The organism is Thalassobellus citreus, assembly GCF_044385915.1.
GTDB lineage: Bacteria > Bacteroidota > Bacteroidia > Flavobacteriales > Flavobacteriaceae > Thalassobellus > Thalassobellus citreus.
Window position 1 is genome coordinate 1 of sequence record NZ_JBISCC010000125.1, and the last position, 57671, is coordinate 57671.

Genomic DNA, 57671 nt, shown 5'->3' on the forward strand with positions numbered 1-57671 from the left:
AAAAACATGCTACAACAAAGTATAATAAATAATGCTTAAATTTATTCCTAAATCAAAAAGTTAGTGCGCATTTAGTCTCTCTGATTTTCCTACGGAAAATCCTCGGACACAAAATCGCACTATTCTTATACACAACCGTTGTGTGTAATGCAAAAAACCAAGTTAAAAAAAAATAATATGTATTACAAAGAGTTTCTACCTTCCAAGCATTTAACTGAAATAGTTCAAGACTATTGGGTTTTTGAAGTCTTGGAAAATAAAAACTTGAATTTCCCTATTAAACATGAAACTTTACCTGAAAGTAATGTTTCTATCGTTTTAATTCAACAACCTTACTTTAATGGAATAAGAATTCTTGGTCCTCGAAATACAAAATATCATCAGCCTGTACATCCTAATTCAATTTATTTTGGAATTAGACTTAATCCCTGGTTATCGCTCAATCCAAAATTATTTAGCAAAAGTGAAATCATAAACGAAACGATTGCGGCTTCCGATTTATTAACAAAACATATAAATCTAGATAATAACATAAAAAAGTATCTATTATCTCTTCCTCTACTAGAAAAAAAACTCATGCATTTATTTAATAACGTGGAAATTAAACAAGATGACTTGGTGAAATTTATCTGTATAGAGCTGTCTCATGGAACACCAATACATCTAATTATTAATAAAATTCCGTTTTCTGTGCGTGTGGTTCAAAAAAGGTTCAAATCTGTAGTGGGTTTATCTATGAGGCAATTTGCAAGTAATTTAAAGCAAAGAAAATTATGGGAAGATTTGTTAGAAAATAACAAAAACAAAATTGATGTTATTTATAAGCATAATTATTACGACCAATCCCATTTCATAAATGAGTTTAAAAGAAAGATGAAAAGGTCGGTTTCTGACTACGAAACTTATCTAAAAAAAATTGATATTTCTCTTGCCTAATTTGACGTGTTTTTACAATTGAGCATATTTTATAGATTATATCTTTACCGAAAATAAAAAAATATGAAAACAGCAATTATACTATTTCTCACATTGATATCAGTTTCTTGTTTTGCACAAGAAATTGTAGTTCAAGACTCTCTGAATAATTTAGAACAATTAAGTTTTATGAAAGGCACTTGGAGTGGTGATGGCTGGATGTTCATCAATAAAGAAAAAAAAGAATTCACTCAAACTGAAACGATAAGCTCAAAAGTAGATAATACAGTGTTTATGGTTGACGGAATTGGATATGCAAAAGAAAACAAAGACAAAGTTATTCATAATGCTTTTGGAGTTATCTCTTATAATATTGAAGAAAAATCCATAACGATGATTTCTTTTTCTTCTACTGGTGGAAAAATGGAAAATCCAATAACGCTTATAGGCGACAAAAAATTAGAATGGTCATTTAAAGATGAAAAAGGTGGAACTATTAGGTTCCGTGAGGATTTTTCTGAGGATGGTTTTTGGATTGAAAAAGGAGATTATTCTTTTGATAGAAACAATTGGTTTCCTTTTTTCGAAATGAGATTGAAAAAGATTATCGAATAAACACTACACACAACACCGTATATAGCAAATAAAAAACTCAATTCTAAAAAACACAGCAACAAAAAAAGGCTCAAGTTTCACAATAAAACTTGAGCCTTTTTAAATCTATTATAAATATAATCTACCTAGAATAGTTCGGAGATTCTTTAGTAATGGTTACATCATGCGGGTGACTTTCGTTAATACCACTTGCTGTAATTTTAACAAACTGTCCTGTTTCTTTTAATGTATCAACATCTTTTGCTCCACAATATCCCATACCTGCTCGTAAACCACCTATAAACTGATGAATACTTTCAAACAATTCACCTTTATAAGGTACACGACCTACGATACCTTCTGGCACTAATTTTTTAATATCGTCTTCTACATCTTGAAAGTAGCGGTCTTTACTACCTTCTTTCATAGCTTCAACAGATCCCATCCCTCTATAAGACTTAAATTTACGTCCTTCATAAATAATAGTCTCTCCTGGCGATTCTTTGGTTCCTGCTAAAAGCGATCCTAACATTACTGTATCGGCTCCAGCAGCAATGGCTTTAGGAATATCTCCTGTGTAACGAATACCTCCATCGGCAATTACAGGAACTCCAGTTCCTTTTATAGCTGCAGCAACTTCTAATACCGCAGAAAATTGAGGAAAACCTACACCTGCAACAACACGTGTTGTACAAATAGATCCTGGACCAATACCAACTTTAACAGCATCAGCTCCTGCTTCTACTAAATATTTAGCAGCAGCACCTGTAGCAATGTTTCCAACAATAACATCTAACTGAGGGAATTTCGCTTTTATTTCTTTTAAAACAGACACTACACCTTTTGTATGTCCGTGCGCTGTGTCAATAACAACCGCATCAACACCTGCATTTACTAGAGCTTCTGCTCTATCAACAGCATCACCTGTTACTCCAATAGCAGCAGCTACTCTCAAACGACCAAATTCATCTTTATTTGCTATTGGCTTTAATGTTAGCTTGGTAATATCTCTAAAAGTTATTAAACCAGAGAGTTTATAATTATCATCTACAATAAGTAGCTTTTCAATTTTATAATTTTGCAAAATAGATTCAGCATCACCTAAAGACGTTCCTACTGGAGCTGTTACCAAGTTTTCACTCGTCATAACTTCAGTTATCAATCTTTTATTATCATGCTCAAAACGTAAATCACGATTCGTAACAATTCCTATTAAAGTACCATCGGCATCTACAATAGGAATTCCTCCAATACCATGTTCTGCCATATTTTGTTTGGCATCTAATACTGTAGCTGTTAATGGTAATGTAACAGGATCTATAATCATACCACTCTCTGCACGTTTTACTCTTCTAACTTTTAAAGCTTGAGCTTCAATAGTCATGTTTTTATGCAAAACCCCAATACCGCCTTCTTGCGCCATAGCTATTGCCATTTTGCTTTCGGTAACCGTATCCATAGCCGCAGAGACAATAGGTACATTAATAGTAATGTTTCGAGTGAATTTTGATTGAATATTTACTTCGCGTGGAAGAACTTCTGAAAAAGCTGGAACTAAAAGAACGTCGTCATAAGTTAAACCTTCTCCTAGAATTTTGTCTTGATGTGCAGTCATGTTGCAATTAGATTATAATTGCGTGCAAATATACAATTTTATTGACTTGTTTATATATAATTAATTGTTAAGTTTTTTACAGAATCTAAACTGACTTTTTCTGAAGAAGTTGAGTTAAAATAACAACTACAGATACCGTAAAAGTAAGCGTCATTAATATACCCGAAATCATAACAATATATTTCATCCAAAGTAAACCAGTCCATAATAAATAAAGACCTCCAAAAGTAAGAATTACGGAAGCAAATGGCTCCACTATTAAAATTAGCTTTAACTTATTATTAAGCTTTGTAATAGATACAATAAGCCCTAATAAAAAGAAAATAATAGACATGGACAAGATATGATTATGAACCAACGTGAGCATTTCTTTATCGCTCTTTTTAAAGCGCATTACCTCAGCATTTTCATCGTCTTCGTTTCCTAAATATTGCTCTTCAATACCATTTGGATTTGCTGTTGAAGTTTCGCCAACAAATAATAACCCTGTATAAAAACCGACACTTAATACAATAACAAACGCAGCAATTAATAATTTAATTTCTTTTGGTAAGATATGTATAAGTCCGTTTAGTTGCATTTACAGGATATTTTTAGTGTGCAATACTTTTAATGATTTTAAAAAATCATTCATTGCATTTGTCATAGAACGAACTGAGATTGTTGCTCCAGAAATCGCAACTATATTATCTCCGTATCTTAAATCGTCGTTTTCTGTTTTACCTATAAACTGTTTCAGCCAACGTTTACTACCAATCTCACCACCATACTCTTCTCTATAAAAAAGTACTTTAGTTTTTATTATAATTAAATCTTTATCTAGCAAAACTAAATAATCAAATTGAGCTGTTTTACTTGATGCTTTAGATAAATAAGCATAACCTAAAAGCTGGTTTTTTGCCTCTATTTTAAATAAGTTATTTTTGTTGAATTTTGAAGGTAAGCTCTCTGCTATTTTATTAGATATAATAACCTCATTAAAACTAAACGATTCTATAGTAAAGATCTCTTTTATTTCTTTATCAACCTTTTTTTGTACATTTTTTGGTAAACCAAAAGACAACAAAACAAAAGTAATAATCGGGAATAAAATATGTTTAAAACTCATATTGCAAAAGTATTATTTTTTCTTGTTCTGACAACTTAGTTATTTGGTTTACTTACATTAGGAATTACTCTTCAATTCTAATTTATTAAATCAGAAATCGTGAATATTCATTTGAAGCATTGTTTAATGCCTTCCCGATTCTTCTTCGAGAAGCAACTTCAGAAATATATTCATGAGTTCAAAAATTTAAATTTTAATCAACGAATAAAGCCCGAATCGATAGGATTTAACACTCCTATTATTTTAGAACCAAACTCCTATTCCAAAATTAAGTCTGTTTTGAACATCTAATCCAGAAACTGCATTCTCTCTAAACTGGTAATCGGCTTTAAAAACTACACCTGGCGCTATATGATAACTTAACCCTGTAGTTAAATCATTTCTATTATAAGCATCGTTTCTTAACAAACTTCCAGCGGTATTGGCATGTGTATCATATTGCTCATATCTTGCAAAGGCAAATAAACGCTGTTCTTTTTCTTGAGGTAACAAATTGTATGCTGCTTCTAAATACCAACCTTGTAATTCGCTTCCTAAATCTTTACCTGTTAAGGTATTATAAGCTTCTGTACCTGATAATGAACCATGAACATATTGCCCACGTGCTGTAAAACGTTGATAAGCATATCGAGCATCTAATCCAATCATAGATATTCCAATATTAGCGCCATCAATAGTTTCAACATCATCTTCAGCTTGCGTGTCTCCAAAATATCCTGAAAGTCCTAAACGCAACCCTGGTAAACCATAATAATCGAATTTTAATGAAAGTGTTGGACTATCTACTGTAGATTGAATAGCTTTTTGGCGTCCTCCACGTAATCCATTCGAGCCTTTTAAATAACCGTTTACACCACCTGCTCCATCAAAAGAAGTAGATTTAAAACCATTAAATATATAAGCTTGATATCCTAATGAAATTTCATTAAACCTACCAGAAACACCAACTCCAATTTCTCTCCATGTAGTAGGTATTATAACATTATCTAAAGAAGGTCTTTCAACACCGTTAAAAGTTGTTGGCTCATGGAACTCGTTAACAATACCAAAAGGCACTAACATTAAACCTCCACGTAAACTAACATTTGGGGCTATAACATAATTAACAAATGCTTGCTCAATATATACCTCTTCAACATGTTCAAATTCAACCTCAGTTACAAATTGTGTTTTATCGTTGAACTTATAACCGAAAAGCAGTACTAATCGTTGAACATCTAATTCCCCATTATTACCTTCAGGCTGATTATAAGTTAATTCGCCATAGGCACCTACTGTTACAGCTTTACCATAATTTCCAGATAGAATACGTTGTGCAGCATTTAATTGTTTTTGAGGATCGAAAGTTATAGAATCCTGTACTGTTTGGGCTGTTAAAAATGATGTTGCAAGAATTGAAATAAATAAGGTTAGTTTTTTCATTAGTTCTTTTGGTTATTCGTCTTTATTTAGACTTATTATAAATAATATTTAATTTAAAGACGCAAATATAAAACACATAATTGCTTAAGCAAAGTTTATTTAGATTTAATTTAAATAAACTTTAACATTATTTTGTTAAATAATTAACGTTGAAAATTAATAGAACAAAAAACTAATGATAGTTATGAAATATTTTAGAAGCTTCGTTATAAGCACTCTCAAAACTAAGTGCATTTAACGTGTTCTCATGTTTTGTTGTAAAATATGATAATAATTTCTCTGTAGGCATATTACCTGTTAACTCATCTTTTGCCATGGGGCAACCACCAAAACCTTGAATAGCACCATCAAATCTCATACAACCAGCTTTAAAAGCTGCATCTACTTTTTCAAACCAAGAAGATGGTGTGGTATGTAAATGTGCTCCAAACTCAATATGAGGATATAAAAGAATTAAGTTTGAAAATAAATAATTGATGCTTTCTGGATTTGAAGTTCCAACTGTATCACTTAACGATAGAATCTTAACACCCAATTTTGCTAATTTCTCTGTCCACTCTCCTACTATATCAACATTCCAAGGATCTCCATACGGATTTCCAAAACCCATTGATATGTAAACAACAACTTCTTTATTTGATTTATTTGCTATTTCTAAAATTTCAGAAAGCGTTATTACAGATTGCGCTATGGTTTTGTGTGTGTTACGCATTTGAAAGTTCTCTGAAATAGAAAACGGATAACCTAAATAATTAATTTCAGAATGCAAAGAAGCTGCTTCTGCTCCTCTAGTATTAGCTACTATTGCTAAGAGTTTACTTTTGGTTGTACTTAAATCTAATTGAGATAATACCTCGGCAGTATCAACCATTTGAGGAATGGCTTTGGGAGACACAAAACTTCCAAAATCTATAGTATCAAATCCCACACGCAGTAATGACTGAATATATTGAACCTTTTGCTTTGTTGGTATAAATTGCTTTATTCCTTGCATAGCATCACGTGGGCACTCAATAATTTTAACTTGATTAGTCATTTACTCTTCCTAAATATGGCGATAAAAATACTATTATTTTGTAAGACGTAATTATGTTTAACGACATAAATGTAAATCAACTTCTTTAGCTTCATGAAAAATTTCACTTATTATCTACTGTTTTTCCTTTTATTCTCTGCTTTTAGTTTTAGTCAAAGCATAGCTAACTATGATATTGTTTTCGAAAGTTTTTGGGATTCTGAAACAAATAATCCCTCTAAAGGTATTAGTACTATTGATTTGCCAGGTTCTGCACATTGGTCACCATTAGTTGGAGCAACTCATAAAACAAAAAATACTTTTTTTATGTTAAAAGGTACTGCGTCCCCAGGGATTAAATCTATAGCTGAAACAGGAACTACAAGTACTTTTCAAACAGAAGTAAATACTAATAATGATGCAGACCAATACATTATAGGAACAGATTTAGGTTCTGCAAAAGGAACAATAAGCATAAATAATATAAATGTTAACGAAGAGTTCCCGTTAATAACTTTAGCCTCAATGATAGCGCCTAGTCCGGATTGGTTTATAGGAGTTAATGGTATAAACTTAAGATCTGGAAACAGCAATATTAATAATGGTTGGAAAGAAACTTTCTCTATCGATTTATACCCTTACGATGCTGGTACTGAAGAAGGAAACACATATTCTTTAAGTAACCCTGAAACAAATCCTCAAGATATTATTACTAGCTTATCAAACATATCTCCTTTTAATACAAACCTAATTGGTAAACTTACATTTACTTATAATTCGTCTACACTAAACTTAGACAAAATTGAATCAATTGAAAATATAAAAATATTTCCTAATCCTACAAAAGATAAAATCATTATTTCCAACACTCAGAACATAGATTTAAAAGCTATTAAAATTTATAATGCTTTAGGCCATTTAGTAAAAAAAACTCTTGTAAATAATAGAACAAATAAGCTAGAAATTAATTCATTTTCCTTAAGTAAAGGTATATATATAATCCATTTAAATACTAAAAATGGTAAGTTTAAATCAGAAAAACTTATAATTAATTAACTAAATACTAACATAAATATAATATAAGCGATAAAACCTTACGGTTAAACGTTTTTATTTTTCATCATATTCATTAATAAGTAAATTTGAAAAAATGTTTTCCCCAAATGAATATTTTTAAATATAAACTTACTCCCCTCCTACTAACTGTATTCTTATTGATTAGTAATATTTCGTATTCTCAAAACGAAACGAAATCTTGTGGAACAACAACTTCTGAAAAATCTCTTGATTACATAAAAAGTATCAAATCTCAAATTCAAGAATATGAACAAACTTTTTTTCAAATAAAATCTAATAAGAATACTAATAAAACCTGTAATACAAAAATCACTAATTCTATTCCTATCAAAGCACATGTTCTAAGGTACTCTGATGGATCAAAAGGAATTTGTGCTTCTGAAATTGAATATGCCATTGATAATTTGAATACCATATATTCTGAAGCCTATATGACATTTTTTTTATGTGATGCCATAAATTATATTGATGATAATGAATTAATTGAAATAACAAAAGGTGACGAAAGAAATTTAACAGAACAATATAATATACCTGGGGTCATAAATATTTATTTCACCCATTCTCTTAAGAATACTTCTGACGAAAGTATTTGCGGGTACTCTGATAATGAAGGTAGAAAAGATGTTATTGTTATAAATAATGATTGTGCTACAAATAATTCATCTTTAGTTCATGAAATGGGACATTTTTTCTCATTAATACATACTCATGGACCAAATGATACTACAACAGAATTAGTAGATGGTAGCAATTGTGATACCGATGGTGATGGTATTTGTGACACACCTGCAGATCCAGGATTATCAACAGCTAACATTAATAATTTTTGCGAATACACAGGTAATACAACTGATGTGAACGGAGAGAAATATACACCTGATACAGAAAATATCATGTCATATTCTAGAAAAGCTTGTAGAAATCATTTTACACCTCAGCAATTGGCACGTATGTATGCTTTTTACCAAACTACAAAAAGTTATTTAGCTTGCGAGTCATTTAATGCAAACTTTATTGTTGATAGTTCTCAAACTTGTGATGATACGCTAACTGTTAACTTAAAAAGTAATTGTGATAACTTAACTAAATGGGAATGGGATATTGATAGTGATGGTGTTATAGACTATAACACAAAAGAAATTACTCATACTTATGCTCAAGGGGTTTATGATGTAACTCTTACTGTTTCTAGCAAGTCTAAAACTATTAGTAAAACATTTTCAAAACTTATAAAAGTTGGGAATTCAACAACAAATTTTAGTGAAGATTTTGAAGATTCTAATTTGCTTAGCGATTTAAATTGGACCATCAAAGATGCTTCTAAAAATGGCTACAATTGGTTATTAAACAAAGGAGAAACTGCTTCAAATGAAACAGGACCTCTTTTACAAAAATTATCTAATAACAAATCCAACACCTATATATATGCAGAAGCTTCTGGAGCAAAACCGGGTGATGTAGCAGAATTTACTTCTCCTTGTATAAACGTTGTTAATGAAAACTCTGCATTAGACTTTTCATACCATATGTTTGGAGAACATATGGGAGCATTACACATAGATTTAATTACAGAAGAAGGTGATGTTAATGATATTATTGCTCCTCTTTATGGCAACCAACAAACCAATCAAAGTGATAATTTTTTATCTAAAACAATAAATTTATCGGCATATACAAATCAAACTGTAAAAGTTAGATTTAGAGCGGTTCGTGGTGATAGTTGGGATGCTGATATTGCTATTGATAATATTTTTATTAAAACTATAGACGTACCAATATCGAGTAATCTAAAGGCTAAAGCATTTCCTAACCCAGTTAAAAATGGTTTAATAAATATTACAACCAATTCACCAAGTGAAATCACTCAATATCGTATTTCTAATGTATATGGTCAAATATTTTTAACAGGAACAGTAACAAAACAGCCTATTGACGTGAGTAGTTTATCTTCAGGAACCTATTTGATTACTGTTAGTAATTCTCATTCTAGAACCGTAAAGAAGATTATAAAATAAACCTTTTTAAGATTTAAGGACAGCTTTATTTATCTTTTTAACCAAACTAGGTCCCTCGTAAATAAAACCAGTATAAACTTGTACTAAATCGGCACCACCAGCTATTTTTTCAAGAGCATCTTCTGCAGAATGAATGCCACCAACACCAATGATTGGGAATGCTTTTTTACTCTTTTCAGATAAGTATTTAATAACCTGTGTACTTTTATTCCTTATCGGTTTTCCGCTTAAACCACCATTTCCAATACTTTCAAGTTGTTCTTTAGAGGCTTTTAAATCACTTCTATCAGTCGATGTATTACTTGCTATAACACCATCTAAATTTGTAGTAGAAACTAACTCAATAATTTCATCTAATTGATTATTATTCAAATCTGGTGCTATTTTTAAAAGAATAGGTTTCTGACTTTCAAAAGTAGTATTCGCTTTTTGTACAGCTCCAATTAATTCTTCTAAATAATCTTTATCATTTAATTTAGCATGACTACCAACATTAGGACAACTAACATTAAGTACAAAATAATCTACATAAGGATGCAATGCATTAAAACACTCTAAATAATCTTTAGTATAATCTTCGGGCTTCGTATCGGTATTCTTACCAATATTCCCTCCTATAATTAATTTGCCTTGATTCTTTTTTAACTGGGTAATTGCTGTTTGAACACCTTCATTATTAAACCCCATACGGTTTATAATACCTTGATCGTCTTTTAAACGAAATAATCTTTTTTTAGGATTTCCTGCTTGGGCTTTTGGTGTTACAGTACCAATTTCTATAAAACCAAATCCAAAATTTGCTAATTCATTATAAAGCACTGCATTTTTATCGAAACCTGCTGCTAATCCAACAGGATTCTTAAAAGTCAACCCAAATAATTTACGTTCTAGCTTTTTATCATCAACCACATATAAACTTCTAAATATGGCAGAAAAACCAGGGATCTTACAAGTGAATTTTATTAAAGAAAAAGTGAAATGGTGAATTTTTTCTGGATCGAAAAGAAAAAAGAATGGTCTTAGCAGTAATTTGTACATCTGGTATTATTTATGCAAAAGTACTTCTAAATAAAAAAATGAACAATTCAAAAGACAAAAAAATTATTAGTCGTATTTTTGAGTTCGTATTTAGAGTGTTTATTTATCACACTCAAACCCTTAAATTTCTATAATTAATGATTTCAAAAGAACACATTATAAAACGCTTTATAGGTTACGTTACTGTTGACACAGAGTCTGACCCAAATTCAAATACAACTCCGAGCACAAAAAAGCAATGGGATTTAGCTAATAAACTGGCAGAAGAACTTAAAGCTATTGGCTTACAAGAAGTAAGTATTGACGAAAATGCATACATTATGGCAACATTACCAAGTAATGTTAATCATGAAGTACCAACAATTGGCTTTATTTCTCATTTTGATACCTCTCCAGATTTTACTGGTGCCAATGTAAAACCCCAAATTATTGAAAATTACGATGGAAAAGATATTGTTTTAAATGACGCTGAAAACATTATTCTATCGCCCGATTATTTTGAAGATTTACTACAATATAAAGGCCAAACTTTAATAACCACTGATGGCACTACACTTTTAGGAGCCGATGACAAGGCAGGTATTTGCGAAATCGTATCGGCAATGGAATACCTAGTTAATCATCCTGAAATTAAACATGGAAAAATACGTGTTGGTTTTACGCCAGACGAAGAGATTGGTAGAGGTGCACATAAATTTGATGTTGAAAAATTTGGAGCCGATTGGGCTTACACTATGGATGGTAGCCAAATAGGTGAATTAGAATATGAAAATTTTAATGCTGCTGGAGCCGTAGTAAAAGTGAAGGGTAAAATTGTACACCCTGGTTATGCCAAAGGAAAAATGATTAACTCTATGTACATTGCACAAGAGTTTATAAACTCACTTCCTCGTATGGAAACACCCGAACACACAACAGGTTACGAAGGTTTTTTCCATTTACACAACATTAAAGGTGATGTAGAAGAAACAACTTTAGAATATATTATTCGCGATCACGATAGGGGTCATTTTGAAGCCAGAAAAGAAGTAATGACAAAACTTACCAATGAGCTTAATTCTCAATATGGCAGAGAAGTTATTGTAACTGAGATTAAAGATCAGTATTACAATATGAAAGAGAAAGTAGAACCTGTTATGCATATTGTTGATATTGCTGAGGAAGCTATGAAACAATTAGGAATTACGCCTTTAATTAAAGCCATTCGTGGTGGTACTGACGGATCGCAACTAAGTTATATGGGATTACCGTGCCCTAATATATTTGCTGGTGGCCATAATTTTCATGGACGCTTTGAATATGTACCGGTAGAAAGTATTATTAAAGCTACTGAGGTTATTTGTAAAATTGCAGAATTAACAGCACAAAAACAATCATAAAATAATTAGCACAACTTCTTTAATGACTATTGAAGCTATATTGTCAAAACTTGTCTCCTTTCCTGTTTTAGGTGGAGAAAGTAATATATCCATAATTCATTGGATTAAATCATATATAGAATCATTTGGCATAACATGTACATTAGTTCCAAATAAAGAAGGTGATAAAGCTTCCTTACATTGTAGAATTGGGCCGTCTAAAAACGGTGGTATTATTTTATCTGGACATACAGATGTTGTTCCTGTAAAAGGACAAGATTGGGAAACTGATCCGTTTATTTTAACCGATAAAGGAGATGGCAAATTATACGGTAGAGGTTCTTGTGATATGAAAGGCTTTATAGCTTGTTGTTTAAGCATTTTACCTAGTTTAGCTAAAGCTGGTTTAAAAAAGCCTATCTACTTTGCTTTTTCTTATGATGAAGAAATAGGCTGCTTAGGAGCTCCCGATTTAATTGCGCATTTATTAAATCATTATCCTGAAACACCAAAATATGCTATAATAGGCGAACCCACATTATTGCAACCTATTATTGGGCATAAAGGCATCTGCTTATATACTACAAAAGTAAATGGTTCTGCAGGACATAGTAGCGGTATTAGAAAAGAAGTGAGTGCCATTCATGAAGCGGCTCGTTTAATTTTATGGCTAGAAAATAAAATGATTGCATTAGTAGATTCTGGGAGTATTGACAATCGTTTTACACCACCGCACTCCTCATTGCATACCGGAATTATCCATGGAGGAATTGCTCCAAACGTTATTGCTGATAAAGCTTATTTTTCTTGGGACGCGAGAGTAATTCCTAATGACAATTTATCAGAAATTATTAATGAATTCAAAACACATTGTGATAATAGAACAGACGTATTAAAACCTATATTTCCCGATTTTAAAATTGAAACTGAAGAAATTCACGCTCCTGTACCTAGTTTTTCAACTGACGAGAATGCAGATATTGTTAAATTGATGAGGAAAATAAACACTAATACGCATATTGGAACCGTAGCATACGCATCGGAAGCAGGACAATTTAATGAAGCTGGCTTACAAAGTATTGTTTGTGGCCCTGGCTCTATTGATCAAGCGCATAGAGCAAATGAGTTTATTAGTAAAGAGGAATTAACAAACTATGTAGAGCTATTAAATAATCTTATAAGTCTTTTTTCAGTATCCTCTTAGATTTTAAAACCTTCCTTTTCCAATTCAACTAGTTCCTGCTTATTAAAATGCTCTGAAATTAAACTCATTTTATGTTTACCTGTTTTTCTAAGGTATACCCAACCATACAATTTCCCCATTCTTGATTTATAATCAAACCATTTTCCGTTTGGGTTTTTAATTTCATCATATCTAAATTCTTTCCATCTCTGAATTCTATCAATATTGGTTTCTGGTTTTTCCCATTTTCTAATATCCCCAAACTTTTTTTTCCAAACCCTATCAAATTTTTTAATAGTTTGTTGTTTTAAAATATCTTTTTTGGGTAAAACATAAGAATTAAACCTTGTGATATATGCTTGCTTATTAGGCTTTATGTCAAATGAAAGTTGTGTCGTGAATTTTTCTAAGTAATCTTCAGGATTCTTACTATGCATTTTATAATTAACACCTAAACTCTCAATTTTCTTTATTAATTCAGTTTTATTTTTTCTTTTAGCCGATGTTAAAAAAGTTCCTAAGCTTCTGTTTTTATATTTAAACCTGTGATTTACCTGAATAGCAACACCTTCATTAATAGCATTTTTTAACAAATCTAGCCACTCATCTTCCGATAATCTCTTTTTATATTTCATTTTAAGGGAGGTAATATTAATTTAAAGCCTTTCTCTTTAGCTGTTTTTTTTTATAAAATACAACTTTTATTTAAATATATAGTCTAAAACAAAGTGATTTGTACTTCACCTTCATCATCACTATCGTCGCTAGACTTTCCTTCTGATTTTGAGTTTCCTGTAGAAACCTCAGTTTCATCTACAACTTCTAAATCATCAGCATGTACTTCTTCGGGGGCTTCAAAAGGTATTGGATCTAATAAGTTTATTTGATTTACTTTATCCTTTGTTAATTGATTACCTAAAGCATTAATACCTTTTATAGAAATGAACTCCTCTAAATTAATCTCTAAATTTTCTTTTCTGTCTTTACCACGTTCTTTAGCAAAAACAATTTCTGCCATAGGTTTCCAATCGGTTGATACTATTTCTAGTTGCGAATTAGGATGATCGGATATAAAAGATTCTTCTCTACCCTCGTTTTCAATTAAAAAACGTTTCACATAATAGATCTCTTTTTCACCATTGAAATAAACCGCAGATATAGGTTTTTTAGGTACCCATTTTTCCATAACAATCATATCATTATCAAAATGCATAGTAACCTCAGGGGTTACTGTTTTTAATACTCCTGACTGATTGATAATAAGCAATTTATCTTCACCTCTAAATTCACCTATTAGTTCTCCTCTACCATCAACATTTAGTCTTTGTACGGCATCATCAAACCAAATTTTACGTGGTTTTAATGTAGACACGCCTTTTTCTTTAAGCTCTATACGCTTAATAGGATATTTTGTAACTAAGTTTCCTTTTGAAACACGTCCTTTTATTAAAATATTAGCAAAATCTATATCCCATTTTAGTTTTTTAATACTACCGGCCTGTCGTAACAAAACAGATATAACTTCAGCTTCTCCATTAGGGTTTGCAGAAAAATATAATGTCTTAGAATTTTTACTACCGTTGGTTAAATCATATTCTCTATCACGAGTAATAGAGGTTACAGCAAAGCGTTTTATATAAGATGGTCCTTTGGTTCCATCACGATAAATCATATTATAAATAGTACGCTTATCTTTCTTTTTAAATACCGCAACATGAATAATATCTTTACCAATAAAGGTTTTAGAATCTACTTTAGTAACCATCATTTTTCCTTGGCCAGTAAACACTATAATATCATCAATATCACTACAATCACCCACATATTCATCACGACGTAAAGATGTTCCAATAAAACCTTCTTCTCTATTTACATAAAGCTTCGTGTTTCTTATAACAACTTTGGTTGCATCAACATCATCAAAGATTCTTATTTCTGTTTTACGTTCTCTTCCTTCTCCGTATTCTTTTTTAAGCCTTGTAAAATATGCAATGGCATAATCTATTAAATTTGCTAAATGATGTTTAATTTCGGCTATTTGTTCTTCTAAAGCATCAATTTTTTGTTGTGCTTTATCAATATCAAATTTTGAAATACGCTTAATACGAATTTCTGTTAAACGTACAATATCTTCTTCTGTTACGGCACGTTTTAAATGTTTTATATGTGGTTTAAGTCCTTTATCAATAGCGTTAATAACACCTTCCCAAGTTTCTTCTTCTTCAATATCTCGGTAAATTCTATTTTCAATAAAAATACGCTCTAAAGACGCAAAATGCCATTGCTCTTCAAATTCACCTAATTTTATTTCTAATTCTTGTTTTAAAAGTTGAACCGTATTATCGGTACTTCGACGTAACATTTCTGTAACACCAACAAAAAGCGGTTTATTATCTTCAATAACACAACCTAGTGGAGAAATTGAAGACTCACAACTTGTAAATGCAAATAAAGCGTCAATGGTTTTGTCTGGTGATAAGCCTGATGGTAAGTGAACTAATATTTCAACTTCGGCAGCAGTATTATCTTCTATCTTTTTAACCTTGATTTTCCCTTTATCGTTAGCCTTTAAAATAGAATCTATTAAAGACGATGTGGTTGTACCAAAAGGAATTTCGGTTATAACTAACGTGTTTTTATCTAATTGTGAAATTTTAGCACGAACGCGTACTTTCCCTCCTCGTAATCCATCATTATAATTAGAAAAATCGGCTATTCCTGCAGTAGGAAAATCGGGTAAAATAGTAAATCGTTTACCTTGTAAATGCTTAATAGAAGCATCAATAAGTTCTATAAAATTGTGTGGTAGTATTTTTGTAGATAATCCAACTGCAATCCCTTCACCTCCTTGCGCTAAAAGCAAAGGAAACATAACAGGTAAGTTTACAGGTTCTTTTCTTCTACCATCGTAACTCGCTTGCCATTCTGTAATTTTTGGATTAAAAACTACATCTAATCCAAATTTAGAAATTCGAGCTTCAATATAACGAGACGCTGCAGCACGATCGCCTGTTAAAATATTCCCCCAGTTTCCTTGGGTATCTATTAATAAATCTTTTTGACCAATTTGTACCATGGCATCGGCAATACTTGCATCTCCGTGGGGATGGTATTGCATGGTATGCCCAACAATATTGGCAACTTTATTGTAGCGCCCATCATCCAAATCTTTCATAGAGTGCATGATGCGACGCTGTACTGGTTTAAAGCCGTCTTCAATGGCTGGTACAGCACGTTCTAAAATAACGTAGGATGCATAATCTAAAAACCAATCTTTATACATGCCCGTTATACGGGTTATGGTTTCTTGAGGTTCGTCTTGTTCGTTAATTAAGTCGTCGCTGTCTTCAATCATTAATTAGGTCAATTTATTTTGGGTTTCCCGCTAAGAGTTACTCTTCCTTTCTTTTTACTTTTACTTTTATTTAATTTTTCACTTGTTAAAGTTACATGTAAATAAGAATAATCTCTTTTTGTTTTTTTTGGTTCTTCTTTTATATATAACATATCTTTTAGTTTTAAATACCTTTTTATAAGGCCATTAATAAATTTACTTTTCTTGTACTGCAAATTTAAAACTAAACTAGTATATGTTGGTAATTTTTAACTTATTATTTTATATAATTCTCAATTTTATCGATTTAAAATACATATTTCATTTTCAAAAACACCTTTTATTCAATAATATCTAATTCCACCTTCAGATTATCAATGATAAACTCTTGTCTTGTTGGTGTATTTTTACCCATATAAAATGCTAATAAATCTTCAATAGACATATTATCATCTAACATAATAGGGTCTAACCTAATATCATCTCCAATAAAATGTTTAAATTCATCTGGCGAAATTTCCCCAAGTCCTTTAAATCGAGTTATTTCTGGTTTTGGTTTTAATTTTTCAATGGCATTTTTACGTTCATCTTCAGTATAACAATAAATGGTTTCTTTTTTATTACGCACCCTAAATAAAGGCGTTTGTAATATATATAAATGTCCATTTTTTATAACTTCAGGAAAAAACTGAAGGAAAAAAGTAATTAATAACAAACGAATATGCATTCCATCTACATCGGCATCGGTAGCAATTACAACATTATTATATCTTAAATCTTCTAAAGTTTCTTCTATGTTTAATGCGGCTTGCAATAAATTAAACTCTTCATTTTCATAAACAATTTTCTTGCTTAAGCCATAACAGTTTAAAGGTTTCCCTTTTAAACTAAAAACCGCTTGTGTGTTTACATCTCGAGATTTTGTAATACTACCAGAAGCCGAATCTCCCTCTGTTATAAACAACGTTGTTTCTAAATTTCTTTCGTTTTTAGTATCTCCAAAATGAACTCTACAATCTCTCAATTTTTTATTGTGAAGACTCGCCTTTTTAGCACGATCTTTAGCTAGCTTACGAATACCCGATAATTCTTTACGTTCGCGTTCTGCTTGTAAAATTTTACGTTGTAATTTTTCGGCAGTATCTGTGTTTTTATGTAAAAAATTATCTAAATGGGTTTTAAGAAAATCACTAATATAAGTTCTTACAGTAGGTAAATCGCCTCCCATATCGGTAGAACCCAACTTCGTTTTAGTTTGACTTTCAAAAACGGGTTCCATAACCTTAATGGCTATGGCACTTACAACAGATTTTCTAATATCTGATGCATCGTAGTTTTTACCATAAAACTCACGAATGGTTCTTACAAAGGCTTCTCTAAAAGCATTTAAATGTGTTCCACCTTGAGTCGTATTTTGCCCATTTACAAAACTATTATATTCTTCACTATATTGTGTTTTACTGTGTGTTAAGGCAACTTCAATATCATCACCTTTTAAATGAATTATAGGATATAATAAATCGGATTCTGCAATCTTCTCATTTAATAAATCTTTTAATCCGTTTTCACTAAAATACTTTTCGCCATTAAAAACTATGGTTAAACCAGGATTTAAGTACACATAGTTTTTAAGCATTTTAACAATGTACTCACTTCTAAACTTATAGTTTTTGAATATTAATTCATCTGGAATAAACGATACCTTCGTTCCTTTACGGCGTGAAGTTTCTTCTAATAAATCTTGATTGATTAAATTTCCTTGCTCAAATTCCGCGGAAGCGCTTTTATTATCACGTGTAGATTCTACTCTAAAAAAGGAAGACAAGGCATTTACCGCTTTTGTACCTACTCCATTTAAACCAACAGATTTTTTGAAAGCTTTAGAATCGTACTTTCCTCCTGTATTCATTTTAGAAACCACATCTACCACTTTTCCTAGTGGAATACCACGACCATAATCTCTAACAATAACTTTAGTGCCTTGAATAGAAATTTCAATGGTTTTTCCGGCTCCCATGACATACTCATCAATAGAGTTATCTAAAACCTCTTTTAAAAGAATATAAATCCCATCATCTGGAGATGATCCATCACCTAGCTTACCAATATACATTCCTGGTCGCATACGAATATGCTCTTTCCAGTCAAGTGAACGTATATTATCTTCGGTATAGTTAGATTGTTCAGCCATAGTAGATGTTGCGTAAAAATTCGTGATTGGTTGCTAATATAATACAACCTTTCAAAAAAAAGAAATAACCTTTACACAAAGTAATTAACAATATAGATTTGTTATTGCTAAGAACCTTTATACTGATGTTTTACTTTTTTTTTATAGAGACGAATAATATTCCAATAATAACTATTAAAGCACCAAATAACTGTAATAAAGTCAGTTTTTCATTTAAAAAAATAGCAGCCAAAATAATAGTTGAAATTGGACCAATACCGGCTACAATTGCAAAATTTGACGAACTAATCATTTTTATAGAAGTTGACACTAAAAAAGAAGGAATAACGGTTGCAAAAACAGCAATTAAAAATCCTAATAGATATACTTGCCAAGTAAAGCTGAACAGATCTACTTCGTTAATAATACCATAATGAATAAAAACACAAACACATGAAACAAGCATAGCATAGGCTGTGAATTTAACAACTCCAAATTTCGGAATTAACCAACCACTACCTACTAAATATGAAGCATACGTTATAGCACTTAATAAAATATAGAAACCGCCTAAATAAGTATCTGTTCCAGAAATAACAACCTCATCCCAGAAAGCAATAATAATTCCTAAATAAGTTAACCCTATAGCTCCAGCCTGAACTTTATTTATGGGTTGTTTTAAAAAGAACTTATTTAAAAGAATTACAATTGTTGGATATATAAAGAGTATTATACGTTCTAAACTGGCTTTAATATAACTAAGTCCTACAAAATCGAAATAACTAGCTAAATAATAACCAACAAAACCAAAAAAGAGAATCCAAGCGTAATCCGTTTTCTTTGCTTTTAAATCGCTATGCTTTTTACCATAAACATAAGCTATAACTACATAAAACGGAAAAGAAAACAACATACGAAGTAATAATATACTAATGGCGTCTACCTCGTAATTATAGGCTATTTTCACCATAACGGCTTTTGAGGAAAAAAGAACAATTCCTAAAACTCCTATTGCTACACCATACCAAAAACTTCTTTTTGCTTGCATAGTACGAATTTAGGTTTGTGTTATGTAATGCCTATTTTTAAAATTGAAGAATTACGATGTTCAAGTTATAATATCGTAACAAAATAAGTAAACACTACTAACTTATTTTTTAAGCTAACACTTTATTATCGAAGTAAATACAGACAAAAATTATTTTTCTAAAGCCTCTGCTTTTTCTTTTAAGAACTGACTTCTAGTTTTTAAAAGACTTTTCATATACTTTTTTAAAAAAAGCGTATTTGCAATTTTTCCTAAAATTCCTAAAGGTGATTCAAAATGAAAAACATCTATCATTTCAGTTCCAGCATTTGTTTCTTCAAAACGATGCTCATGACGAAATGATTTAAATGCTCCCATAACCATCTCATCTACAAAGTAATTTGGCTCATCAAATTCGGTTATTTTAGATGTTAAATGCTGTACAAAACCAAGATGTTTTGCTTCCCAACACACCCATTCATCTTTTCCTATAAGTCCTTTTGTTTTTCCTGCAATGGCTTTCTCTTCGGAAAACTCTAATGATTCTTGATGCAATTCTATGTTTCTAGCTAAATCAAAACACTTTTTCTTATCTGAATGTATTTCAGTTTTTATTTTAATTGTAGGCATTTGTATTATATTTCGGTTGAGAGGGGAACACAAATATATAATATTTCTTACCTAAACACCAACAAACCACGAATTTAATTACACATTAAACAAAAAATGCATCACATCACCGTCTTTAACGATGTAATTTTTACCTTCTACACGCATTTTTCCGGCTTCTTTTACTTTAGCTTCACTACCATAGCTTGCAAAGTCATCATAACCAATAACTTCGGCACGAATAAAACCTTTTTCAAAATCGGTATGAATAACACCAGCTGCTTGTGGTGCTGTTGCTCCAATATCTACAGTCCAAGCACGTACTTCTTTTACACCGGCAGTAAAATAAGTTTGCTGATTTAAAAGTTTATAAGCAGAACGAATTAATTTAGCTGACCCAGCTTCCTCTAAACCTATATCTTGTAAAAACATTTGACGTTCTTCGTAATCGTCCAATTCATTAATATCAGCTTCTGTTCCAACAGCTAAAACTAATACCTCAGCATTTTCATCTTTTACAGTTTCTTTAACTAAATCTACATAAGCATTTCCTGAAACTGCAGATCCTTCATCTACATTACAAACATACATAACAGGCTTATCTGTAATTAATTGAGATGGTTTCACAAAATCAATATCATCTTCTTCACTAAATTCTATAGCTCTAACAGAAATTCCTGCTTCTAAACCTTCTTTTAGTTTTAACAAAACCGCTTCTTCTTTTTGAGCTTCTTTATTACCTGTTTTAGCAGCACGTTTTACTTTATCTAGTTTTTTATCAACGGTTTCTAAATCTTTAAGTTGCAATTCCATATCGATAGTTTCCTTATCGCGAATAGGATTTACATTACCATCAACATGCACAATATTATCGTTATCAAAACAACGTAATACATGTAAAATAGCATCAGTCTCTCTAATATTTGCTAAAAACTGATTTCCTAAACCTTCACCTTTACTTGCTCCTTTTACTAATCCAGCAATATCAACTATTTCTACAGTTGCAGGTTGCACGCGTTCTGGATTTACTAATTCTTCAAGCTTTTCTAAACGAGGATCTGGTACATTTACCACTCCAACATTAGGTTCGATTGTACAAAACGGGAAGTTTGCGCTTTGTGCTTTTGCGTTAGATAAACAATTAAATAAAGTTGATTTCCCTACGTTTGGTAATCCTACGATGCCTGCTTTCATTGAAATTATATTTTTTATTTCCGTGAAAACGGAAATATTTTAATAGCTAAATTTTACTAAAAAGATTATCGCTTTCGCGGAATCTGTTTTGCGAGTGCAAATGTAGTTATTTCCGTAATTATTTAAAGTATATAGATTCGATAAGTTTATAACCTAAAAATATATCTATTATTGATTGATAAAAACAAATAAATTACCTGTTTCAAAAGTAATAGCAACATCATCATCAATAGCTACATTTCTTGTTCCTATTCTGTTTCCAAAAGAAAGCGTTTCCTTATTTAAAGGATATTGTAAGCCTTTTGTTAAAATGTTCGTTGCTGTTGGAAAAGGCACTAACGATATTGTTTTCCCTTTACAATTAGATAATTCTAAACGAGTATCAGCTAAAAAATAAGAACCAAAATTATCGAAAAAAGTAAGATTGAGTTTCTCTTTCCATTGAATGGCTGTGTGTAAGTTTCCTAAAAAATGATCTTGTTCTTGTCCACTGGCACCAAAAACATGAATAGATTTATACCCTCTTTCGAATAATATCTGCAACACTTTATCAAAATCTGTGTAGTCTTGATTAGGTGTATGAATGACTTCAATATGTTCAGGAAGACGTTCTACCGAATCAAAATCGCCACTAATAAAATTAGGAGTAATATTATTTTTTTCTAAAAACTGATACGCACCATCTGTTGCACAAACAAAATGATACTTTGTTAAATCTGGAATCTTATTTGGTGGTTCCCCATTTATAAGAAGAAATACTTTCTTTTCATTCATTGAGACAAAAATACAAATAGCATTTTAATCTATACAAAAAGCAAAATAAAGGTTAGAACCATTCCGAAAAAAGTAAAATACAATCCTTTTTTATAAATCTTGGTTTTTGGTAAAAACATCCAAAAAGATGAAATAGCAAAGAAAAATAAAGACACTCCGGAAAATATATTCAACCAATATAAAGGGTGCTTCGAGCTCGCTTTATGAAGTTTTGTCATTTGATTAAGTACATAAGGTAATTCCTTGTTTTTATATTTAGCGACACCTGTTTCCTTGTCATATTGCCCGTTCTCAAAAAAGACAAGGTTATTTTCTTCCTTCAAGACTTTAAAATTCCTTTTACGTAATTGCCTTCCTAAATCTGCCGACTTAATATTAGGCTTTAATTGTTTTTCTACTTGAACTTCACTTTTTAAAAATTCGGTATCTCTAAAAACTAAAACAATACCACTTAAGGCATAAACTGTCATGATTCCTATTAGAAAAAAACCTAGATAGCGATGAATAATTCGCATGTACTTATTTGTCATTATTATTTATTTTTCGTGTAAGACTTAGTTTTTACAAGAAGGTTTAATGGCTTTATAAAAAAGTTTCTATTAAAATTGATTTTTATAAATATCTAAAATAATTTCTGTGGCATTTCTTGCAGATTCGCCAGATACTAACAGTTCGCTATTTGTATTTATAGCATCTACAAAATTATTTAAAACCGTTTCGTGGTTTGTAGTATCACTCACAGATGCTGTTGCAGCACCAGTATGCGTGTTTTCGTTTGATTTTACCGATGTTGGATTGTCTAAACCTTCAATATCCCAATGAGTAATAACATCATTCTCTAAAATAAGATAACCTTTGCTAGTGTAAATTTCCATTTTTGCAGGAAACCCTGGTTTGGCTGCTGTTGATGCTGTAATAGTGGCAATCATACCAGAATTATGAACACAAATAGCTGCACCATGATCCTCAACTTCAATATCATGTACAAAAGTTCCTAACTTACTTACCAACTTAGCGGGTTTGCCAAAATACCAATAATATAAATCTATATAATGTGATGCTTGTTGAATAAAAGGTCCGCCTCCATCAATATTATACGTTCCTCTATAAGCTGAGGAATTATAATAATTGTCGTCGCGATAATTTTTAATTGACAAATCGACCGAAAATATCTTTCCTAATTTATTTTCATCAATCAGCTTTTTTACAATAGGATTATCTGAACTATAGCGTCTTTGATAAACCACTGCTAGCTTAACATTATTCTCTTTACATGAATCAATCATCTTGTCAATAGACTCTAAAGTAATATCTATTGGTTTTTCGCATAACACATGCTTTCCTAACGTTGCGGCTTCAATTGCACTAACATGATGTAATCCATTAGGCGTACAAATAATAACGGCATCAAAATTTATAGTAATTTCAGAAATTGCTTTAAAAAAAGGAAGGTGATTTAACACTTCTGGCTTATTGGTTTTGCTAGATACAATCCCAACAACTTCGGCATTTGTAATATTTTTTATTGCAGAAAGATAGGTTGACGCAATGTTTCCGCTTCCTATAATTACAAATTTAATAGTATCCTTTTTCATCATAATTTCTCTAATTAAATAGTACTAGCGAGCTAAGTTAATTTATTTTTCGCATCCAATAAAAGTATTCGCTTCAATCAATTTCATTTTTAATCAAAAAAAAATCCCAAGCTTAAAGCTCAGGATTCATTATAAATTTTCAATTGTAAATTATCAATTGTTAGTCTTCTGGATGCATAAAACGTTGTTTAGCTAAAAGCTCTTCTTCAGTTTCTACAACATCTTCATCAGGCACACAACAATCTACAGGGCAAACTGCTGCACATTGAGGCTCATCATGAAACCCTTTGCATTCTGTACATTTATCTGGTACAATATAGTAAAGTTCATCACTTACAGGCTCTTGAGGTTCTTCTGCATCAACCTCTGTACCATTAGTTAAAACCACCTTACCTGTTAAGCTTGTACCATCTTTATAGCGCCAATCATCGGCACCTTCATATATTGCTGTATTTGGGCACTCAGGTTCACAAGCACCACAATTTATACATTCGTCTGTTATTATAATTGCCATAGCGTTTTCTTTTTCTAACTTTGCAGTGGCAAAAATAACGCCAAAACCATTCATAACCAAATTAAGAATGCAATTACAAGAAAGAATTGATGCTTTTGTAAAATTAGGAGAATTTTTAAAGCAATTTTCTAATGAAGTTATTCAAAAAGGAGATAATATTGAACACAACGACTTATTCTTCGACGGTTTTAAACATCAATTAAAACTAGCTCAAGAATACAATGGTTGGTTCACTAAAGAAAACATTCTGTTTTCTATTAAAGGCTGGACAGAGCTTTTAACACAAGCCAATTTAAGTAAATGGCTAGCACCTTACAATATTAATACAACTGAACCTAAGCAAGTTGCCATTATTATGGCAGGAAACATTCCTTTAGTAGGGTTTCATGATTTTTTATCTGTTTTAATCTCTGGTCATAAAGTATTGGTTAAACAATCGTCAAACGATAAACACCTACTACCCTATTTAGCTAAATATTTAGAATATGTTGCTCCTAAATTTAAAGGACAAATAACCTTTACTGAATCTAAAATTGAAAATTTTGATGCTGTTATTGCTACGGGTAGCAATAATACTGCACGTTATTTTGAATACTATTTTAAAGGAAAACCATCTATAATTAGAAATAATAGGAATTCTGTAGCAGTGTTAACAGGAAACGAAACAACCGAAGATTTAAAAAACCTTTCGGAAGATATTTTTAGATATTATGGTTTAGGTTGCAGAAATGTATCTAAATTATATGTACCAAAAGGCTATAAATTCGATGCTTTTTTTGAAGCTATTTACCATTGGCATCCTATTGTTGATAAAGCAAAATACGCCAATAATTATGATTATAATAAAGCTGTATATTTAATGAGTGAATTCGATATGCTTGAAAATGGTTTTTTTATGATTAAAGAAGATGAAAGCTATGCGTCGCCAATAGCTACTTTATTTTATGAATTTTATGACAATACAGATCAATTAAAGGAAAAATTGAAGCTCGATGAAAATAAAATTCAGTGTATAGTTTCTAAAGATTTCACTAAAAATGAAATTGCATTTGGTGCCACACAAAAACCTCAACTTTGGGATTATGCGGATAGTGTCGATTCTATTGAATTTTTATTATCAATTTGACGAAAAAATTATTGATTTTATAGCAAAAAATACCCAATTAATTAGCAACTTTGCTTCTTAATTTTTACTACATAAGATGAAAAAACATAACTTTAGTGCAGGGCCAAGTATTTTACATCCAGAAGTTTTACTAAAAGCTTCTCAATCTATAATAGATTACAATGATTCGGGGTTATCTTTAATTGAAATATCACACAGAAGCAAAGATTTTGTTGATATCATGGAAAACGCAAGAGCTTTAGTTTTAGAGCTTCTTGGTTTAGAAGGAAAAGGTTATAAAGCTTTATTTTTACAAGGTGGAGCTAGTGCTCAGTTTTTAATGGTTGCTATGAATCTTTTAGAAAAAAGGGCTGGTTACTTAAATACAGGAGCTTGGAGTCAGAAAGCAATAAACGAAGCTAAAATTTTAGACGATATTTACGAAGTAGCTTCTTCTAAAGATGCTAACTTTAACTATATTCCTAAAGGATATGATATTCCTTCAGATTATGATTATTTTCACTGTACATCAAACAATACTATTTTTGGAACGCAAATGAAATCGTTTCCAAAATGTGATATTCCAACGGTTTGTGATATGAGTAGTGATATTTTTTCACGTCAGTTAGATTTTACACAATTCGATTTAATTTATGCAGGTGCTCAAAAAAATATGGGACCAGCAGGTACAACGTTAGTTGTAATTAAAGAAGATATTTTAGGTAAAGTATCTAGAAATATTCCATCTATCATGGATTACAAAAAGCATATTGGTGCAGGAAGCATGTTTAACACTCCTCCTGTTTTTGCTGTTTACACATCTATGTTAACTCTAGAGTGGTTAAAAGGTCTTGGTGGTATTGCTGCTATTGAAAAAGAAAATGAAAAGAAAGCAACTGTAATGTATTCTGAAATAGACTTAAATCCATTATTCAAAGGATTTGCTGCTAAAGAAGATCGTTCAAACATGAATGCAACCTTCAATTTAGTGAATGAAAATCTAAAAGAAACATTTGAAACCATGCTTAAAGAAGCTGGTATAAGTGGTGTTAACGGACACAGAAGTGTAGGTGGTTATAGAGCATCTATGTACAATGCATTACCTCTTGATAGTGTAAAAGCGCTTGTAGAAGTAATGAGTGAATTAGAAAGTAAAGCTTAAAAGGTTTTGTAGTAATCAGTCGCTATTTGCAATTGCTTACTCAAACGAATAAAATAAATTATTAAAGTTTTCGCTTACGCGGAAATAAAAAAGTCATAAAATGAAAGTATTAGCAAACGATGGTATTTCACAAAGTGGTATCGATGCCTTAGAAAAAGGTGGTTTCGAAGTTATCACAACTACAGTAGCTCAAGAACAATTAATAAACTACATAAACGAAAACAACATTACTGTTTTACTTGTACGTAGTGCTACAACAGTACGTCAAGACCTTATTGATGCTTGTCCAAGCATTAAAATTATTGGTCGTGGTGGTGTTGGTATGGATAATATCGATGTAGAATATGCAAGAGAAAAAGGACTTTCTGTAATTAATACGCCTGCTGCTTCTTCGCACTCTGTTGCCGAATTAGTATTTGGACATTTATTTGGTTTAGCTCGTTTTTTACATAACTCGAATAGAGATATGCCTCTTGAAGGAGATAGTAACTTTAAAGGCTTAAAGAAGGCGTATGCAAAAGGAACTGAGCTTAAAGGAAAAACTTTAGGTGTTTTAGGTTTTGGTCGTATTGGGCAAGCTACTGCTAAAGTTGCTTTAGGTGCTGGAATGAAAGTAATTGCTTTCGATCCGTTTTTAGAAAAAGCAAATTTAGAGTTAGACTTTTTTGATGGTCAAACTGTAAACTTTGATATTGAAACTATTTCTAAAGAAGATGTTTTAAAACAAGCCGATTTTATTACACTACACGTTCCTGCTCAAAAAGAGTATGTTATTGATGAAGCAGAATTTAATATGATGAAAGATGGTGTTATTATTGCTAATGCAGCACGTGGTGGTGTACTTAACGAAGTAGCATTAGTAAAAGCTATAGAAAGTGGTAAAGTTGCAAGAGCTGCTTTAGATGTTTTTGAAAAAGAACCTAAGCCAGAAATGCAATTATTAATGAATTCTTCATTATCGTTAACACCTCATACTGGAGCTGCAACTAACGAAGCACAAGACAGAATTGGTACAGAATTAGCAGAACAAATTATAAGCATCTTAAAGTAAATAAGATATAAAATTGTGACCTAATCAATTTAATTGAGTCCTAACTAATAGTTGGGACTTTTTTTGTACATTGAAATCTCATTATTTACAAATCTTTTTAAAATAAAAACAAAACAATTATGTCAGGAATTTTAGACTTATTAGGCAGCGACTTAGGAAAAACAATTATTAATGGAGTAGCTGGATCAACAGGAAACGATACAAACAAAACAAGTAACGTTTTAACTATGGCTTTACCCGTTTTAATGAAAGCTATGCAACGTAATGCTTCAACACCTCAAGGTGCCGAAGGATTATTAGGAGCTTTAAACGGAAAACACGATGGAAGCATTTTAGATAACCTTGGTGGATTATTTAGTGGTGGCGTTGATGATGATGTAAAAACTGATGGAGAAAAAATATTAGGACACGTACTAGGAGCTAAACAACAAGGCGTTCAAAAAGTAATTGGAGAAAAATCTGGTTTAGATGCTAGCTCGGTAGCTAACATATTAAAAGTTGCTGCTCCAATTTTAATGGGTGTTTTAGGAAAACAAAAACAACAGCAAAATGTAAGTTCTTCTAATGGTATTGGCGATTTATTAGGAGGGTTGCTTGGAGGAAGCTCTGCGCAACAGGAACAAAGCTTTATAGAATCTATTCTTGATGCAGATGGCGATGGTAGTGTTGTTGATGATGTTGCTGGAATGCTTTTAGGAGGTAATAAAAATAAAGGAGGTCTTGGTGGTTTACTAGGAGGTCTTTTTGGTAAATAATAATTCCTGTTTTTAAATATAGTAAAAGCCAAACCTAACTGTTTGGCTTTTTTTTGCTTTAAAACAATAAAACACAAGTATTTAAAAACTGAATTTTGTACATTTATGTATTAATATATACATATTCAAAGTCACTTTACTAATTAAAACGTTGTATTCACTCATTGCTTGTTTCACAATACATAAGTAACCAATAGCTTTGTTCTAGAATATTAAAATCTTTAGATATGAAAACACTAGCATCATTATTATTAATTGGTCTCTTTATTTTTAGTTGTAATATAACAAAAAAAACAGCTTCAAATAAAAATGAAACAATAGAAAACGTTAAACTTAGCGATACTGTAAGCATTTCTAATGACGAGTTAGAATACGAAATTATCATTATAGAACCTGGTTTTAATTTTTGGTTGAATAGTAGAGCAAGGCCTGAAGGCTTTTATTCGCAACAATTTTTAGAAAATAGAAATTACCTATATGTTTTAGAATGGAATAATAGAGTCTTGCAACCTATGAGATTCGACCCTAATTTATACGAAATGCAAATTGATTATCAACAAGGTATAGATTACGGTTACGAAGTAAATTATAAACTCTATAATTACTTTATATATTTTCAATTAACTTATAAACAAAGATTAGGCGCTTTTGTTCCTAGAATTTAAAAGTCTTTTAGCTATTTTTGCACAAAATTATTTTTGTGGAAAAATTAAAGGAACGTTGGGGTATTGAACATAATTGGCAAATTATTGTCATTTTTATAGTATTTGCTATCACTGGATCTACAGCCTCTTTAATTGGAAAACCTATTTTAGCTTACTTAAACATTTCACCTGAAACATTTACAACACTAGGTTATTGGGTTGTACGCATAGTACTTTTATTTATTATGTATCAAATTATGCTAGTTTGCTTTGGCTGGTTATTTGGTCAACATAAATTTTTCTGGAATTTTGAAAAGAAAATGCTTCGTAGAATAGGCTTAAAACGTTTTGTTGATTAATTATTAATGCAAACAATAAAGGAACATATCGTATTTAAAATAGTAACCTTAAGTTTGGTTGCTACTTTATTAGTTCCTACTGCATTAAAATTTGCTCACATTTTTGCGCATCATGAACATGATATTTGTTTAGGTGAAAAATCTACACATTTACATGAATTAAATACTGATTGTGATTTTTACAAATTCAAATTAAACAATAATAACTACACGCTTACATTTTTTGATTTCAGCTTATTTTCTCCTAAAGAAAAACATTTAAAAAGTGTATCACAATATCAATTTTTAAGTGATTATCAACGCTTACAAACTTCACTACGCGGCCCTCCTCAAATTAATTTAGTATAACATTAGTTCTGAATCTTTTCAGAAAAAAATATTAAATTAATTAAAATACAAATATGAAAATATTATTAAACATATTGCTATTACTAGCAGTATCATCTATTTACGCACAAAATAATTTACAAGGAATTGTTACAGATAAAAATACAAACGAACCTATTATTTTTGCCAACATTTACCTTCCTCAACTTGAAAAAGGAGCAACAACGAACGAAAAAGGAGCTTATACGATTTCCAATATCCCAAATGGAACTTATAAAATAATCATTTCTTTTATTGGTTATAAAACACAATCTATAAATGTAACCTTACCAAACTCTGAAAAGTTAACTATTAGTTTAGAACCTTCTGCCATAGAAATGGAAAGTGTTATAATATCAACCCCTTTTCATAAGCTTCAAAGTGAAAACGTAATGAAGGTTGAACAAGCTTCTGTTAAAGATTTAAACTCTAAGGGTGCTCTTAACTTAGCTGATGGTATTACAAATATTGCAGGTGTAGAAAGTGTAACAACAGGTATGAGTATAGGCAAACCTGTAATACGTGGTTTGTCGTCTAATAGAGTTTTAGTTTATACACAAGGGGTTCGTTTAGAAAACCAGCAATTTGGAGATGAGCATGGTTTAGGACTTAACAGCAGTGGTGTAGAAAGCGTAGAAGTTATTAAAGGCCCTGCATCTCTACTTTATGGTAGCGATGCTCTTGGAGGTGTACTCTATTTAAATCCTGAAAAATTTGCTCAAAGCAATAGTGCTAAAGCAGATTTTAGCGGTAATTATTATAGCAATACACAAGGTTATAGCACTAATGCAGGTGTTAAATCGTCTAGCGATCACTTTAAATTTTTATTTCGAGGAAATATTACCGAACACTCAGATTATAAAACTAAAGATTATAGAGTTACCAATACCCGTTTTAAAGAACAAGATTTTAAAGCAGGCATAGGTTATCAAAAAAATGCGTTTAAAACAGATTTTCGTTATAATGTAAACAATTCTAAACTAGGAATTCCTGAAGAAATAGGTGAACAATCTATTAGTAGAACGCCTTTATTACCTTATCAGAACATTACAAATCATGTGTTTAGCTCTAAATCGACACTATTTTTTGATAATTCTAAATTAGATATCAATTTAGGATACATCTATAATGATAGAAAAGAATTTGAAGAACATCATCATCATGAAGATGAAGATCATGAAGGTGAAGAACACGAAGACGAGGACCATGAGGATGAAGACCATGAGGAAGAAGAAGTTCTTGAAGCTGCACTTCACATGAAGTTAAAAACAGCTAATTACGATATTAAGTATACCCTACCTAAATTAGGTAAATTTGAAACTATAGTTGGGGTTCAAGGTATGAACCAAATAAACACCAACTACGGCGAAGAAGAATTAATACCAGATGCTACAACAAACGACATTGGTATTTTGGCAACATCTCACGTTCACTTTGAAAAAATAGACATTCAACTAGGTGCACGTTTTGATAATAGAAATATTGATGCAGGTACTAATTTAAATAAGGATTTTAATAGTTTTAATGGTGCCTTAGGTTTTAAAACCAATATTACTAATAACATAACAGCGCGTTTAAATTTAGCATCCGGTTTTAGAGCACCTAACTTAGCAGAGTTAACATCTGATGGGTCACATGAAGGTACTAACCGTTACGAAATTGGGAATCCAGATTTAGATACCGAACAAAATTTTCAATCGGATTTAGCGTTAGAGTTTCAAAATGAACATCTAGAATTTTATGTAAACGGATTTTACAACAGCATTAATAACTATATATTTCTATCACCAGATGGAAGCACTATTGATGGAGATCCCGTTTACAACTATTTACAAAATGATGCTAATTTATATGGAGGAGAAATTGGATTACACATACATCCGCACCCTATACATTGGTTACATATTGAATCTAGTTTTGAAACTGTAACTGGTAAACAAAATAACGACATGTATTTACCTTTAATTCCTGCAAACTCGTTAAGCAATACATTAAGAGTTGAATTTGAAAAACCATGGATAGAAAGTGGCTATGCTTTTATAAAACTAAAGTCTACATTTAAACAAAACAATGCAAGTCTTTTTGAAACAGCAACTAATGGTTATAATTTATTAAGTGCTGGACTTGGAGGCAGCATTAAGCTATTTAATAATGAAGCAACAATAACTGTATCGGGAACTAATTTAACCGATAAAACCTATATAAATCATCTATCTCGTTTAAAACCTGATGGTATTTTTAATATGGGAAGAAATATAAATATTGGTATTAAATATCAATTATAAATTAAAAAGAGGTCTTAAAATTTTAAGACCTCTTTTTTTATTTTTTAGTTTTCTTTTCGGAATTGAAAACATAAGTGTAAATCCACATTAAAGTAAAAGTTGGAATCACATCAAATCCTGGGAGTGCTTCTTCTACAAAAGTTATAACACCTGCAATTTTTCCAGATTTCCCTTTATATAATTTTGTCATTAACCACCCAGAAAGTGGCGCCCAAACAATATCTGAGAACTCTCCTATTCCAGGGATTATAAAAGACACAAAACCGAGTGCGTCAAAGAGAATCCCTATAATTAGTTTTTTGTATTTATTCATTCAATATTTTTTTTATTATTTCCTAAAAAAAAGGAAATCTTTATACATCATATTAAACAATAAACATACCAAAACTATTTACCAATTAGCTTTAAAAATTCGTTTCTTGTTTCAATTTTTTCAAACTGCCCTCTAAACCCTGAAGTTGTTGTTGTAGAACTTTGTTTTTGTACACCTCGCATCATCATACACATGTGTGATGCTTCAATTACAACAGCCACACCTTGTGGCTTTAAAGTATCATTTATACAATCTAAAATTTGCTCGGTTAAGCGTTCTTGCACTTGTAAACGTCTTGCAAACACATCTACAATTCTTGGTAATTTACTTAAACCAACAATATAACCATTGGGTATATATGCTATATGTACTTTTCCGAAAAACGGCAAAATATGATGTTCGCAAAGCGAATACAACTCGATATCTTTAACAATAACCATTTCGTTATAAGATTCTTTAAACATAGCACCTTTAAGAATCTCAACCGGGTCTTGGTTGTATCCCTGTGTTAAAAACTGCATAGCTTTTGCTGCACGCTCTGGTGTTTTAACCAAGCCTTCTCGTTCTGTATTTTCTCCTAAATCTTCTATAATATTTTTATATCGGTCTTTAACATCATCGGTCACCTTAATATTATACTCTTCAAACTGTTTATATGGCATTATTTATTTTTTAACTAAATATAAAGGATATATTGGACTTAACAATAAAAACAATTCTTAATTGTACATCACAGCTTAAAGTAGTAAATTCACAGCTCTTATTTATTACAAATGATTCAAGCAAAAAACATTCATAAATACTACGGCGATTTACAGGTTTTAAAAGGTGTAGATATTCATATAAAAAAAGGCGAAGTTATTTCTATTGTAGGTGCATCGGGTGCCGGAAAAACAACCTTATTACAAATATTAGGCACTTTAGATAGAGCTTATAAAAAGGAAGATTTTCAACTTAGCATAAACAATATTGATATAAGCTCTCTTAACGATAAAGCTTTAGCCAAATTTAGAAATGAACATATTGGTTTCATCTTTCAATTTCATCAATTATTACCTGAATTTACAGCTTTAGAAAATGTTTGCTTGCCTGCTTTTATTAAAGGCACAAAAAAAGCTGATGCTGAAAAACGCGCCAAAGAACTTTTAGATTTCTTAGGATTATCACATCGATACAGCCATAAACCAAACGAATTGTCTGGTGGTGAGCAACAACGTGTTGCTGTGGCTCGAGCTTTAATTAATAACCCTGCTTTAATTTTTGCCGATGAACCTTCAGGAAACCTTGATAGTGAATCTGCTGAAAACTTACACAGCCTATTTTTTAAACTTCGCGATGAGTTTGGACAAACCTTCGTCATTGTTACTCATAATGAAGAACTAGCCAATTTAGCAGATAGAAAACTTGTTATGGTTGATGGCAATATAGTTAACAGTTAAATAACTTTTATTTACGCAACCAAAAAGAGTAAAAGCCATCTAATTGTTAAAAACAAATATGAAAAAATCAGTATTCATAGTACTAATAATTTTATTATTAAATTCTTGTGCTACCGTTTTTAACAAAAAAACAACTTCTGTAAATATTACTACTGATAAAGAAAGTCAATTAATATATAATAGCGATACTATTACTATTAATAAAGAACGAATAAAGATACACCCTATTCGTTCAAAAAAGCCGTTAGAATTTACAATTTTAAAAGACAGCCTTAAAGAAAATTTCTCCTTAAAACGAAAAACATCTTTCCTCTTTTGGCTTAATCTTAACTACACGTACGGATTAGGCATGCTAGTCGATTTTACAAACGACAAACGTTTTACTTATAAACACAATTTACATTTTATAACAGATAGTATTTCAAATAAAATAGTGTTAAGTAATAAAAAGATAACACGTTTACCTAAAAACACATTATTTCTTTACACCTCACCTTTACAAGCTATAGATGTGTTTTCTATGCCTGCGCTTACACTTGGAGCAGAATATTTTATTAAAGACAACATTAGTTTAAGTGCCGAATATGGTATTAAATACACCAATATTCCTAATCAAGATTATAACATTTCATATTTGAAAAATAAAGGATTACTTTATAGATTAGAAACAAAATGGTACAATGGTATTAATTTAACAAATAATGTACATTCAAATGAATATTTAGGAATAGAACTTCGTGTCATAAAAAATCAGTATAATGATTATATAAATTATAGTGAAAGAAACAATTCTCCTAACGAGTATAATTATATAACAGATGATTTTGCAACTAAAAAAAACGTAACTATTGTTAACTTAAAATACGGATTAATAGTACTATTAGGTAAAAAAACATATTTAGATTTTTATTCTGGTTTTGGTGTGAGAGTTAAAAAATTTAATCATTTAAATTTAGAGTATGACAAATCTATTCATAGGCTTGATTTCCCTGATGATTTTGCTCTTTTCGATTATAGAGATTTCAAAAACTATAACAAAAAATCCTTTTTCAACTATTCATTAGGTTGTAAATTCGGAATTAAATTATAAAAAAATTGAATAAAGCCGAACTAAAAGAATTTCTCGAAGCCAAAGTTATTCAATACAACAATCCAAAGTTTATTGAAAGCGATCCTATTCAAATTCCACATCAATTTAATTTAAAAGAAGATATTGAAATTTCAGGATTTTTAACTGCAACCATTTCTTGGGGAAACCGTAAAAGCATTATTAATAATGCCAAACGCTTGATGGTACTATTAGATAATTCGCCTTATGATTTTGTAATGAATCATAAAGAAACCGATTTAGAAAAACTTCTCACTTTTGTACACAGAACTTTTAATGGAGATGATTGTATTCAGTTTATTAAATCGTTACAGCATATTTATAAAAACCATGATGGTTTAGAAAATCTGTTTGCGAAGCATGTTGAAAAAGGTACGATGCAAAATGCTATTTCTGAATTTAAACAAACCTTTTTTGAAATAGAGCATCTAAAAAGAACTCAGAAACATGTAAGTGATCCGTTAAAAAATTCGGCAGCAAAACGTATTAACATGTTTTTACGTTGGATGGTTAGAAATGATAATACTGGTGTAGACTTTGGCATTTGGAATAGCCTATCGCCTGCTCTATTATCTTGCCCCTTAGATGTACATTCTGGTAATGTTGCTAGAAAGTTAGGTTTATTAAAAAGAAAGCAGAATGATGGTAAAGCTTTAGCAGAATTAGACACTTCATTAAGAAAACTAGATGCTAAAGATCCTGTAAAATATGATTTTGCTCTGTTTGGCTTGGGTGTTTTTGAAGGGTTTTAACATCAAGCATCTTATTTAGTTAATCTAACTGCGTTAGCGATTATTCATTGATTGCTATTTTAAATTAAGGAAATCATGAATGCTTCGCATTTGATGCGGCATCCTTTTTTAAACTGAAAGACTACAAACTTAATAAACACTAAAAATTAACAGATAATCTTGTCCTTGCTTCTCGCCACGAGGTTTTAAAAAAGATATAGAGGAAAGCGCGACCCTTTTGGGTAACGCCATAAAAAAAACGATTGACAAACTTATAAGTGCATCAATCGTTAATCTATAATTATAATTCTTAAATCTGTTATCCTTTTAACCAAGCGTCACGTAATGCTTTTTGAGCATCGGTTGCATCTGCTTTAGGCATCAATCCTTTTCCTGTTGTATAACCTTGTGTAGTCCTGGTTTTTATAACAACCTCTTCTCCTGCTCTATCAAGCTTTACTTCTACATCCATGCCTGGTTTCCACATAAATACAGCTTGTAGTAATTGATTTGCATTTTGCATAGTAAGCGCCGTACCATCTATAGATTTTATAACATCGTTTGGTTGTGCTCCTTGTTCTGCCCAAAAACTGTTATCTAAAACTTTATCTGTAAAAAAGATGGTTCCTTTTTGCGGATCTCCACTAACAATAGGAGCGCCATCCATTATAAGGTAATTAGCTTCTACTTTACCTTCTCCTATTTCTAAGCCAACTTTTTCGAAAAACTCGTTATAATTAATTGGAGTATCTCCAACAACATAAGTGTTTAAAAATTCACCAATTGATGGGTAAGTCATAGCCGTAATTTCATCTATAAGTTTATCATCTTCAAATGGTTTGTTCTTTCCGTATTTATTTGACAACTCTTTCATTAAATATAGAATACCTCGTTGTCCATTACTTTCTTCACGCATTAAAATATCAATACACATCCCTATTAAAGCACCTTTTTGATACACATTTAAATACTGGTCTTTATACGGTGCATTTAATACGTTTTCACTCATAACTGTGAAACTCATTGTATCATTTAATGTCTTAGATCTTTCAATCTTCTCCATTATTTTACTATAAAATGCATTTTCATCAACTAAGCCTTCACTTACTTGAAATAAAGTAGCAAAATACTCGGTTACCCCTTCATACATCCATAAATGTTTTGAGAATGTAGGCTTATTATAATCGAAATAATGTACATCTTCAGAATGCACACTTAATGGTGTTACTATATGAAAAAACTCATGAGACACTACATCTGTCATGCTTTTTGCTAAAGCTTCTGCAGGCATTGCTTCAGGTAAAACAACAACTGTAGATTTGTGATGTTCTAAAGCTCCAAATCCTTTTGGAGAATCTTCTTTCCCCTCTGATAAATAAAGGAAAATATCATATCTAGGTGTACTATTAATATCTCCTAAAAATGCTTTTTGAGCTTTCATCATTTTAAAAACTGTTGGCTTTATTGATGCTACAGTATGTACTTTGTTTGGTGAATATACACTTAAAACAATTTTAATATCGCCAACTTGAAACTCTTCAACATCCAAATTACCATAAAACATTGGGTTATCTGTAATATCAAAATATCTAGTTGCTAAATATGTGCTAGTTGTGTTTTTACCATCGTCGCTAGTTTTTGTGCCAATACTTTGCAATGCAGAGGTACGAACAAAATCGGTTGGTGCTGTAACATCTAATTTATATTGATTGTTTTTTAATGAATCAAAATATCCAACAAAACCATGCAAGTTAACCACATCGTTTTCTGGCTCAATATTAGTTCCTGCAGGAGAGAACGGAGTATCTTTACCTATACCGCCTTCTTTTTCAATATCAAAAGTATCGTTAACCAAATAGGTGATTTTATCTAATTGCTTCGCATTAGTAATAGTCCAAGTATTATCATCTATTCTAGATACTGCCATTTCATTGCCTTTATAATCGTAAGCTTTAAAAGCATCAATATATTTCCCAAAATCACTTACAGAATACGTTCCTGGTATCACTCTTGGTAAGCGGTAAGTAACTGTTTCTACCGTAAAACGTCCTGGATTAATAGTTACAGGAGCTTTATCATCTTGAATTTGAGATAAATTAATTGAAGCTTCTATAGGCAAACTAGTTGCTAAGTCGTTAGAATTATTCTTTGTAGAATTACAACTAGCTAATAAAATACCAGCAAATACTGCTGCTAATGTTTTTGAATTCATGGAATTATATTTTGCTTTTTTAAATTGACGTGCAAAATACCACTATGTTACGCCCTATATTCTTAAGGTTTTGTTAAATTCGCATCATGCAAAAAACTTTGGTAAGCATATTAATCCCGTTTAAAAATACTGAAGCTTATTTAGCTGATTGTCTTCAATCTATTTTAAAACAAACCTATACCAATTGGGAGCTTTTAATAGTTGATGATGGCTCTACAGATACAAGCTATAATATTGTTGAAAATTACGCTAAAAAAGATAATAGAATCAAACTTTTAAAAAATTCTGGCAGCGGCATTATTGATGCTTTAAAACTGGCCTTTTTACAAAGTACTGGCGAATTTATTACGAGAATGGATAGCGATGATATCATGCTTCCAAACAAATTAGAAATTTTAGTCGCTAATTTATTAAAACACGGTAAACAGCATATTGCTGTTGGTTTAGTTAATTATTTTTCTGAAGCAGGGATTAAAGATGGTTACAAAAGTTATGAGGTTTGGTTGAACCAATTAACTAAAACAGGTACTAATTATTCTGAAATTTATAAAGAATGTGTCATTCCATCTCCTTGTTGGATGGTTTACAAAAGCGATTTAATTGCTTGTGATGCTTTTAATCCTGATAGATATCCTGAAGATTACGATTTAGCCTTTCGGTTTTACAAACATAATTACAAATGCATTCCTTGTGATACTGTTTTACATGATTGGCGCGATTACAACACTAGAACTTCTAGAACGCATAAACATTATGCAGAAAATCATTTTATAGATTTAAAGCTGTATTATTTTTTAGAACTCGATTATAATCCAAATAAAACATTAATAGTTTGGGGAGCAGGTAATAAAGGCAAAACAATTGCAAAAAAACTAATTGAAAAACAAGTCCCTTTTCAATGGATTTGCGATAACCCAAATAAAATAGGACGAGATATTTACGGCAACATTTTACTGCCTTTTAGTGCTTTAGAAACGATTGAGAATCCGCAAAGCATAATTACAGTTGCTAATAAAACGGCACAAATTGAAATTAAAGATTATATGAACAAATTGAAAATGCAACCTATTGAAGATTATATTTTCTTTTGTTAATTTCGTTAAACATCTAATAATTCATTTTCATTTTCTATATTTGAAAAATCTAAAAAGAAATGCAGTTTAAACACCCCGAACTTCTTTACGCTTTATTTTTACTGCTCATTCCTATTATTGTTCATTTATTTCAATTAAGGAAGTTTCAAAAAGTACCTTTTACCAATGTCGCTTTTTTAAAAGAAGCTACATTACAAACCCGCAAAAGTTCGCAAATAAAAAAATGGCTTATTCTTTTAACTAGGCTATTACTACTCGCTGCAATTATTATAGCATTTGCACAACCTTTTACATCTAAAGCGAATACATTTAAAACTAAAAAAGAAACGGTTATTTATTTAGACAATTCTTTTAGCATGCAAGCAAAAGGAAGTCAAGGTGAATTATTAAAACGTGCAGTTCAAGATATTATAAGCAATGTTCCTGAAACCGAAAACATCTCGATAATTACAAACGATAAAGTTTATAGAAACACGACTATTAATGCCATAAAAAACGAATTATTACAGCTTAGTTACTCACCTAATAGCTTAACAACACAAGCTGCTTTATTAAAAAGTAATACCTTTTTTAATAAACAAGGAAACAGTTTAAAAAACTTAATATTTATTTCTGATTTTCAAGAAAACGGAAAACCATTGACTATTGAAAAAGACACATTAACCTATATTCATTTTGTAAAATTACAACCTGTAAACACGCATAATATTTCAGTTGACAGTATTTTTGTTTCTGAAAAAACGGCTACTACCATTAACTTAAAAGTTATTTTAAAAAATAATGGTTCTACAGTTGAAAACTTACCGGTCTCACTCTTTAGTAATGATACTTTAATTGCTAAAACTTCGGTATCTATTAATAAGGAAGCTAATACTACTTTTTCTATTCCTGCAAACAAAGTGATAAATGGAAAAATAACCATTGATGACACCAACTTACAATTTGATAACACCTTGTATTTTAATATTAATAATAGCTCTAAAATAAATGTGTTAGCAATAAATACGACAGATGATTCCTTTTTAAAACGCATTTACACTAATGATGAATTTAATTATACTTCAACAACAGAAAATCAATTAAACTATAATCTATTAGAATCTCAAAACCTTATTATTTTAAATGAATTAAGTAGTATTCCAAATGCGTTAATTCCTGCTATAAAATCATTTACTAATCAAGACGGCACACTTGTTATAATTCCGTCAAAAGACATAACAAATACTTCATACAACTCACTATTAGCAAATTACCAAGCTTCTTTTAACAGGCTAATTAAAACCGAAAAACGCATTACAACTATTAATTATTCACATCCTTTATATAGTAATGGTGTTTTTGAAAAACAAGTGAGTAATTTTCAATATCCAAAAGTAAACAGCTTCTTTAGTACTAAATTGAAGCATGCTTCAAACGTCTTAAAATATGAAGATGGAAACCCTTTTTTATTTCAAAATAGTCATGCTTTCATTTTTACTTCAGCTTTAAATAAGGACAATTCAAATTTTAAAAATTCCCCTCTAATTGTTCCGACCTTATATAATATTGGAAAACAAAGTTTTAAAATTCCTGAATTATATTATACCATTGGCAAAAACAACAGCTTTGATGTAAGTACACAACTAAAACAAGATGCTGTTTTATCGCTTACAAATAATGATGCTAACATAATACCAGAACAGCGCTATTTTAATAATAAAGTTGTTATAAAAACTTCTGAATCGCCTAATTTGGCTAACATTTATGCTGTAAAAAACAACGATGTAACGATTAAAAACGTAAGCTATAATTACAGTAGAAATGAAAGTTATTTGGTTTACAAAGACCTAACAAATCTTAAACACATTATACTTAGCGATTCTATTACAAAAACATTCGATACTATAAAAAGTGATACAAAAATTAATGCGCTATGGAAATGGTTTGTTATTTTTGCATTAGCGTTATTAATTATTGAAATGCTCATCTTAAAATATTTTAAATGAACATACTTATAAAGTCTGCCACAATTATAGATTCTAAAAGCGAGTTTCACAATACAACTCAAGATTTATTAATTGAAAATGGCGTGATTACTAAGATTGCCAGCACCATTAAAAACCCAAACAATTATCAAGAAATAACATTAGAAAACCTCCATATATCTCAAGGTTGGTTTGATAGTAGTGTTTGTTTTGGAGAGCCTGGTTTTGAAGAACGTGACACTATAAAAAACGGACTAAAAACTGCCGCAATTTCTGGTTTTACAGCTGTTGCTATGAATGCGAATACCAATCCGGTAATAGATTCTAATTCAGATATTACTTTTGTAAATGCTAAAGCCAGTAATAATGCAGTAACCTTGCTACCTATTGGAGCACTTACAGTAGGCAGTAAAGGCATTGATTTGGCCGAACTTTACGATATGAATACTGCTGGTGCCGTAGCGTTTTCAGATTACCAAAAACCTATTAGCAACCCAAACCTTATGAAAATTGCTTTGCAATATGCTAGTAATTTTGATGGCTTAGTTTATTCATTTCCTCAGGAAAACAAAATAGCTGGTCATGGGGTTATGAACGAACATATAACCAGCACAAAACTTGGATTAAAAGGAAACCCAGCACTTGCTGAAGAACTTCAAATTGCACGCGATTTATTTCTGTTAGAATACACTAGTGGAAAATTACATATTCCAACTATTTCTACAGCAAAATCGGTTGAACTAATAAGAGAAGCCAAAAAGAAAAAATTAAATGTGAGTTGCAGTGTGGCTATTCATAATTTATTTTTCTCAGATGATGTATTAAGTGATTTTAACACGCATTTTAAAGTGTTACCGCCTCTCCGTACCAAAGCAGACGTAGACGCCTTAATTGAAGCTGTAAAAGACGGAACCATTGACATGGTAACGAGCGATCACAATCCTATAGATATAGAACACAAAAAAATAGAATTTGACCATGCCGCTTATGGTACTATTGGTTTAGAAAGTGCTTTTGGTGCGCTTAATTCTATATTTACCATCAAGAAAACCATAGAACTTCTAAGTAAAGGAAAAACAAGGTTTGGTATAGAAAGCACACCTATAAACATAGGAAATAAGGCAAACATAAGCCTCTTTAATCCTGATACTAAATATACGTTTTCAAAAAATAACATTGTTTCTAAATCTAAAAATGCCATTTTTGAAGGTGAGACTTTAAAAGGACATGTTTATGGAATTATTGCAAACAATAAAATAGTTTTAAATTAAAATAATGACAAATCAAGATATTGAAAGAGGACGGCAAAATGCCATTATTAGCTATATAACTATTATAGGAGTTATTATTGCTTTTTATATGAATAAAGAAGAGCATAAAAAAAGTGATTTTGCTAGTTTTCATATTAGGCAATCATTAGGTTTATGGCTTACTTTTTGGGCTTTAGGATATATTATTGGAATCTTTGATAGTTGGTTAGTTAGTTCTAGTTTTTATCTATTCTTCGCGGTACTTTTCTTTTACGGATTTACTGGTGCTCTAGGAAGAAAAACACAAGAAGTTCCTTTAGTTGGAGCATACTATCAAAAAATTTTTGCAAACTTGGGCAACTAAAACATGGTAAATACATCACTATCACTACAACATATTATTCGTAAATCTTCATTAACCGAAAATGCACCATTATTAATATTATTGCATGGTTATGGAAGCGATGAAAACGATTTATTTTCGTTTGCTAACGAGTTACCCGAAGAACTTTTTATTATTTCTGTAAAAGCACCTTATACATTACAACCATACGGAAATGCTTGGTATGCTATTAATTTTGATGCCGACAAAGGTAAATGGAGCGATAACGAACAAGCAATAGAATCTCGCGATTTAATTTCTAAATTTATTGATGAAGCTATTGCAACCTATCCTGTTAATAAAGAAAGTGTTTCTCTTTTAGGTTTTAGCCAAGGGAGTATTTTAAGTTATGCTGTAGCTTTAACATATCCTGAAAAAATTAAAAACATTGTCGCTTTAAGTGGTTATATAAATCAAGATTTATTCCCTGATGATATAAACCAAAAAGACTATTCTAATTTAGATTTTTATTGTTCACATGGTAGTGTAGACCAAGTAATACCTGTACAATGGGCTCAACAAACACCTCCATTTTTAAAAGGTTTAAACATTATTCATAAGTATTCTGAATTCCCTGTGGGGCATGGTGTAGCTCCACAAAACTTTTATGAGCTTAAAGATTGGTTGAGTAAACGTTTATAATAGCAATTTTTATTTCTACTTAACATTACAGGAAATTTTAGATAATTTCGTTTAACATTGTTATTGTCTCACATTTGATAAAACACAAAATGATTCACTTAATAGTTGGAAATACAGGCTCAGGAAAAACAACATATTCAAATGAATTGAAAGAGAAAACCAATGGGATTATTTTTTCAATTGACAAATGGAATAAAACACTATTTCTTGAAGATAAAAAACCGGATGACGGACTCGAATGGTTTCTCGAAAGAATAGAAAGAGCAGAAAAAATGATTATGAGTTTAGTTAATCAATTAGAAAACTCAAAAATTGATTCAATACTCGATTTAGGACTTTCAAAATTTGAACATCGTGAAAAATTCAGAAAGTTTGCAGATTTAAACAACTACGATTTAACTATACACTTTTTGGATATATCAAAAGAAACTCGACTGAATAGAGTCATAAAAAGAAACACAGAAAAAGGAGATACTTTTGAATTTGAAGTGAGTAAAGAGAATTTTGACTTTATGGAAAACTGGTTTGAAAAACCTACTGAAAAAGAAATGATTGGAGGAATAACAATTGTAGAGTAAAAAAGTGTAATAACTCATATAAATCGGTAAAACGAAACCTCTGATTTTTAACGAAAAAAGACAAAAAAAAATCCAGCAAAAGCTGGATTTTTTTTATGATCTTTATAGACTAAGATTATTAGTTAACTACCAATCTAAAACCTTCACCGTGTATATTAAGTATTTCTACTTTTTCGTCTAATTTTAAGTACTTACGTAATTTAGCAATATACACATCCATACTACGAGAAGTAAAATAATTATCGTCTCTCCATATTTTAGTTAAAGCCAATTCTCGTGGCATTAAATCGTTTTCATGTAACGCTAATAAACGTAATAATTCATTTTCTTTTGGTGATAATTTAACAGGATCTCCTCCATCAAATTTTAAGAAACGTAATTTAGAATTTAAATCGAAACGACCAATTTTAAATTCAAACTGTTTACTATCAGATATTGTTTCTGTTGCCTTACGCTGTATAATAGCTTTTATTTTCATTAATAGCACTTCGCTATCAAATGGCTTATTTAAATAATCGTCTGCACCAACTTTATAACCTTTTAAAACATCTTCTTTCATGGTTTTGGCCGTTAAAAATACAATAGGTACATCGGTATTTTTTTCACGGATTTCTTTAGCCAATGTAAACCCATCTTTATAAGGCATCATAACATCAAGAATACATAAATCGAAATCGTCTTTTTTAAACTTTTCAAATCCTTCCATCCCATTTTTTGCATGAACAACATCGTAATCATTCATCATTAAATAATCTTTAAGAACCGTTCCGAAGTTAGGATCGTCTTCAACTAATAAAATTTTCTTGTTTTGTGCTTCCATAGTTATGTTATTATTGGAAGTTTAATTGTAAATGTACTTCCGTTATCTTTTTCACTCTCTGCAGACACATGACCTTGATGATCGTCTACAATTCTTTTCACATACGCCAGCCCCAAACCGTGACCTTTTACGTTGTGTATATTTCCAGTATGCTCTCTATAAAATTTTTCGAACACACGCTTTAAGGCAGCTTTACTCATACCGCTACCATGATCTTTTATTTTTAATATAATATTGTTTCCAACATTTTCTGTATATACTTCTATTTTTGGTGCATCTGGCGAATACTTTATAGCATTATCTAAAATATTCACTATTACATTTGTAAAATGCGTTTCATTGGCTAAAACAGATGTTTTCTCTGCATCTAAAAATGTTTTTATATAACCTTGTCTATCTTCTACTATAAGCTCAACATGCGTAATGGCATCTAATACTAAGTCGTGTAGCTTAACTCTATCCTTACTAATATTTAATTCGTTCTTTTCTAATTTAGAGATTCTTAAAACGTTTTCAACTTGCGCATGCATTCGTTTGTTTTCCTCTTTTATCATGTTAAGATAACGCAAAACTTTGTCTTTATCGCCAATAATTTTAGGATTCTTAATAGAATCTAAAGCTAAATTTATAGTAGCTATTGGAGTTTTAAACTCATGCGTCATATTATTAATAAAATCTGTTTTTATTTCAGATATTTTTCGTTGCTTAATTAATTGATATAATGAGCTAGCATAAGCTATAATAATGATTAATGTAAAAACCACAGATAGCAATATCATCTTTATTACTGATGATAAAATGTATTTTCCATCTTCAGGAAAATTAACCAAAAGCTTATATGGTGTTTGAGTATTCTCATCATAAAAAATAGGAACACTAAAAGTTGATTTTACATGATTTTCAAAATTATCGCTTTGTACTTTTGTTGCCAAATCGTTACTATAAATAGCAAATTCATAATCTATATCTATATCATTATCTTTTAGTTTTTTCGATAATAATTTTTTTATTTCCTTTTCAGAAACCCTTTTATAAATAGGCTCTCTTTTTAAAATTTGTTTATAATACTTTTCAAAATATTTTATATTAGTCTCTAAAATAGGCGCACTATTATTAACAATACTTGTAATAGGGCTTTTCTGAAAATCTTTATATTTTAAATCTGAATTATTAAAAATTTCGATTTTAGAATTTCCTGTAAACTTTTTTAAACTTAATGTATCAATATCGAAACCTGTATCTAAAAGAGAAGAAGACAGTTTAAAATTTTCTTCTAAAACTCCCTGAGTATAAAGAAAAGTTTGATTAGTATTATTATTTCTCTGATAAACAAATAATTGAGAGACTACAGATGAATCTTCTTTCTTCTCTTTATCTAAACGTTGGAATTTTTTATAAAACTCATCAAACTCTCTTTTCTCAATAGTATTAGAAACATAATTTAAAGACTTCTTTACGTTATACTTAAATCGTTCCTTTTCATTTTGTACTGAATTATTTATATAATAAGCTTGTACAGATATAATACCTATAAGCGACAAACTCATTAAAACTATTAATAGTACAAATATTCTTTTGCTCATTAGTCAAAATTAACATTTTAACATTTAGCCTACTTACGTTTTAACCTTACATTAACAGAAATGTTAAAATTAGCTTTTTACTCCAAACTTTTAAGAATCTCATTATGGACTTCAAACGCCTGTTTTTTTGTGTTTTCAAGGGAGATATTTTCAATAACAAAATGAGAACGTTTTATCTTTTCTTCATCTGTCCATTGGTTATTCATAATGGCTTCAATTTTAGCTTCAGTAGTGTTATCACGCTTTAGTAAACGCTTAATTCTTAAATCTATTGGAGCTATGACGGTTATTACAAAATCGCATTGTTTATAACCATCATTTTCAAAAAGAATAGCCACTTCTTTTATAACATATGGAGCTTCTTGCTTTGCTACCCATTTTTGAAAATGTTTTGCTACTCTAGGATGAATAATAGCATTCATTTTTTGCAAATATGCCTTATCATTAAAAATAATATTAGCTATAAAAGGTTTGTTTAGCGCATCATTAATATAAGTATCGGCACCAAACAATTGCGTGAGTTTTCTTTTAATTATTTTAGACCTTCCCATGAGTTTTTTGGCCTCTTCATCGGCTATATAAACAGGAATACCTAGTTGCTCAAACTCTTTTGCCACTGTAGTTTTTCCACTTCCTATGCCTCCTGTTAATCCAACTATAATCATTCTGTTATTATAAATTCTATGTGTTTTTGGTTAATTTTTGCGTTTTTAACAAGCCTTGGCATCTTAACTAACTCAGGGATTAAAACAGACTGACTGCTTGATAATTTATTATAATCGCACACAACCTTAAAACTGGTAGTATTAATAGCATTAAAATTACTTAAACTTACCGAATAAGAGACATTTACTTCTTTTGGGAAAAACTTCAAATTCATATTAGCAGGAACATTAATAACATTCACTGGTATTTTTAATGTCCCCTCTGTAAACTTTTCCACTGAAGCCTTTAAAACAATATTGGTAGCAGAAAACTTTAACTCTTTATTGTTATTTGGTAATTTTAATGGTATAGTTTCTAGTAAATCTGTTCTAATATCTGACAAATAAATAGAATCTGTTTCAATCTTGTTTATTTTAGCTACTATAACTTTTGGACCAATAATTTGAACAGAATCTGGTTCTAACACATAAGCTTCTGAAACATTATAACCTGGTGTAAACTCAATGTTTGCATTAAGCTTTACAGGAACTTTTTTTATTAAATTAACATCATAACGAAACATTAAAGTATCGGGAGACATATTTAATATTTCTACATTTTTATCAAACTGTGTGTTGTTTAAAAATGCCTTTGATTTACTCCAAACAAAAACTGAATCTTTTTTATAAACATCTTTACTAAAATCAACTTCTATTTTAGGTTTAGAAAAATAATAATCTAACCATTTAAAACCGTGTGTTTTTAATGTAATTGCGAGAGCATTATTAGAGTCATTTAGTATAACATTTTCTTGAGGCACATTTACCTCGTTTATTTTAAAAACAATAGTATTGGTATAATCTTTTGAAAGTTTGGTGAATATTAAAATAACAAACGACGACAATAGAAACAAAATGAACACATTAATTCGTTTATTCTTTATTGAAGCGAGTATGTCTGATTTAATTTTTTTTATCATTTCAATTTAAAAAACAAATTTGGAAAATAATTTTCGGGGTCTTTATTTAATATTGAAATAGCAAAAGTAGATTTTATAAACCCGTAGCCATACCCTATAAACTGAACCCAAATAGCTATTAAAGCAAAAAACGAAACTATAATGCTTTTGGTAGTTATTAATGCTACAACAAAAGCTAATAAAAAATAGAATGCATAGCCTAATAACAACCATTTGAAATTAAGAAAAAATAATAGAATTGCCGCTATAAAACCTAAAGTAAAAAGCGAAGGAAACCAATATGTTAATTTTTTAGTTGTAGGGTGCCATTTGTTTAATATAGGACGTACCAAACCAAATTTATTAACTTGCTTATAAAAATTACTCCATGAAATGCGTCGTTTATGGTATACAAAAGCTTCTGGAATTAACTTTGTTTTATAACCTAAATTCCAAAGTCTTATAGATAAATCGGGATCTTCTCCAGGGTGAACACGTCCAAATCCTTTTGAAGCTTCAAAAGCTTCTTTAGAAATACCCATATTAAAACTTCTTGGTTGAAAAGTATCAACACTTTTTTTATTACCACGAATACCGCCTGTGGTAATAAACGATGTCATTGAAAAATTAATAGCTTTTTGAAGATTTGTAAACGATTCGTGAGCCGCATCTGGACCTCCAAAACAATCTACATAGTTTTGTTTTAAACTCTTTTCTACTTCACTTAAATAGTTTTCTGGCAGAATACAATCGGAATCTAAAATGATAAAATAATTTCCTTTTGCATGCTGCATTCCAAAGTTTCTAGAATCTCCAGGTCCTGAATTCTCTTTAAAAAAATACGATATATTTAATTTAGATTTAAAGCTATTTACAATAGTTTTTGAAGATACAGAAGACCCGTCTTCTACAATAACAATTTCATAGTCAGTACTGGTTTTTAAAGCCGCAAAACTCTCTAAAAGCTCTTGTACTTCGTCTGGACGATTATAAACTGGGATTATAAATGAAAATTGTAATTGCATAACACAAATGTAACAAAAAAGCCACCGTTTTAAAGGTGGCTTGTTTTCTATATTTTAAAGAATTTTTATTCTTTTTCCATAAAAGTATCCATCACTGCATTACTAACTCCCATGTTGTTAAAACCTCCATCATGAAATAAGTTTTGTAATGTTACCTTTTTTGTTAAATCACTAAACATAGATACGGTGTAATTTGCACAATCTAAAGCTGTTGCATTACCAAGTGGCGACATTTTATCGGCATAGGCAATAAAACCATCAAAACCTTTTACGCCATTACCTGCTGTAGTTGGTGTTGGTGACTGTGAAATTGTGTTTACACGTACGTTTTTATCACGTCCAAAGAAATACCCGAAACTACGAGCAACACTTTCTAAATACGCTTTATTATCAGCCATATCATTATAATCAGGAAATACACGTTGTGCAGCCATATATGTTAAAGCAACGATACTTCCCCACTCATTCATGGCATCAGACTTGTATAAAGTTTGCATCAATTTATGAAAAGACATAGCAGAAACGTCTGTTCCTTTTTGCGTCCAATCATAATTCTGATCTGTATAATGTCTTCCTTTTCTAACATTAATAGACATTCCAATTGAATGTAATACAAAATCAATTTTTCCGCCTAAAATCTCTTGAGACTTATCGATTAAATTTTGTAAATCTTCTAAAGAAGTAGCATCAGCAGGAATAATTTGAGAACCTGTTTTTTCAGCTAACTCATTAATTTGTCCCATTCTCATTGCTACAGGTGCATTTGTTAATACAAACTGCCCGCCTTCTTCATGAACACGTTCTGCTGTTTTCCAAGCAATTGAATTTGAGTCTAAAGCTCCAAAAATGATTCCTCTTTTTCCTTTTAATAAATTATATGACATATTGGTTATTTTATATCTTTCTTGTTGGTTAATTAAAACTTGCCTCTAATATTAACGGCAAAAGTACTAAACTTTTAACTTATAATTTTTAACTTTTATTTTTTTTCAATTTAGTAGCTCTTTAGCATGTGCTATGGCTGATGAAGATGCCTCTAAACCTCCTAACATTTGAGCAATTTCTACAATACGCTCGTCATGAGTTAACTTTACTAAATTAGTTTGAGTCACTTCATTTACATCTTCTTTATATACTTTAAAATGCGCATGTCCTTTGGCTGCAATTTGTGGTAAATGTGTTATAGAAAACACTTGCATGCTCTTACTCATTTGCAACATAATATCTCCCATTTTATTTGAAATTTCTCCTGACACACCTGTGTCTATCTCATCAAACATAATGGTTGGGAGTTGTATATAATTTGAAAGCATCGATTTAATAGCTAACATAATTCTTGATAATTCTCCTCCAGATGCTGCTTTTTTTAGTTCGTTAAAATGACCACCTTTATTAGCAGAAAACAAAAAGGACAAATCATCTTTTCCGTTGGCTAAAAAATTATCACCAAGAACAATATCTATTTTAAACTGTGCATTTGGCATTCCTAAACTTGCTAAAACACTTTCTAATTGTTGTTTTAATTGAGGAATAACTTCTTGTCTATTTTTATGAATTGCTTTAGCTATTTTATTTAAAACGGCTTCCTTTCCTTTTATTTCTTCTTCTTTCTTTTTTATAGTACCATCTAAATTCTCAGTAACTGATACTTTTTCGTATAAAGCATCTTTTATAGTTATTAATTCTGAAACATTAGCTGCTACATGTTTTTGCATTAAATTATGAAGTACTTTTAGTTTTGCATCTACAACTTCTAATCTAACAGGATCTGCATCTAAATTTTCTTGTAACGCATCAACCTCGGTAAATACATCGTCCATTTCAATAAGACTACTATTTACTCTATTAAACAAATCTTCATACTTAAGAGAAAACCCAGAAAGTTTTTGAAAGATATTTTTTAATGATGTTAAACTTGATAAAGTACCTATTTGCTCTTCACTTAATAATTGATAAGCTTCAGATAGATTTTCTTTTATTCCCTCAACATTATTTAAGGTTTCGTATTCTACTTCTAGAGTTTCTAATTCACCATCAACTAAATTGGCCTCAACTAACTCATTTAATAAAAACGAATTATAATCATGCTCTTTTATGGCTTCTGCTTGAAAATCTAAAAGTGTTTTTAACTCTTTTTGAAGCTTTTTATATCCTTTTAACTCTAAACTATAATTTTCTAAAATAGCATCGTTAGTAGCTAAAGCATCAATTATTTGAAATTGAAAATCGTTACTTGTAAGTTCTAAGGTTTGATGTTGCGAATGAATATCTATGAGACGTTCTCCCAATAAATTCAAACTACTTAATTTAACAGGCGTATCATTTATAAATGCTCTAGATTTACCTGAAGGCAAAATTTCTCTACGAATAATTGTTTGATCCTCATAGTCTAAATCTTCAGCTTCAAATAGTGCTTTTAAATTATAGTTAGACACTTTAAAAACAGCTTCAATAATGCATTTTTGCGTCGTGTTTTTTAAACTACTTAAGTCGGCTCGTTTACCTAAAATTAAAGATAACCCTCCTAGTAAAATTGATTTACCAGCGCCTGTTTCTCCAGTAATTATTGAAAAACCTTCATCAAAATTAACTTGAAGATGATCTATTAACGCGTAATTTTTTATAGAAAGTGATGTCAGCAAAACTTTTTATGATATTTAAATTATAAAAATAAATATAGTGAAAGCGTTTTAATTATGTTATAATTTAAAACGTAATGTTTTGCCATTTACTACTATGCATTGGCGCTACTTTTTGAAGTGTTTCTTTTAAACTTGCAATATTTACATTAGGACCTCCACTAAAAATTTGTTGAATTTCATCGGCCTTTGTATCAAAAAAAGTACGTAACAAAAATGAATTAGGTCTTCTACTACTCATTGCTTTAAACTTTAAAACAGCAGTAGCTATTTTCTCTTTTCCTTCTTTAACATTACCACTCATAGCATCTAAACCTTCTCTGTGATATGCGTACATAACATCTCTATACTCTTTAAATGTTGGTGATAATAAATTATCTATTAAGGCAAATCTACTTTGTAGTCCATCTTCAACTTTCCATCCAGAAAAATTACCTTGTTGTGAATAGTTTGTAATTATTTGTGCTTGTTTAAAATAAGCATCGCCTCCTTTAGGTGAAAAAGAATCGGCATCTAATCCTAAAATCATATTAATATGAAATGCTAAAACAGATATTAAATTAGATTCAAACTGATTAGGATTGTATATTAAATTTTGAAACTCTAAATATTTAAAATTAAAGTCTTTATCATTAAAATTATAAACAGGTGTTGAAAATGACGAACCAAAAACAGGTCTAGAAGATTGCACTTGTAACGATGCCTGAAACGACTCGCCACTATAATTTGCAACATTTATAACCATACTACAATCTATACGCTCTTGTGCAGCAAAGGTTTTATTTGTCCACTTGGTATTATTTACAAATTCGTTTAATTGTTTTTCTAAGGTTTTAAAAATTGGGAAATTTTCATTACCTGTTTGCTGCGCATTTACAACAATTCTACAATTTAATTCTTGTGAATTACCTAAAACGCTAAAGCAAAACAATAAAACAACTAATAAATTACGCATCTATTTCTTTTATAATTTTATTTAATAAATCGGTTGCAACCTCCGTTTTAGATTTTAATTCAAACTGCGTTACCGTATTTTTATCATCAATAAAAGTAACCTTATTAGTATCTACTTTAAATCCAGCACCTTTATCGTTTAACGAATTTAAAACAATTAAATTTAAATTCTTTCTTTTTAATTTTCCTTTTGCATTTTCAAGTTCATTATTTGTTTCTAATGCAAAACCTACTAAAAATTGTTGTTTTTTAATAGCTCCTAAAGAAGCTAAAATGTCTTTTGTTTTTTCTAACTCTAAAGTTAACGTAGAATCTTTCTTTTTTATTTTCTGAGAAGCAACTTCTTTTGGTTTATAATCGGCAACAGCTGCAGAAAGTATGGCTACATCAACATCATTAAAATGCTCATGAGCTACATTATACATATCTTGGGCACTTGTTACTGGAACAACTTTAATAAAACTATGTGTTACTTTTTGATAAGTTGGTCCTGAAACTAAAATAACCTCAGCACCTAGATTAGCAGCAGTTTTAGCTATTTCAAAGCCCATTTTACCACTAGAATGATTCCCAATAAAACGAACAGGATCTATAGCTTCGTATGTAGGACCAGCAGTAATAAGTATTTTTTTTCCGCGTAACGGAAGCTTCTTTAAAGTATCGTTTTCTACAAAAGAAACAATATCTTCTGGTTCTGCCATTCTGCCCTCTCCTACCAATCCACTAGCTAATTCGCCACTTGTAGGAGGAATCATGATGTTTCCAAAAGATTTTAATTTTTCAAGAGAATCTAAAGTAGATGGATGTTTGTACATATCTAAATCCATCGTAGGTGCAAAATACACCGGACATTTAGCTGATAAGTATGTAGCTAATAATAAATTATCGCAAATACCAATAGACATTTTAGCCATTGTATTTGCCGTAGCTGGAGCTACTATAAATAAATCTGCCCATAGCCCTAAATCTACATGGCTATTCCACACACCTTTATCATCATCTTTGTTTACAAAAGAAGAATATACAGGGTTTTTAGAAAGTGTTGATAAAGTTAAGGGTGTTACAAATTCTTTAGAAGAAGGCGTCATAACAACTTTTACGTTAGCGCCTAATTTAACAAACAACCTTACTAATAAAGCTGTTTTATAAGCGGCAATACCAGCACTGACGCCTAATAGTATGTTTTTGCCGCTTAGTATTGACATTTTAAAAAATTATTCTTGAGTTTCTTCCTCAGTATTTCTAAAATAAATTTTATCTGTTAACCATTCTTGAACAGCTAAAGCATGAGGTTTAGGTAATTTTTCGTAAAATTTAGACACCTCAATTTGCTCTTTGTTTTCAAAGATTTCTTCAAGACTATCATTGTAAGTAGCAAACTCTTCTAACTTATCAATAAGTTCTTTTTTAATCTCAGTGTTAATTTGTTCTGCACGTCTAGAAATAATTGAAATTGACTCGTATATATTCTCTGTTGGCTCGTCAATTTGATTTCTATCGTATGTTACAGTATTAACTGGAGCATTGGTTTTCTTTAAATCCATTATTATTGTTATTTAACTTTTAGCACTGTATTTTTTTATTTCTTCTTCTAATGTCGCACCCATTTCCTCTACCTCTTCAATACGAGAAGAATTTACATAAGTATTTTTAAATGCTTCATAATATTCCTTTGCTTCATTTAATCGATTAAATTTTAAAGGAACAATTCCATTAGGAGTTCTCCTAACTTCTCTACTATTAACAGCAAGTTTGTATGCTGAATCAAGCTTAAGAAACAAAGCCTCTTCACGTAAAGAAGAACCTGGAAAATCAAAAGCAAAATTGTTAAACGATTTTACTGATGCAGGGTAATCTGATATTCTATTATATTGCTTTGCTATTTCAAAGGCCTTTTTCTCTAATTTAAAATCAAGTTCTTTAACTAGCTTATTCGCTTCACTAACGTACTGAGAATTAGGAAACAAATTAATAAAGTTTTGAAGTTTTTCTATAGCAGCTTTAGTTTCTGTTTGATCTTTACTATAAACAGGAGACTGCATATAATAACTTTTAGCACTTAAAAAGGAAGCTTCTTCTAACTTTTCACTTTTTGGATAACTAGAAGCAAAACGCTCAAACTGATAACCAGCAACATAATAGTCTTTCATTTGAAAAAATGAATTAGAATATAAGTACATTAATTTTTCGGCTTGTGGCTTTCCTCTATAATTAGGTACAATTAAAGCAAACAGTTTATTTGCCTTAGCAAATTTACCTTCTTTATATAAATCCTCTCCCATCTTAAACTTAGTTGCAATATCTTCAGATTTTAATGCCTTTTGATATTCGCTACAAGAGCTTAAAACAGTAAATGTTATTAATATGTAAAATAAATTTTTCATAAATATAAAACAGGGTGCAAAATTAAGTTATTAATATGGATTTTAAAAATATATTTTAATGCTAAAATACTTGTTGTATTATACCAACACTAAGGATTAAGTAATATTTAACTTTTAAATGATTCTACAGCATCAAAAAGTTTATAATCTAAAACTAATTTCCCTTTATCATTGTAATAGTAAGCCTTTTTGAATTTATAATCTGAAAGCACATCACTCAAAACATAAGAATGCATTTGATGTACTTCTTGATTAAAAGACTCATCATAATAACTAATCATTATTATAAATTCACCATGCATTTTAATTAACGCCTCATTAGAAAAATTAATTAATGGGCTATCTTCATCTAATTCATGAACAATAGTCCATGTTGTTGGCAGGTAATTTATAGTATCTCTTTCTAATTTAAGGTTATAAAAGTCATTTTCATAATGCCCTGATGTATTTTGCTTAGAGAGTGCTAAGGTAACCGTAATTTTAGGCTGAATCATAGTTGTTTTCCTGTTATTAACAAGTCTAAACATAAGAGCTCTTGAATTATTAAAGTCTCTTAAAACAATATGCTCACTAAACCTAACTGCTGCTTTTGGTTTTGAAAAACGCCCATAAATTAGCCCTGTTGCAAATGCAAATAACATTAAACCTAAAAAAGCCTCTATTGAAGACAAAATGCCACTTGCGATACCATTAGGAGACATTGAGCCATACCCTAAAGTGGTAAACGTTTGCATTGAAAAGAAAAAAGCATTTAAAAAGTCGTGACTTATACTTCCTGTTGAAGGAATAATTTGCTCAATTCCTATAACAAGGTAAAGTATTGCAAAGACCGAATTAATTAAAACCCCAACAGAAAAAGTTAGCATAAAAAAATGAAGCCATGAAACATTTACCAAATAATGGTATGCTTCAGAAAATCTTACTGGTTTATTTACATGCTGTATATTAAAAGATCCGTCTGCCTTCATCATGCGCTTTGCATTTAAAGAAGAGGCATTTCCTAAACCTGGATCTTTTATTTTTTTTGCCAAATTAAAATGTTTTTACAAAATCTTGTATCTTTTGCTTTAACTGATTTGAAGCTGGCACTAAAGGTAGCCTAACAGTATCTTGACATAAACTTAAAGCTTGAAAAACAGATTTAATTCCTGCAGGATTATTTTCTTCAAAAATATAATCTATGACATCAACTAATCTATAATGAATTTTATACGCTTCTTTTGCATCACCATTTAATCCTAAACGAATCATATCTGAGAATTCTTTAGGAAACGCCTGACCAATCACCGAAATAACCCCTGCTCCTCCAGCTAAAACAATACCTAAAGCCAAGTCGTCATCTCCAGAAATTACTAAAAAATCTTCTGGTTTATTTTTTATTAATTGCAAATAATTATAAACATTATTACCTGCTTCTTTAACTGCAATAATATTTTTAAAATCATGAGCCAACCTTAATGTTGTTTCCGTATCCATACCTTTTGAGGTACGCCCAGGTACATTATACAAAATAATATCTACTGGCGATACTTCAGAAATAGCTTTAAAATGTTGATAGATTCCTTCTTGAGTTGGTTTACTATAATAAGGAGAAACCGATAGGATAGCATCTATATTACTTAAATCTGTGGTTTTAATTTCTTCAATAACAGCCATCGTATTGTTACCTCCTATTCCAAGAACCATTGGTAATCGACCATTATTAGCTTTAGAAATGGTAGCAATAACCTCCTTTTTCTCTTGCTTAGTTATGGTTACACTTTCTCCAGTGGTACCACAAATTACAAGATAATCGGTACCATTGTCAATATTATAATTCACAATATTTGTCAATGCCTCATGGTCTACACTTAAATCTGATTTAAACGGTGTAACCAAAGCAACCCCAGTTCCTAAAAACTTACTATTCATTTTTAATTTTATTTAATATAGTTAAGTACTTAAAAAGCTCCTTTTTAAACACCTTAAATTCTTTTATTTTTGTTTTAATGATTAAATCATTTAAACGCTCGTCTGTTTGCAAAACACCTATTTTAAATTTAGCTTTCGACATAGCAGTAAGCATCTTTAATTCTAAAACATCTTCATCGTAAAAACTAATTAAAGCATCAAACTCTTTTTCTAAAAAAGATTGTAGTTCAACATTTTTAATAACGCCTTTCCAACCAAAATCATTATAATTAAAACACGCAGTCCAGGTGTATAAATCATTTGTTTTACTAGAAGAAAAGGCTATGATTTTTAGTTTATTGGGCCTAACTTTTAAACAATCAGCTAAATTTCTAAGCTTTTCAAAATCGTCAGTTTCATCAATATTTAAGATAATACCTAAACTATCAATCTTATTATCAACAAAACTTAATTGTCTTTTAGATAACAATTTGTTTAAGTACTTTTTATTAGATTTTTCCTTAAAACCTTTAAAAATCATTTACCTTTATACTTTCGGCAAAGGTAACAAAACTACTTTCAAATTATCAGCTTAAAACATGAGGTTCACATATTTATTTTTTTTGTTAAATATTTTATTTTTTTTAAACTGTAAACAAGACACTTATCATCTAAAAAAAATAGAAGGACAACAGATACCTATTACAGATTCTTTATCTGTTAATTCTGAAATTGAAGATTTCATTACTCCTTACAGAGCTAATCTACAAAAG

The 57671-nt window shown here is 30.5% G+C and carries 57 protein-coding genes (1 of these 57 running past the window's edge); 24 read left to right on the top strand and 33 right to left on the bottom strand.

Features of this window, described 5'->3' with window-relative positions; all coding sequences use genetic code 11:
- Nucleotides 1-147 precede the first annotated feature (147 nt).
- Nucleotides 148-936: a helix-turn-helix domain-containing protein gene (locus ACH5TX_RS10360; RefSeq protein WP_439339432.1), complete on the top strand. Its 789-nt coding sequence runs from the start codon at nucleotides 148-150 to the stop codon at nucleotides 934-936.
- Nucleotides 937-999: 63 nt separating this feature from the next.
- Complete coding sequence (locus tag ACH5TX_RS10365) at nucleotides 1000-1530, top strand: hypothetical protein (protein WP_439339433.1); 531 nt, start codon at nucleotides 1000-1002, stop codon at nucleotides 1528-1530.
- Nucleotides 1531-1651: 121 nt separating this feature from the next.
- Here the strand turns inward: ACH5TX_RS10365 and guaB are convergent, their stop codons facing one another.
- From guaB to ACH5TX_RS10390, 5 genes are all read right to left on the bottom strand, one after another.
- Complete coding sequence (guaB, locus tag ACH5TX_RS10370) at nucleotides 1652-3124, bottom strand: IMP dehydrogenase (protein WP_439339434.1); 1473 nt, start codon at nucleotides 3122-3124, stop codon at nucleotides 1652-1654.
- A gap of 85 nt (nucleotides 3125-3209) precedes the next feature.
- Nucleotides 3210-3704: an Aq_1264-related membrane protein gene (locus tag ACH5TX_RS10375; RefSeq protein ID WP_439339435.1), complete on the bottom strand. Its 495-nt coding sequence runs from the start codon at nucleotides 3702-3704 to the stop codon at nucleotides 3210-3212.
- On the bottom strand, nucleotides 3705-4232 hold the full coding sequence (locus ACH5TX_RS10380) for an FMN-binding protein (RefSeq protein ID WP_439339436.1): 528 nt from the start codon (nucleotides 4230-4232) through the stop codon (nucleotides 3705-3707).
- A gap of 243 nt (nucleotides 4233-4475) precedes the next feature.
- Complete coding sequence (locus tag ACH5TX_RS10385) at nucleotides 4476-5654, bottom strand: porin (RefSeq protein ID WP_439339437.1); 1179 nt, start codon at nucleotides 5652-5654, stop codon at nucleotides 4476-4478.
- Between the two features lie 172 nt (nucleotides 5655-5826).
- Nucleotides 5827-6690, bottom strand: coding sequence for a hydroxymethylglutaryl-CoA lyase (locus tag ACH5TX_RS10390; protein ID WP_439339438.1), 864 nt, complete (start codon nucleotides 6688-6690; stop codon nucleotides 5827-5829).
- A gap of 93 nt (nucleotides 6691-6783) precedes the next feature.
- Between ACH5TX_RS10390 and ACH5TX_RS10395 the strand changes: the two genes are divergently transcribed.
- Together ACH5TX_RS10395 and ACH5TX_RS10400 are read left to right on the top strand one after the other, a co-directional pair.
- Nucleotides 6784-7725 (top strand): spondin domain-containing protein, encoded by a 942-nt coding sequence (locus ACH5TX_RS10395; RefSeq protein ID WP_439339439.1) that lies wholly within the window; start codon nucleotides 6784-6786, stop codon nucleotides 7723-7725.
- A gap of 107 nt (nucleotides 7726-7832) precedes the next feature.
- Nucleotides 7833-9764, top strand: coding sequence for a T9SS type A sorting domain-containing protein (locus ACH5TX_RS10400; RefSeq protein ID WP_439339440.1), 1932 nt, complete (start codon nucleotides 7833-7835; stop codon nucleotides 9762-9764).
- A gap of 6 nt (nucleotides 9765-9770) precedes the next feature.
- On the opposite strand, the gene ACH5TX_RS10405 is transcribed toward ACH5TX_RS10400, so the two are convergent.
- Entirely contained in the window at nucleotides 9771-10802 is a 1032-nt protein-coding gene (locus tag ACH5TX_RS10405; RefSeq protein WP_439339441.1) for a quinone-dependent dihydroorotate dehydrogenase, read from the bottom strand.
- A gap of 137 nt (nucleotides 10803-10939) precedes the next feature.
- On the opposite strand from ACH5TX_RS10405, the gene pepT reads away from it, so the two are divergent.
- Both pepT and argE read left to right on the top strand, forming a co-directional pair.
- Nucleotides 10940-12181, top strand: coding sequence for a peptidase T (pepT, locus tag ACH5TX_RS10410; protein WP_439339442.1), 1242 nt, complete (start codon nucleotides 10940-10942; stop codon nucleotides 12179-12181).
- A gap of 22 nt (nucleotides 12182-12203) precedes the next feature.
- A complete protein-coding gene (gene argE / locus ACH5TX_RS10415; protein ID WP_439339443.1) occupies nucleotides 12204-13364 on the top strand; it encodes an acetylornithine deacetylase in 1161 nt (386 codons plus the stop codon).
- Here argE and ACH5TX_RS10420 read toward each other — a convergent pair.
- The 10 genes from ACH5TX_RS10420 to ACH5TX_RS10465 all read right to left on the bottom strand — a co-directional run bounded on the left by ACH5TX_RS10420 (nucleotide 13361) and on the right by ACH5TX_RS10465 (nucleotide 24560).
- A complete protein-coding gene (locus ACH5TX_RS10420) occupies nucleotides 13361-13978 on the bottom strand; it encodes a hypothetical protein (protein WP_439339444.1) in 618 nt (205 codons plus the stop codon). The two genes, argE and ACH5TX_RS10420, sit on opposite strands and share 4 nt — an antisense overlap.
- An 83-nt stretch (nucleotides 13979-14061) precedes the next feature.
- Nucleotides 14062-16698: a DNA gyrase/topoisomerase IV subunit A gene (locus tag ACH5TX_RS10425; protein WP_439339445.1), complete on the bottom strand. Its 2637-nt coding sequence runs from the start codon at nucleotides 16696-16698 to the stop codon at nucleotides 14062-14064.
- A 319-nt stretch (nucleotides 16699-17017) separates the two neighbouring features.
- Complete coding sequence (locus ACH5TX_RS10430; protein ID WP_439339446.1) at nucleotides 17018-18868, bottom strand: DNA topoisomerase IV subunit B; 1851 nt, start codon at nucleotides 18866-18868, stop codon at nucleotides 17018-17020.
- Between the two features lie 130 nt (nucleotides 18869-18998).
- Nucleotides 18999-19895 carry a DMT family transporter gene (locus ACH5TX_RS10435; RefSeq protein WP_439339447.1) on the bottom strand — a complete coding sequence of 299 codons (897 nt, stop codon included), beginning with the start codon at nucleotides 19893-19895 and terminating at the stop codon, nucleotides 18999-19001.
- A 150-nt stretch (nucleotides 19896-20045) separates the two neighbouring features.
- A complete protein-coding gene (locus ACH5TX_RS10440) occupies nucleotides 20046-20504 on the bottom strand; it encodes an SRPBCC family protein (RefSeq protein ID WP_439339448.1) in 459 nt (152 codons plus the stop codon).
- A gap of 78 nt (nucleotides 20505-20582) precedes the next feature.
- Nucleotides 20583-21677: a redox-regulated ATPase YchF gene (ychF, locus tag ACH5TX_RS10445; protein ID WP_439339449.1), complete on the bottom strand. Its 1095-nt coding sequence runs from the start codon at nucleotides 21675-21677 to the stop codon at nucleotides 20583-20585.
- 168 nt (nucleotides 21678-21845) lie between these two features.
- Nucleotides 21846-22451, bottom strand: a complete 606-nt coding sequence (locus ACH5TX_RS10450) for a thiamine diphosphokinase (RefSeq protein ID WP_439339450.1) — start codon at nucleotides 22449-22451, stop codon at nucleotides 21846-21848.
- Between the two features lie 29 nt (nucleotides 22452-22480).
- Entirely contained in the window at nucleotides 22481-22981 is a 501-nt protein-coding gene (locus ACH5TX_RS10455; RefSeq protein ID WP_439339451.1) for a hypothetical protein, read from the bottom strand.
- A 69-nt stretch (nucleotides 22982-23050) separates the two neighbouring features.
- Nucleotides 23051-24049 carry a Gfo/Idh/MocA family protein gene (locus tag ACH5TX_RS10460; RefSeq protein WP_439339452.1) on the bottom strand — a complete coding sequence of 333 codons (999 nt, stop codon included), beginning with the start codon at nucleotides 24047-24049 and terminating at the stop codon, nucleotides 23051-23053.
- Between the two features lie 157 nt (nucleotides 24050-24206).
- Nucleotides 24207-24560: a 4Fe-4S dicluster domain-containing protein gene (locus ACH5TX_RS10465; protein ID WP_439337461.1), complete on the bottom strand. Its 354-nt coding sequence runs from the start codon at nucleotides 24558-24560 to the stop codon at nucleotides 24207-24209.
- A 67-nt stretch (nucleotides 24561-24627) separates the two neighbouring features.
- Between ACH5TX_RS10465 and ACH5TX_RS10470 the strand changes: the two genes are divergently transcribed.
- The 8 genes from ACH5TX_RS10470 (at nucleotide 24628) to ACH5TX_RS10505 (ending at nucleotide 32287) form a co-directional block, all read left to right on the top strand.
- Nucleotides 24628-25686, top strand: coding sequence for an acyl-CoA reductase (locus ACH5TX_RS10470; RefSeq protein ID WP_439339453.1), 1059 nt, complete (start codon nucleotides 24628-24630; stop codon nucleotides 25684-25686).
- Nucleotides 25687-25762: 76 nt separating this feature from the next.
- Nucleotides 25763-26827, top strand: coding sequence for a 3-phosphoserine/phosphohydroxythreonine transaminase (serC, locus tag ACH5TX_RS10475; protein WP_439339454.1), 1065 nt, complete (start codon nucleotides 25763-25765; stop codon nucleotides 26825-26827).
- 100 nt (nucleotides 26828-26927) lie between these two features.
- Nucleotides 26928-27878, top strand: a complete 951-nt coding sequence (locus ACH5TX_RS10480; protein WP_439339455.1) for a D-2-hydroxyacid dehydrogenase — start codon at nucleotides 26928-26930, stop codon at nucleotides 27876-27878.
- A gap of 119 nt (nucleotides 27879-27997) precedes the next feature.
- The gene (locus ACH5TX_RS10485) at nucleotides 27998-28633 is read left to right on the top strand and encodes a DUF937 domain-containing protein (RefSeq protein WP_439339456.1); all 636 of its coding nucleotides are present in this window, start codon (nucleotides 27998-28000) and stop codon (nucleotides 28631-28633) included.
- A 227-nt stretch (nucleotides 28634-28860) separates the two neighbouring features.
- Nucleotides 28861-29298, top strand: a complete 438-nt coding sequence (locus tag ACH5TX_RS10490; RefSeq protein ID WP_439339457.1) for a DUF6146 family protein — start codon at nucleotides 28861-28863, stop codon at nucleotides 29296-29298.
- Between the two features lie 35 nt (nucleotides 29299-29333).
- Nucleotides 29334-29636: a DUF6787 family protein gene (locus ACH5TX_RS10495; protein ID WP_439339458.1), complete on the top strand. Its 303-nt coding sequence runs from the start codon at nucleotides 29334-29336 to the stop codon at nucleotides 29634-29636.
- Between the two features lie 6 nt (nucleotides 29637-29642).
- Nucleotides 29643-29984 carry a hypothetical protein gene (locus ACH5TX_RS10500; protein ID WP_439339459.1) on the top strand — a complete coding sequence of 114 codons (342 nt, stop codon included), beginning with the start codon at nucleotides 29643-29645 and terminating at the stop codon, nucleotides 29982-29984.
- Nucleotides 29985-30037: 53 nt separating this feature from the next.
- On the top strand, nucleotides 30038-32287 hold the full coding sequence (locus ACH5TX_RS10505; RefSeq protein WP_439339460.1) for a TonB-dependent receptor: 2250 nt from the start codon (nucleotides 30038-30040) through the stop codon (nucleotides 32285-32287).
- Between the two features lie 37 nt (nucleotides 32288-32324).
- Here ACH5TX_RS10505 and ACH5TX_RS10510 read toward each other — a convergent pair whose 3' ends face one another.
- Entirely contained in the window at nucleotides 32325-32600 is a 276-nt protein-coding gene (locus tag ACH5TX_RS10510) for a hypothetical protein (RefSeq protein WP_439339461.1), read from the bottom strand.
- Between the two features lie 74 nt (nucleotides 32601-32674).
- On the bottom strand, nucleotides 32675-33262 hold the full coding sequence (folE, locus tag ACH5TX_RS10515; protein WP_439337450.1) for a GTP cyclohydrolase I FolE: 588 nt from the start codon (nucleotides 33260-33262) through the stop codon (nucleotides 32675-32677).
- A 111-nt stretch (nucleotides 33263-33373) separates the two neighbouring features.
- Between folE and ACH5TX_RS10520 the strand changes: the two genes are divergently transcribed.
- From ACH5TX_RS10520 to ACH5TX_RS10530, 3 genes are read left to right on the top strand one after another with little or no spacing between them, the layout of a single operon-like run.
- Nucleotides 33374-34039: an ABC transporter ATP-binding protein gene (locus ACH5TX_RS10520; RefSeq protein ID WP_439339462.1), complete on the top strand. Its 666-nt coding sequence runs from the start codon at nucleotides 33374-33376 to the stop codon at nucleotides 34037-34039.
- Nucleotides 34040-34097: 58 nt separating this feature from the next.
- Nucleotides 34098-35129, top strand: a complete 1032-nt coding sequence (locus tag ACH5TX_RS10525; RefSeq protein ID WP_439339463.1) for a hypothetical protein — start codon at nucleotides 34098-34100, stop codon at nucleotides 35127-35129.
- A 5-nt stretch (nucleotides 35130-35134) separates the two neighbouring features.
- The gene (locus tag ACH5TX_RS10530) at nucleotides 35135-35899 is read left to right on the top strand and encodes a TIGR02757 family protein (RefSeq protein WP_439339464.1); all 765 of its coding nucleotides are present in this window, start codon (nucleotides 35135-35137) and stop codon (nucleotides 35897-35899) included.
- A gap of 298 nt (nucleotides 35900-36197) precedes the next feature.
- Here ACH5TX_RS10530 and ACH5TX_RS10535 read toward each other — a convergent pair whose 3' ends face one another.
- On the bottom strand, nucleotides 36198-38090 hold the full coding sequence (locus ACH5TX_RS10535) for a M61 family metallopeptidase (protein WP_439339465.1): 1893 nt from the start codon (nucleotides 38088-38090) through the stop codon (nucleotides 36198-36200).
- 86 nt (nucleotides 38091-38176) lie between these two features.
- On the opposite strand from ACH5TX_RS10535, the gene ACH5TX_RS10540 reads away from it, so the two are divergent.
- From ACH5TX_RS10540 to ACH5TX_RS10565, 6 genes are all read left to right on the top strand, one after another.
- Entirely contained in the window at nucleotides 38177-39184 is a 1008-nt protein-coding gene (locus tag ACH5TX_RS10540; protein ID WP_439339466.1) for a glycosyltransferase family 2 protein, read from the top strand.
- A 59-nt stretch (nucleotides 39185-39243) separates the two neighbouring features.
- Entirely contained in the window at nucleotides 39244-41169 is a 1926-nt protein-coding gene (locus ACH5TX_RS10545; RefSeq protein WP_439339467.1) for a vWA domain-containing protein, read from the top strand.
- On the top strand, nucleotides 41166-42419 hold the full coding sequence (locus ACH5TX_RS10550; protein ID WP_439339468.1) for a dihydroorotase: 1254 nt from the start codon (nucleotides 41166-41168) through the stop codon (nucleotides 42417-42419). Before ACH5TX_RS10545 ends, ACH5TX_RS10550 begins: the two co-directional genes overlap by 4 nt.
- Before the next feature lie 4 nt (nucleotides 42420-42423).
- The gene (locus ACH5TX_RS10555) at nucleotides 42424-42762 is read left to right on the top strand and encodes a hypothetical protein (protein WP_439339469.1); all 339 of its coding nucleotides are present in this window, start codon (nucleotides 42424-42426) and stop codon (nucleotides 42760-42762) included.
- Between the two features lie 3 nt (nucleotides 42763-42765).
- Nucleotides 42766-43422 (top strand): alpha/beta hydrolase, encoded by a 657-nt coding sequence (locus ACH5TX_RS10560; protein WP_439339470.1) that lies wholly within the window; start codon nucleotides 42766-42768, stop codon nucleotides 43420-43422.
- A gap of 89 nt (nucleotides 43423-43511) precedes the next feature.
- Nucleotides 43512-44000: a P-loop nucleotide/nucleoside kinase family protein gene (locus tag ACH5TX_RS10565; RefSeq protein ID WP_439339471.1), complete on the top strand. Its 489-nt coding sequence runs from the start codon at nucleotides 43512-43514 to the stop codon at nucleotides 43998-44000.
- Between the two features lie 118 nt (nucleotides 44001-44118).
- Here the strand turns inward: ACH5TX_RS10565 and ACH5TX_RS10570 are convergent, their stop codons facing one another.
- The 14 genes from ACH5TX_RS10570 to ACH5TX_RS10635 form a co-directional block, all read right to left on the bottom strand.
- Entirely contained in the window at nucleotides 44119-44820 is a 702-nt protein-coding gene (locus ACH5TX_RS10570) for a response regulator transcription factor (protein WP_439337435.1), read from the bottom strand.
- Nucleotides 44821-44822: 2 nt separating this feature from the next.
- A complete protein-coding gene (locus ACH5TX_RS10575; RefSeq protein WP_439339472.1) occupies nucleotides 44823-46403 on the bottom strand; it encodes a sensor histidine kinase in 1581 nt (526 codons plus the stop codon).
- A gap of 77 nt (nucleotides 46404-46480) precedes the next feature.
- Nucleotides 46481-47068, bottom strand: a complete 588-nt coding sequence (gene coaE, locus ACH5TX_RS10580) for a dephospho-CoA kinase (RefSeq protein ID WP_439339473.1) — start codon at nucleotides 47066-47068, stop codon at nucleotides 46481-46483.
- Nucleotides 47065-48027, bottom strand: a complete 963-nt coding sequence (locus ACH5TX_RS10585; protein ID WP_439339474.1) for a CdaR family protein — start codon at nucleotides 48025-48027, stop codon at nucleotides 47065-47067. The genes coaE and ACH5TX_RS10585 overlap by 4 nt, the downstream gene beginning before the upstream one ends.
- A complete protein-coding gene (locus tag ACH5TX_RS10590) occupies nucleotides 48024-49031 on the bottom strand; it encodes a glycosyltransferase family 2 protein (RefSeq protein WP_439339475.1) in 1008 nt (335 codons plus the stop codon). Before ACH5TX_RS10590 ends, ACH5TX_RS10585 begins: the two co-directional genes overlap by 4 nt.
- Nucleotides 49032-49096: 65 nt before the next feature.
- A complete protein-coding gene (locus ACH5TX_RS10595; protein WP_439339476.1) occupies nucleotides 49097-49915 on the bottom strand; it encodes an enoyl-ACP reductase FabI in 819 nt (272 codons plus the stop codon).
- A gap of 105 nt (nucleotides 49916-50020) precedes the next feature.
- Nucleotides 50021-51673, bottom strand: coding sequence for a DNA repair protein RecN (gene recN, locus ACH5TX_RS10600; protein WP_439339477.1), 1653 nt, complete (start codon nucleotides 51671-51673; stop codon nucleotides 50021-50023).
- A 64-nt stretch (nucleotides 51674-51737) separates the two neighbouring features.
- Nucleotides 51738-52625 carry a type IX secretion system protein PorD gene (gene porD, locus ACH5TX_RS10605; RefSeq protein WP_439339478.1) on the bottom strand — a complete coding sequence of 296 codons (888 nt, stop codon included), beginning with the start codon at nucleotides 52623-52625 and terminating at the stop codon, nucleotides 51738-51740.
- The gene (gene coaBC / locus ACH5TX_RS10610) at nucleotides 52618-53829 is read right to left on the bottom strand and encodes a bifunctional phosphopantothenoylcysteine decarboxylase/phosphopantothenate--cysteine ligase CoaBC (RefSeq protein ID WP_439339479.1); all 1212 of its coding nucleotides are present in this window, start codon (nucleotides 53827-53829) and stop codon (nucleotides 52618-52620) included. Before coaBC ends, porD begins: the two co-directional genes overlap by 8 nt.
- 9 nt (nucleotides 53830-53838) lie before the next feature.
- Entirely contained in the window at nucleotides 53839-54168 is a 330-nt protein-coding gene (locus ACH5TX_RS10615) for a DNA-directed RNA polymerase subunit omega (RefSeq protein ID WP_439337426.1), read from the bottom strand.
- 12 nt (nucleotides 54169-54180) lie between these two features.
- A complete protein-coding gene (locus ACH5TX_RS10620) occupies nucleotides 54181-55008 on the bottom strand; it encodes an outer membrane protein assembly factor BamD (RefSeq protein ID WP_439339480.1) in 828 nt (275 codons plus the stop codon).
- 107 nt (nucleotides 55009-55115) lie between these two features.
- Nucleotides 55116-56039 (bottom strand): ion channel, encoded by a 924-nt coding sequence (locus ACH5TX_RS10625; RefSeq protein WP_439339481.1) that lies wholly within the window; start codon nucleotides 56037-56039, stop codon nucleotides 55116-55118.
- Nucleotide 56040: 1 nt separating this feature from the next.
- Nucleotides 56041-56919 carry a 4-hydroxy-tetrahydrodipicolinate synthase gene (gene dapA / locus ACH5TX_RS10630; RefSeq protein ID WP_439339482.1) on the bottom strand — a complete coding sequence of 293 codons (879 nt, stop codon included), beginning with the start codon at nucleotides 56917-56919 and terminating at the stop codon, nucleotides 56041-56043.
- Nucleotides 56912-57439, bottom strand: coding sequence for a DUF6913 domain-containing protein (locus tag ACH5TX_RS10635; protein ID WP_439339483.1), 528 nt, complete (start codon nucleotides 57437-57439; stop codon nucleotides 56912-56914). Before ACH5TX_RS10635 ends, dapA begins: the two co-directional genes overlap by 8 nt.
- A gap of 58 nt (nucleotides 57440-57497) precedes the next feature.
- Between ACH5TX_RS10635 and ACH5TX_RS10640 the strand changes: the two genes are divergently transcribed.
- A protein-coding gene (locus ACH5TX_RS10640) for a 5'-nucleotidase C-terminal domain-containing protein (protein ID WP_439339484.1) crosses the window boundary here: on the top strand, nucleotides 57498-57671 show its 5' portion. Its footprint extends 588 nt past the window's final position; 174 of the gene's 762 nt are visible here — the first part of the coding sequence; its start codon is at nucleotides 57498-57500; the stop codon falls past the right edge of the window.

Excerpts from the sequence above, each read along its gene's own strand:
- ACH5TX_RS10360 (WP_439339432.1), top strand. The coding sequence starts at position 148 with ATGCAAAAAACCAAGTTAAAAAAAAATAATATGTATTACAAAGAGTTT.
- ACH5TX_RS10365 (WP_439339433.1), top strand. The coding sequence starts at position 1,000 with ATGAAAACAGCAATTATACTATTTCTCACATTGATATCAGTTTCTTGT.
- guaB (WP_439339434.1), bottom strand. The coding sequence starts at position 3,124 with ATGACTGCACATCAAGACAAAATTCTAGGAGAAGGTTTAACTTATGAC.
- ACH5TX_RS10375 (WP_439339435.1), bottom strand. The coding sequence starts at position 3,704 with ATGCAACTAAACGGACTTATACATATCTTACCAAAAGAAATTAAATTA.
- ACH5TX_RS10380 (WP_439339436.1), bottom strand. The coding sequence starts at position 4,232 with ATGAGTTTTAAACATATTTTATTCCCGATTATTACTTTTGTTTTGTTG.
- ACH5TX_RS10385 (WP_439339437.1), bottom strand. The coding sequence starts at position 5,654 with ATGAAAAAACTAACCTTATTTATTTCAATTCTTGCAACATCATTTTTA.
- ACH5TX_RS10390 (WP_439339438.1), bottom strand. The coding sequence starts at position 6,690 with ATGACTAATCAAGTTAAAATTATTGAGTGCCCACGTGATGCTATGCAA.
- ACH5TX_RS10395 (WP_439339439.1), top strand. The coding sequence starts at position 6,784 with ATGAAAAATTTCACTTATTATCTACTGTTTTTCCTTTTATTCTCTGCT.
- ACH5TX_RS10400 (WP_439339440.1), top strand. The coding sequence starts at position 7,833 with ATGAATATTTTTAAATATAAACTTACTCCCCTCCTACTAACTGTATTC.
- ACH5TX_RS10405 (WP_439339441.1), bottom strand. The coding sequence starts at position 10,802 with ATGTACAAATTACTGCTAAGACCATTCTTTTTTCTTTTCGATCCAGAA.
- pepT (WP_439339442.1), top strand. The coding sequence starts at position 10,940 with ATGATTTCAAAAGAACACATTATAAAACGCTTTATAGGTTACGTTACT.
- argE (WP_439339443.1), top strand. The coding sequence starts at position 12,204 with ATGACTATTGAAGCTATATTGTCAAAACTTGTCTCCTTTCCTGTTTTA.
- ACH5TX_RS10420 (WP_439339444.1), bottom strand. The coding sequence starts at position 13,978 with ATGAAATATAAAAAGAGATTATCGGAAGATGAGTGGCTAGATTTGTTA.
- ACH5TX_RS10425 (WP_439339445.1), bottom strand. The coding sequence starts at position 16,698 with ATGATTGAAGACAGCGACGACTTAATTAACGAACAAGACGAACCTCAA.
- ACH5TX_RS10430 (WP_439339446.1), bottom strand. The coding sequence starts at position 18,868 with ATGGCTGAACAATCTAACTATACCGAAGATAATATACGTTCACTTGAC.
- ACH5TX_RS10435 (WP_439339447.1), bottom strand. The coding sequence starts at position 19,895 with ATGCAAGCAAAAAGAAGTTTTTGGTATGGTGTAGCAATAGGAGTTTTA.
- ACH5TX_RS10440 (WP_439339448.1), bottom strand. The coding sequence starts at position 20,504 with ATGCCTACAATTAAAATAAAAACTGAAATACATTCAGATAAGAAAAAG.
- ychF (WP_439339449.1), bottom strand. The coding sequence starts at position 21,677 with ATGAAAGCAGGCATCGTAGGATTACCAAACGTAGGGAAATCAACTTTA.
- ACH5TX_RS10450 (WP_439339450.1), bottom strand. The coding sequence starts at position 22,451 with ATGAATGAAAAGAAAGTATTTCTTCTTATAAATGGGGAACCACCAAAT.
- ACH5TX_RS10455 (WP_439339451.1), bottom strand. The coding sequence starts at position 22,981 with ATGACAAATAAGTACATGCGAATTATTCATCGCTATCTAGGTTTTTTT.
- ACH5TX_RS10460 (WP_439339452.1), bottom strand. The coding sequence starts at position 24,049 with ATGATGAAAAAGGATACTATTAAATTTGTAATTATAGGAAGCGGAAAC.
- ACH5TX_RS10465 (WP_439337461.1), bottom strand. The coding sequence starts at position 24,560 with ATGGCAATTATAATAACAGACGAATGTATAAATTGTGGTGCTTGTGAA.
- ACH5TX_RS10470 (WP_439339453.1), top strand. The coding sequence starts at position 24,628 with ATGCAATTACAAGAAAGAATTGATGCTTTTGTAAAATTAGGAGAATTT.
- serC (WP_439339454.1), top strand. The coding sequence starts at position 25,763 with ATGAAAAAACATAACTTTAGTGCAGGGCCAAGTATTTTACATCCAGAA.
- ACH5TX_RS10480 (WP_439339455.1), top strand. The coding sequence starts at position 26,928 with ATGAAAGTATTAGCAAACGATGGTATTTCACAAAGTGGTATCGATGCC.
- ACH5TX_RS10485 (WP_439339456.1), top strand. The coding sequence starts at position 27,998 with ATGTCAGGAATTTTAGACTTATTAGGCAGCGACTTAGGAAAAACAATT.
- ACH5TX_RS10490 (WP_439339457.1), top strand. The coding sequence starts at position 28,861 with ATGAAAACACTAGCATCATTATTATTAATTGGTCTCTTTATTTTTAGT.
- ACH5TX_RS10500 (WP_439339459.1), top strand. The coding sequence starts at position 29,643 with ATGCAAACAATAAAGGAACATATCGTATTTAAAATAGTAACCTTAAGT.
- ACH5TX_RS10505 (WP_439339460.1), top strand. The coding sequence starts at position 30,038 with ATGAAAATATTATTAAACATATTGCTATTACTAGCAGTATCATCTATT.
- ACH5TX_RS10510 (WP_439339461.1), bottom strand. The coding sequence starts at position 32,600 with ATGAATAAATACAAAAAACTAATTATAGGGATTCTCTTTGACGCACTC.
- folE (WP_439337450.1), bottom strand. The coding sequence starts at position 33,262 with ATGCCATATAAACAGTTTGAAGAGTATAATATTAAGGTGACCGATGAT.
- ACH5TX_RS10520 (WP_439339462.1), top strand. The coding sequence starts at position 33,374 with ATGATTCAAGCAAAAAACATTCATAAATACTACGGCGATTTACAGGTT.
- ACH5TX_RS10525 (WP_439339463.1), top strand. The coding sequence starts at position 34,098 with ATGAAAAAATCAGTATTCATAGTACTAATAATTTTATTATTAAATTCT.
- ACH5TX_RS10535 (WP_439339465.1), bottom strand. The coding sequence starts at position 38,090 with ATGAATTCAAAAACATTAGCAGCAGTATTTGCTGGTATTTTATTAGCT.
- ACH5TX_RS10540 (WP_439339466.1), top strand. The coding sequence starts at position 38,177 with ATGCAAAAAACTTTGGTAAGCATATTAATCCCGTTTAAAAATACTGAA.
- ACH5TX_RS10545 (WP_439339467.1), top strand. The coding sequence starts at position 39,244 with ATGCAGTTTAAACACCCCGAACTTCTTTACGCTTTATTTTTACTGCTC.
- ACH5TX_RS10550 (WP_439339468.1), top strand. The coding sequence starts at position 41,166 with ATGAACATACTTATAAAGTCTGCCACAATTATAGATTCTAAAAGCGAG.
- ACH5TX_RS10555 (WP_439339469.1), top strand. The coding sequence starts at position 42,424 with ATGACAAATCAAGATATTGAAAGAGGACGGCAAAATGCCATTATTAGC.
- ACH5TX_RS10560 (WP_439339470.1), top strand. The coding sequence starts at position 42,766 with ATGGTAAATACATCACTATCACTACAACATATTATTCGTAAATCTTCA.
- ACH5TX_RS10565 (WP_439339471.1), top strand. The coding sequence starts at position 43,512 with ATGATTCACTTAATAGTTGGAAATACAGGCTCAGGAAAAACAACATAT.
- ACH5TX_RS10570 (WP_439337435.1), bottom strand. The coding sequence starts at position 44,820 with ATGGAAGCACAAAACAAGAAAATTTTATTAGTTGAAGACGATCCTAAC.
- ACH5TX_RS10575 (WP_439339472.1), bottom strand. The coding sequence starts at position 46,403 with ATGAGCAAAAGAATATTTGTACTATTAATAGTTTTAATGAGTTTGTCG.
- coaE (WP_439339473.1), bottom strand. The coding sequence starts at position 47,068 with ATGATTATAGTTGGATTAACAGGAGGCATAGGAAGTGGAAAAACTACA.
- ACH5TX_RS10585 (WP_439339474.1), bottom strand. The coding sequence starts at position 48,027 with ATGATAAAAAAAATTAAATCAGACATACTCGCTTCAATAAAGAATAAA.
- ACH5TX_RS10590 (WP_439339475.1), bottom strand. The coding sequence starts at position 49,031 with ATGCAATTACAATTTTCATTTATAATCCCAGTTTATAATCGTCCAGAC.
- ACH5TX_RS10595 (WP_439339476.1), bottom strand. The coding sequence starts at position 49,915 with ATGTCATATAATTTATTAAAAGGAAAAAGAGGAATCATTTTTGGAGCT.
- porD (WP_439339478.1), bottom strand. The coding sequence starts at position 52,625 with ATGCGTAATTTATTAGTTGTTTTATTGTTTTGCTTTAGCGTTTTAGGT.
- coaBC (WP_439339479.1), bottom strand. The coding sequence starts at position 53,829 with ATGTCAATACTAAGCGGCAAAAACATACTATTAGGCGTCAGTGCTGGT.
- ACH5TX_RS10615 (WP_439337426.1), bottom strand. The coding sequence starts at position 54,168 with ATGGATTTAAAGAAAACCAATGCTCCAGTTAATACTGTAACATACGAT.
- ACH5TX_RS10620 (WP_439339480.1), bottom strand. The coding sequence starts at position 55,008 with ATGAAAAATTTATTTTACATATTAATAACATTTACTGTTTTAAGCTCT.
- dapA (WP_439339482.1), bottom strand. The coding sequence starts at position 56,919 with ATGAATAGTAAGTTTTTAGGAACTGGGGTTGCTTTGGTTACACCGTTT.
- ACH5TX_RS10635 (WP_439339483.1), bottom strand. The coding sequence starts at position 57,439 with ATGATTTTTAAAGGTTTTAAGGAAAAATCTAATAAAAAGTACTTAAAC.